Here is a 57671-nt window from a genome sequence, read left to right on the forward strand (position 1 = left end):
TGTCCACCTATTTTTGGTGGACACTTCATGCATCAGAGCACTGCGCCTCAGAAGGCGCACAGAAATTCGCGCTTACGGTTCTATAGCCAAAAAATTGATGACCTCCGCCTGCACCAGAACAGAGAGAACATTTCTTTCTTGAATTATTTGGTTGGGAACATCATCGGAGGACAATCGGTTGTCGATCTTGGTGCCGGTGAGGGGTATTTAGCTGCTGCCGCTTGCTCGTTCTACGAGACGTCGTGGGCGATCGATATCAACATCGATCTTCTAAACAAAACAGTACCTCAGTTTGGTCTGGGAGATAAGCTGAAGGTCGCTGAGTCACTTGATGACGTTCTTGGCGACGTGGATGCCATTTTTATGTGGCACACGTTGGAGCATATCCCTAACGCTTTTGAGCTTGGTAGGGCCGTGACTACGAAGCTGAAAGAAGGGGGCCTTTTCGTCTGGCAGGTTCCCGCGTATCGCGATCCATATGTCGTGTATTCACACTATACGTTTTTCAACGACCGAGCGGCTAGGGTTTTCACCGAATCTGTCGGACTGGAAATCATTAACGTCTTCCACGACGAGGCCCTTCAGTTTTTGACCGTGGTTAGCAGGAAACCGGCATCAATTGTTGCTGATGTTGTGGTCGAATTGTTTGTTCCCCTGGAAAAACCTTCCTTTTGGAAGCGGTTTCGCGCAAAGATACAATAGCCATTCATGCCCAAGGGGATGGAGATTAAGAGGATTTCACTCGCCGTGCGTTCGGAATATTCGTCATCTGGCAAACTCATACCACTAGAGGGCCAGAGAGGCATCGCAGCCATAATCGTGGCGGTTCACCATTTCATTCTGGCGTTTCATCCTTCGATATCTGGAATCATAGCCGACAAGCGTAACGATGGCAGCCTAGTGGGCTCGCCTTTCTTCTTTTTCATAAACGGCAACGGAGCAGTTTTTTTCTTTTTCACCCTTTCCGGGTTCGTTTTGAGTTGGGGATACTTCAAAAACCCCGCTCCATATCGCTCCCTTTGGTCTGGATTAAAGCGCTGGCCGAGGCTCGCTGGACCGGTTGTCATTGCTTGCCTATTTAGCGCGCTCCTGTTCCAGACAGATTTGTATTTCTACGAGGAGGCCGGGGCAAAGAGCGGCAGCTATTGGATGCAAACGTTTGGACATTCTTCTTTTAACGGAAACTATCCCTCATTCTTTGATGCCATCTGGCAGGGACTGACGACTTTTTTCTCAGGGCAGTCGGGAATAAACCCAAGTCTCTGGACAATGGTCTACGAGTACTATGGCAGCGTTATCGTTTTCGTCGCAGCGCCAGTCCTTTCGAAGTTGAGCAACAAGAAGTCAATTGGCTTAATCAGCGTGGTGTGCCTCGTAATCGCTTTTGGCGTTTCACTAACTGGATTGACCGCCTTAGCTAGCGTGGCTTTCACGCTACCGTTCATCGTAGGAGTGGGAGTATCTTTTGCGATAAGCAGATGGGAGGTGCTTCGGGTCAATTTTTACTTGTCTGCGGGAGTTCTGGGTTTTGGTATTTATTTACTTGGATATTTCGAACCTTCACACGCATACGCATGGTCATCACCCGTCGCAGCAGTGTCTCCACAAGCCGCATGGTCCATTATTTACTCTGCTGGCTCCGCCTGCGTAATATTTGCGACTATGACGAACGGCAAGATATATGGCGTCATGAACCACCGGCTGATGTTCGTGCTCGGTCGTCTCAGCTTTTCCCTGTACCTCGTCCACTTTCTGATACTCGGCTCAGTCTCGAGTTGGCTTTTTCTTCACGTCTTTACAAGCGGAGGCGTGCCTTTATTCGCCACCACAGCGTTGCTCTGTGTGTCTCTCGCGTGGCCACTGTGCTATTTCGATGAATGGTGGGTGCGGTATGTGAACGCCAAGGTTCATCGGCTACGGAGGTGGGTTAGCGGGGACACGGTCAAGCCCATCTCGCGTGCCTCATAAGTCTCAATTAGAAGGCGCTATGTAAGCGGTGCGGTAGGGACTGCGTAGCGGCCTGCGCATACCCGCCACTGCGGTCGCGTGCGACGACTTCGATCTGCGGCTGTTCGACTAGCCAAGCCTTGGCGGTCGAAGGTTCTCGGCCGGGCAACAAGGCGATCGTCTTTCGCCGTTCAAAGTCACAAATGATCGTACCATATCGATGATTGCGCCGCCATGCCCAGTCCTTGATGCCGATCACACGCGGTGGCGTTGGTGGCGGGCGATCGTACCGGCGAACAGTTCGCAACAGCGTGTCATTGTTCAACGGCAGTCCTAGACGATCGGCAAAGCGCGCCGCCGGGCGACCACCCAATACAAGAGAGATGCCGAACGAGGCAGTCCAGACGGGCCGTTCGGCGAGCCATTGGACGGATCACACGTCACAGAAGCGTTCGGCGAAAATCTTTCGGCGGTAGTAAGCGGCAATACAAACAAAGGTAAGCAATAAGCTGAGGCCGTTCAGGCCTTGTAGCTCCACGGCATAAGGGCATCGATTTCGCCCGAGCGTCTGCGTCAGCCAGGCCTGGGGATCGACAGAATTCATCTTTGCAGTCTGCAGCAGCGTCGCGATTGTCGCCCATGTCCTGCCGCCACCATCACTGCCAGCGAAGAGGCTATTTTTTCTTGTAATCGCCTGCGGTCTGATCGCTCGCTCGACTATGTTGGAGTCGATCTCGATACGGCCGTCGGTCAGGAAGCGCTCGAAGACGTCACGACGCTTGATCGAGTACCGTAGAGCGTCAGCGAGTCTGGATTTGGCCGACACGCGCGGCAAGGTCGTCTGCCAGAGAGCGAAGAGATCACGGACGATCTCTGCCGAGCGTTCTTGTCGGGCTGCGACACGCGCCTCAGGGTATTGGCCACGGATGGTTTCCTCGATCTCCCAGAGTGTCGCCATTCGCTCGACCGTTTCTGTGGCGACCCTGGAGCTTTTGGCGACATGCAGTTCATAGAATTTGCGACGACTATGCGCCCAGCAACCAGCCAGAATAACGCCGTCGTTGCCGCCGTCCCTGCGGACAGGCTTGCTGTAGGCCCCGTACCCGTCAACCTGCAGAATCCCGCGATAGCTGCTGAGGTGCCGTGCCACGCAATCGGTCGCCCTGCTGTCTTCGAAGCGGTAGGCAACCATCGGTGGACCGTTGCATCCAAATGGTCGGTCATCCCTGGCATATGCCCATAGCCATGCGGTTTTCGCCGATCCGGACCCAGGCGCCAGTGTCGGCAGGGTCGCCTCATCGGCAAATATCCGTTCCGCCTTCTTGATTTCGTTCAGGATGTAGTCGGCGAGGATGTCGAGCTCGAACCCCAGCTTTCCCATCCATTGAGCCATTAGCCTGCGGTCAGGTTCGACCTTGTCGCGGGCGTAGATCGCTTCCTGCCGATAGAGTGGTAGGCCATCCATGTCAGCCAATTGTTCCGTTGGCGCAAGGAACTGTGCCGGATCGAGGAGCCGCAGACCGAGACTGCTACCGTGTTGGTGCCGGTGATCGTATCCGAGGCCGCTTCGACAGCCTCTCCCGTTCAGCCGGAGCCGCCCACTATATCCCAACCTCGTCGAAAGCGCAGCGATGTCACGATTGAGCTGGGTCGGGGGCTGGCGTGTCCACGTGGATAGCGACATCGACACCGAAGCGCTTGGCCGTATTCTCGATTGCGTGCTGGGGCTACGATGATCCCGGTTCATGCTGGTGTGAAGGTCTGGCTGGCGACGGGCTACACCCGACATGCGCAAAGGCTTCCCCGGTCTGTCGTTGATAGTGCAGGAAGCGCTGAAGCGTGACCCGATGTGTGGGCACCTGTTTGTATTCCGCGGTAGAGGTGGTGGCCTGATCAAGGTGATCTGGCATGACGGTCAGGGAGCCTGCCTGTTCACGAAAAAGCTGGAGCGCGGACGCTTCATCTGGCCATCAGCAGCCGATGGCACGGTGGTGATCACGCCTGCGCAGCTGGGCTACCTGCTGGAGGGCATTGACTGGCGTATGCCGCAAAAGACCTGGCGACCGACGTCTGCCGGATGAGCAAAAACGCTGGAATGACGGGACCGAATATGATTCCATCCTGTCATGAGCAACGCGGCCGAAGAGTTTCCGGACGACCTTGCGAGTGCTCTTGCATTGCTGACCCAGGAACGCGCCCGGCGTGTTGCCGCTGAAGCAGAAGCGGCGACCGCCAAGGCGGAAGCTGCCAGTGCAAAGGCACTCGTATCGCATTCCGAGGCGCTGATCGCGCGGCTGAAGCTGGAGATCGACAAGGTTCGCCGTGAACTCTACGGCAGCCGGTCCGAGCAAGGCGCAGCTCATGCGGCAGATGGAACTGCAACTCGAGGAGTTGGAAGCGGACGCCGGTGAAGATGAACTGGCGGCGGAGAACGCAACCAAAGCCTCAGCCGTCAAAGCCCTCGAGCACAGGCGTCCGTCACGCAAGCCCTTTCCCGAACACCTGCCACGCGAGCGCGTCGTCATCGCCGCTCCCGCCAATTGCGCCTGCTGCGGATCGGCCAAACTGTCGAAGCTTGGCGAAGACATTACCGAGATCCTGGAGGTGATCCCACGTCAGTGGAAGGTCATCCGTAAGCGGTGTCCTGATTACACTGGACCAAAAGTACAGTGCTCGCCTGTGAGATGAGCGGTGTTCAACGCCATGGCAACTTAGTGGTCATCGCAGTCAATCTGCATATTCACCTACTGTCGATAAAAGGGCGTTGGATTCGAACCCATTCTTCCGGATATGGCTCGTGATCCTGTCGGTGCTCCGTGTGGTACTCGCCCCAGCCCTGAAGCTTCCAGTATTTTGTCATGACATCGAAATGGTTGTGCCCAGTTATTTCGCCCGCCTTCACAGCCCCCTCATTAAGGAGCGCTCTAAAGTCGTCTCCCATGGGACCAGCTAGGCAAAGACCAGGCAGTAGTTGACCATCTGGCTCGGGATCGAGCCAGATTTCATGAACCAATTCGTTTTTCATCGAAGTATTTTACTTCAAGAACCACCCTCCCGGAAGAGGGGCGTTGGACGCAAAGGGCCGGAGAATTCCACGGCAGAAGTCCCTCGATCTGGCTCTGCTTGTGGCCGTTGACGATGGCAGTGAGTGTGCTGGTCAGATAGGCCAGCGGATCGACAGTATTGAGTTTGCAGGTCTCGATGAGCGAGGCGATGGTCGCCCAGTTCTCGGCCCCGGCATCGTGCCCTGCAAATAGTGCGTTCTTGCGATTGAGAGCTATCGGCCGGATGGTCCGCTCCACGCTGTTGTTGTCGATCTCGATGCTACCGTCGGTCAGGAACAGCTTCAGGCCATCCCAGTATTTTGCAATGTAGGCCAAAGCCTCGCCGAGTGGGGACTTGGTCGCGACACGGGCACGGTGATGGACGAGCCAGGTCTGCATGTCGGCGACGAGTGGCGCTGATCGTTCCTGCCGCGCAGCAAGGCGAGCCTCAGGATCAAGGCCACGCAGTTCGGCCTCGATCCGATACAATTCCCCGACCCGTTTGACGCCGTCTTCGGCAATCGGTGCTGTTCCATTGCGAGTGATCTCCACCAGCTTGCGCCGAGCATGGGCCCAACAATAGGCAAGCCTGATGTCCGCGCCGACACGGTCTGGCGCGATCAGCCTGTTGTATCCGGCATAGCCATCGACTTGCAGGATGCCGGAGAAGCCCTGCAATATCCGTTCGGCATGAATGCCTCCGCGACCGGGAGCGTAGGTAAAGGCGACGCCTGGCGGAGCACCGCCGCCCCAAGGACGATCATCCCGCGCGAGCGCCCAGAAGTAGCCGGTCTTGGTTTTGCGGGAGCCGGGATCAAGCACCGGGGCACCGGTCTCGTCCATGAACAGCTTGGTCGAGCGCTTCAAGTCGGCAATCAGTGCATCGAAGACGGGGCGTAATTCGAACGCTGCCCGGCCGACCCAATCGGCAAGAGTGGAGCGGTCGAGATCGATGCCCTGTCGGCTCATGATCTGGGCCTGCCGATTGAGCGGCAGGTGATCGGCATATTTGGACACCAGCACATGCGCGATGGTTGCCTCGGTAGGCAATCCGGCGTGGATCAGTCGAGCAGGTGTCGGAGCCTGTGCGACGCCGTCGGTGCAAGCACGGCAGGCATATTTGGGACGACGGGTTACAATGACGCGGAACTGCGCCGGGATGACATCCAGCCGCTCGGACACATCTTCGCCGATGCAATGCAGACCTCCACCGCAGGGGCAGATCAAGCTCTGCGGCTCGATGATCTCCTCGATACGCGGAAGATGGGCGGGAAGAGAGCCGCGATTGGCGACACGTGGTTTGGGATGCTGCTTGCCCAGAGGGCTATCGGCCTCGTCTTCGGCATGGACGGCCGCAATGGCCGTTTCCAAGTCCTCCAGTGCGAGATCGAATTGTCGGGATCGACCTTCTCGGATTTGCGCCCGAAGGCAGCCTGCTTGAAAGCGGCGACCAGCTTCTCAAGCCGCTCGATCCGCTCATCTTTGCGGACTTCACGCGCTTGCGCGGCGATCAGCATCGCCTTCAAGGCAGCAACACCGTCGGGAAGATCGGCGGCGTCCAACATGGTGGAAGTTTATCAAATACCGCCTCGGTTCACCGCCGGAATTTGCCACCCGAGTCATCGTGACGCACCTATTCGATTGCTGTCGGCGCTCTTGCCTCAACGGCACGAACCCGACGCCAGTCGAGCCCCGCAAACAGCGCCTCGAATTGGGCATGGCCCAAGGTCATCAAGCCGTCCCGAATATCCGGCCAGGTGAACGTGTGCTCCTCCAGGCGCTTGTAGGCCATCACCAGACCGCTGCCATCCCAGTAGATCAGCTTCAGCCGATCCGCTTTGCGCGAGCGGAATACAAAGACCGCCCCGGTGAACGGGTTCCTGTGCAGGTCGTTTTTGACCAGCGCCGCCAGTCCATCATGACCCTTGCGGAAGTCGACTGGCTTGGTCGCCACCATGATCCGAACGCGGTTCGATGGAAGGATCATGCCGAAACCGCGCAGGCACGTGCTACAGCGGCGATGCGGGCGGCAGATGCGCCTTCTTCCAATCGGATAGTGACAGCACCGAACATGATCTCGGGGCGACTAGCTTTCTTGATCGGCGGCTCCAGAACAGGTGGATCGACGATCACCGCTGCGAACTCCACCGCATCCTCGGGTGCAGGCAGAACCAATTTGCCCTGACGCGCCATCGTCCGCCAGGTGGAAAGGTGGTTCGGCTTCAAGCCATGGCGCTCTGCGACCTCATTCACCATCGCGCCTGGCCGAAGGCTCTCTGAAACGATCTGCGCCTTAACGTCATCCGGCCAGTGCCGGTGAACCTCACGTCCAGACTTCCTGGCCGTGAGAACCTCCAATGTAGTCTCCATGGAGAAACTCCCTTGCTCGTCCATGGAAAGCCGATCCCAGATCAGGAAGGCGAGGACAATGTGGGATCGGAACACCGGTTACGGTCATCCAGACGGTGCGGGAGAAGTTTACCTGCCGCCAGTGCGAGAAGATCACGCAGCCGCCTGCACCATTCCACGTAACGCCCCGCGGTTTTGCAGGACCGAACCTGCTGGCGATGATCCTGTTTGAGAAGTTCGCCCAGCACCAGCCGCTCAACCGTCAGAGCGAACGCTATGCCCGCGAAGGCGTCGACCTCAGCTTGTCGACGCTGGCCGATCAGGTCGGAGCATGCGCCGCGGCATTGAAACCCATTCACTGCTGCCGAACGTCTGCACGGCGATGACACGACCGTGCCGATCTTGGCCAAGGGAAGACCGATACGGGCCGCATCTGGACCTATGTCCGGAACGATCGACCGTTCGGAGGCCTCAAGCTCAACCACATCGATCCGCAGGCGTGGCTTGCCGACGTTCTTGCCCGCATCGCTGACACGCCGATTACCAGGCTGGAGCAACTACTTCCGTGGAATTGGACGCCGCCGAAGTCTCCAAGAGGCCAGGCTGCCTAACCGGCGGCGCTAGCTGACGAGTGCACAAGCACCATACCCAAGCTAATCGTAAAAATTGCTCGCTCAGATGCGGTCGGCTAGCGTTACACCGACAGGGCGCAGTTCCCGAAGGCTCACATACAAAGAAGGACCGATTTGGAAAACCAGATGGACAGCATAGATGGATGATTCCGGCCTGAGAAACGCCGTGCACGAGGCGCTCCTCCAGCTCGAAACTGACGGCCACATCGTGATCGTGTCGACAACACTCGGGTCATTGGTCGATGCCATTGCAAACAAAGTTGCCGAGGTCGTCCCTCATACCGAATTATCCCTCGGAGAGCTGTACACCACTCGACTGCTAATTAATTATGCCATTGATAATCATAGATTGTTCGATTGGGAAATGCCGACGCTGACAGGTTTGACCGCCGAAGAGTTAGGATCGTTGCCGACAAATTGCCGCGTGAATAGCTGGCCATAAAAATCTGGCTTGCTTCCATATCCGCGCCTTCACCGAAAGGATACCTATGCAATAACGGAGCCCGCGCTACTGACGCCAGATGGGGTCAGCTTGCCGCTTACAAACAAAGGGTCGGATCGTCAGATGCAATTCGATCCTCCGGCCCTCGCGCGGCAGATCGGCAATCATCCGAAATAGCCACTGTGCTCTGGACGGGAGGCGGCGCCGCAGTCAGGGCATTTGCAAACTTGGGATCGACTATGGAAATCGCCGGGTAATCGGCTGGCCTAATGTACGGAATATCACAAGTCCGTTTGATAAAGATCGGGCGGCAATGCCGCCCAATAATTGTTTGAATTAGGCTACGTCCGCATCGAACTGGATGCTGTGCAAGCGCTTGTACAGACCATCGGTGGCGAGTAATTCGCGACGGCTACCCTGCTCGACAACCTGACCATTATCCATGACGACAATCTTGTCGGCCCGGTTGATCGTGGAAAGCCGGTGGGCAATGACAATGGATGTCTTGTTGAGCGTCAACCGCTCAAGCGCGTCCCGGACAAGCGCTTCGGATTCCGAATCGAGCGCGCTCGTTGCTTCATCGAGGATCAATATGTCCGCATCTCTCAGCATGGCGCGGGCGATAGCAATACGCTGCCGCTGGCCACCGGACAGCCCGGAGCCGTTTTCGCCCAGTTTGGAGTCGTAGCCTTCCGGCATCTTCATGATGAAATCATGCGCATTGGCCGCTTTGGCTGCAGCAATGATTTCCTCATCGGTAGCGTTGTCGCGCCCGACGGAAATGTTGTGCTTCACCGTTCCAGAAAAAAGGAAGGTTTCCTGGCCGACGTAAGAAACATGCTCGCGCAGGCTGGCAAAGGACACGTCGCGCAAATCCATTCCGTTGATCTCGACGGAACCGCTTTGCGGATCATAAAGCCGCATTATCAGGTTGATGATCGTCGACTTGCCACTGCCGGATGGCCCGACCAGCGCTGTCATCTTGCCACCCTCGAAGAGAACGCTGATGTCTTTCAAAACCGGCTGGTCAGAAACATACTCGAAGCTGACGTTCTTGAGTTCCACATTGCCGCTTGCCGTGGGGAGCGGCAGGGCATCTTTCTTTTCGGTGAGTGTCAGGGGAGCGTCAAGGATGTCGAACATCATGCGCACGCCGATCATACCGCTTTCAATCTGTACACGCATACGCGCCAAGCGTTTTGCAGGCTCATAGGCAAGAAGCAATGCTGTTATAAAGGCCATCAGATCGCCCGGGGATCCGCCTTTTTCGAGAACGGTGTAGCCGGAAACAGCAATTACGGCCGCGATAGCTAGACCGGACAGCGTTTCCATGATTGGGCTCGTCGCCGCCTCAAGCTTAGCAATACCATTTGCCCGATGTTCGACATCCGACACAGCCTTGCTCATCCGCTGACGCATCAGTTTTTCGAGGGAGAATGCCTTTATGACGCGTACGCCGATGCTCGTTTCCTGTACGACGTTAACAATTTCGCCCAGCGAAGCAAGTTCCGCTTCCATGATCTTGCGCACACGCCGCAGAACGAGACGAACGCTAAAAATTGCAATAGGCCCAACGATCATCGAAATCGCACTCAGAAGGAAATTCTGAGCGAACATCACGATGATCAGGCCAATTAGGGAAAACAGGTCGCGTACAAATGATGTAACAATAGTATCTATGATACTACGGGCGGCCTGCGCGTTGTAGGTAACGCGAATAAGTAGTTCGGACGATGGCAGATTCTGAAAAAACGAGACGCCCTGCTTCAAAAGCCGATCATAGATTTTACGTTGTTGTTCTGCAACGATGCTGTTACCTGCCTTGCTCAGGTAATAGCTTTGTACGAACGTCGCGAGGCCCTTAACAATAAAGATGGCAGCTACTGCAAATGCAATCTCGAGAACAACGTCAAAACCTCGCTTCAGATAAACGCTGTTAACGATATCGCGCATTATCCATGCACTGAGGGACGTGGTTCCGGCGACAACGAACATCGCCGCGATTGCTGCGGAGTACCAGCCGACGTGTTTTTTGAAATTTTCTTTAAAAAGCCGCATCAGCAACTTTTTGTCGTTTGGCGACAAAAACGACCCTATCACGGAAACATCCTTGATTTGTTTTTGGTTTGTCTGAGGCTGCTGGATTGCTCTGCAGTCAATTGTTGCATACGCAAAACGAATTGATCACGTTTAGCTTAGTGACAGATTTCGCTTTTTTCATGTTGCCTCCGCATATCTGAGACGTCACAGATCCGGCATCGAAGCCAAATAGATCGTAGATCAGATAGTGTCAATGTCCTGAACTCGTCCTCATTCCCGTTTCCAGTGAGTTTCCACGAATGCGCCTATCAAATGCGCTTGGCTGACATCTTCAATTGTCAGAATATGGTGTTTTCCTACTCGCCGACCTGAACTGACGCTCTGGCACTACTTTGGCAGATTCGGTTAAGCCTGGTTTGAGATGATTTGCGCTCCCACTTTAGGGACGCGATGTGATGGATTGGGATACGGAGCTTTCAGCCTTTTTGCAGCCGTTTCTGGAGAAGCTGGGACACAAGAATCGACGACAGATGTGTCCACTTTATGTGTCGGGGCTTCTCGGTCCCGGCGACCGCAAGAGTATCGAGCCGATGGCGGAACGGTTCGCTCCAGGCCAGTACGACCGGCTCCATCATTTCATTTCCGATGGCCTTTGGGATGCTGTTCCTCTTGAGACCGAGCTTGCGCGGCAGGCGGACAGGATCGTTGGCGCATCCGATGCGTTTCTGTTGGTCGATGACACCGGCCTGCCGAAGAAGGGCGATCACTCGGTCGGAGTTGCGCCACAATACGCCTCGATGCTGGGCAAGAGAGCAAATTGCCAGACGTTGGTGTCGGTGACGTTTGCGCGAGACGAGATTCCGGTTCCGGTTGGCTCGCGTCTGTTCCTGCCGGATAGCTGGATCGGTGATCAGGAGCCCATGGCAAAAGCTGGGGTCCCAGACGACACGCGGGTATTCCGCACGAAGCCGGAGATTGCTCTTGCCGAGATCGATCGGTTGATTGTGACCGGTGTCCGGTTTGGCACAGTGCTGGCTGACGCAGGTTACGGCCTGTCCGCTTCGTTCAGAAAAGGGCTGAGTGAACGTGGCCTCACCCGGGCGGTCGGTATCCCCAAGCATCAGAAGGTTTATTCCGATGATGTCGGATTGATCTTTCCCGTCTCCGGTCATGGCCATCCTCGCAAGCATTCGATCCCCGACACCCTTTCGGTTGCCGCCAAAACGATGTTGGCATCTGTAAGCTGGAAGAGGGTCAGTTGGCGCCGCAGCACAAAAGGTCGCTTGACCGCACGGTTTGCAGTATTGCGCATCCGGATCGCCGACGGTATTGAATGATATCTTCTGGCGTCTAAGAACCGGTGCGCCTTGGGCGGATATTCCAGCCCGATACGGCCCTTATACGACCTGCGTAAACCGCTTCAATCGATGGCGCCATGCGGGTCATTGGTCGCGTATTCTCAAAGCAATAACAGAGGTTTACGATGGCGATATCCAGATGATCGACAGTTCGTCGATCCGTGTGCATCAACACGCCGCTAACGGTCAAAAAAGACGAACGATCCAATTGCATGGGTCGCTCGCGTGGCGGGCTGACAACCAAAATCCATGCTTTGGTCGTAAGCGGCAAGCTGAGGCCGTTCAGGCCTTGTAGCTCCACGGCATAAGGGCATCGATTTCGCTGTTAGGCCAGCCATTTGCGAGGCGCTCGAGCGTCTGCGTCAGCCAGGCCTGGGGATCGACAGAATTCATCTTTGCAGTCTGCAGCAGCGTCGCGATTGTCGCCCATGTCCTGCCGCCACCGTCACTGCCAGCGAAGAGACTGTTTTTTCTTGTGATCGCCTGCGGTCTGATCGCGCGCTCGACTATGTTGGAGTCGACTTCGACACGGCCGTCGGTCAGGAAGCGCTCGAAGACGTCACGACGCTTGATCGAGTACCGTAGAGCTTCGGCGAGTTTGGATTTGCCTGATACTCGCGGCAAAGTCGTCTGCCAGAGAGTGAAGAGGTCACGGACTATCGCCGCCGAGCGTTCTTGTCGAGCAGCGACACGCGCCCCAGGGCTTTGGCCACGGACGGTATCTTCTATTTCCCGGAGCGTTGCCATTCGCTCGACTGTCTCTGTTGCCACCTTGGAGCTTTTGGCGACATGCAATTCATAGAACTTGCGGCGGCTATGTGCCCAGCAGCCAGCCAGAATAACGCCGTCGTTGCCGCCGTCCTTGCGGACAAGCTTGCTGTAGGCCCCGTACCCGTCAACTTGCAGAATCCCGCGATAGCCGCTGAGGTGCCGTGCCACGCAATCGGTCGCCCGACTGTCTTCGAAGCGATAGGCCGCCATGGGAGGGCCGTTGCCTCCGAACGGTCGGTAATCCCTGGCATAGGCCCATAGCCATGCCGTTTTCGCCGACCCGGACCCAGGCGCCAGTGTCGGCAGGGTCGTCTCGTCGGCAAATATTCGTTCCGCCTTCTTGATTTCGTCCAGGATGTAATCGGCGAGGATATCGAGCTCGAACCCCAGTTTTCCCATCCATTGAGCCATTAGCCTGCGGTCAAGGTCGACCTTGTCGCGGGCGTAGATCGCTTCCTGCCGATAGAGTGGTAGGCCATCGGCATATTTGGAGACGGCAATCTGGGCCAGAAGCGCTTCGGTTGGGATGCCCGCCTCAATGATATGTGTCGGGGCCGCAGCCTGGATCACGCCATCTTCGTTCTTAAAAGCGTATTTGGGACGGCGCGTGACAATGACACGGAACTTCGCTGCAACGACATCCAATCGTTCGGATATGTCTTCTCCGATCAGAATTTTTGTCTTGCCCGTATGCTCCGGCAAGTCTTCCGGCTCGATCACCACCTCAATACGCTCCAGATGCGGCGCAAAGCCCTTGCGTGGCCTCGGTGGACGTTTACCGTCTTTGTTGATGCCACTCGTAACCTTGGCCCTGATCGCCGCAATGCCGGTCTCGATCTCCTCAAAGACAAAGGCATGCTGCTCGTCATCGACACTGGCCGCTGCAAGTTTCTCTGAACGCCGCCCAAAGCGCGCGCGGTCAAAAGCTTTCAGGATCTGTGTCAGCCGCTCGATGCGCTCATCGGCATCAGCATTTCGGGCCTCGAGATCGTCGACCTGCTTTTCCAAAGCCTCGACGCGAGCGGCCTTTTCGGCCATGGCAAGAACCATGGCCTTGAGCGCCTCTACATCATCCGGGAGCTCTATCTCGGGTCGCGTCATGGGGATGATCAGAGCATATTTTGCTGTGATCCGCCCGCAGTTTCAGGTGCATGATTCAATTCGCCGCAGGGGTTTTACCCAACAATCTCTGGCGGCTTGATGGGTGTTGATCGAACGCGTTTCCAGTCCATTCCATCCACCAAAGCCAGAAGCTGGGCATTGTTGAGCTGGACCCGGTTGTGACCAATGCGCGGCCAGCAGAACTGCGCCTTTTCTAACCGCTGAACGGATCGCTGCCAGCATCTCGAACCAGCGACAGCAAGCTGTCAGGCCCCTTGCGAAAGTCGATTGGATGGCTCGCGAGGAAGACTTTGACGCCTGAGGGGATCATGCTGAACGTACCGCCCGGATCACCCGTTGCAGCTGCGCCGCGTCAACATCCGATCCGGCCCGGATAACAACATCGCCGATGACAACATCAATCACCGAATTTGAGCCGCCAGAACCGGCTTGCGTGCAAACAGCGGCTCCGGACGACGCGGATCGCTGTCGCTCCCGAGCATCGCGACGCCAGCCAAATAACTGCGATGGATGAATTCCAATGCGATGTGCGATCGCTGAAACACTGGCACCCGGTTCAATCGCCTCTGCAACAGCATGTTCTTTGAATTCATCCGACCAACGTCGGCGGAACTGCCTTGGAGCGCCTTCCAGGCGCTCAGGGACAGCCTCGATCATATGGAAGTTTCTGGTTCCAGAGCCAGGCGCAGACATAGAAGCTCACAGTTTGTGAATCGTCTATCTGCAATACAGGCGCACGCTCTAACTACGCCAGATGGGGTCAGCTTGCCGCTTACCTTTGGTCGATGCAGACGACCGTCCAATCCGACTGAAACTGACAGCAGGCCAGGCTCATGACGGACGCTCGGCAGCCGATATGTTGGAGACCGTTCAGGCTGGAAACATCCTTCTGGCCGATCGCGCTTATGACAGTGACCGGTTGCGGCAGGACCTCAAGGCCGTTGGAGCACGGGGTTGCATCCGCCCCATGCCGACATTCCCATCTTCAGCCAGCGGCTCTACAAGAAGCGCAGTGCAGTCGAGAGGTTTTTCCACAAACTCAAACACTTCCGTGCAGTCGCAACGCGATACGACAAGCGCGATGATAACTTCCTCGCATCCGTCCAGCTCGCATCAATTGTAGAACTTCCCCGTCGCTACGCCTGTGTCATCGGAGCCTGCAGGTGCTAGTCGTAGCTTAAAATCAGACGCTTTTGAACCCTATCGTATCTCTCTGCTTCTACTAACGCAGTCAATATTTACCATTTTGTTGGAGCGCAGGTCATTGCTTTTCTACTTAAATACGGGTAACCCAACCGCATTTTTGGGGATTTAAATGGTCGCTGATCCACGTCACAGAAATAGAAAATTTGATCGCTCCGACATCGCAAGCTTTGCCATTGATTATGTTGAGGCATTTAAGCATGCGATGGAATCGCTGGACTTTGCTGCGCTGGAGCGTGCTGCCGAAGTGGTTTTCTCTGCTGGGCGCGACGGCAGCAGGATATATGTAGTCGGCAACGGCGGGTCGGCGGCAATCGCTGACCATCTTTGCTGTGACTGGACAAAGGGTACGTCCTGTTCAGGTCACTCGACGATCAAAACGCATTCACTCAGTTCAAACGTCGCGCTTTATTCCGCGATTGCAAATGACTACGGCTTCGAAAATGTGTTTTCAACGCAGGTCGATTTTTTCGGCGAAGCTGGTGATGTCTTAATTGCAATTTCGTCCTCAGGAGATAGCGGAAACATTCTTTCGGCAGTAAAGCATGCACAAGACAAACGTATGTCCGTGATTGGACTGTCAGGCTTCAGTGGAGGAAAGCTCAAGGACGCTTGCGATATATCTTTGCACGCCGCTGCGGATAATTATGGTGTCGTCGAAGACTGTCATCAGGCTATTATGCATATAATCGCTCAATTCATAGCAAACCGGCGGGACGAGTCGGGTCAGGTGTAGCGTGCAGTTCGCCGGGCGCATAAGCTACAAAAGTCTCTTCAGGGAGAAATTATGAAAATTCTTGTAACTGGTGGTGCCGGCTTTATTGGCAGCTTCCTCTGTGACTATCTTATTGCCAAGGGGCACGAGGTCATCGCGTATGATGATTTGTCTTTGGGACGTCGCCGGAACATTAAGCACCAGTTAGAAATTGGTGCGTTAGAATTTGTCGAGGGTGATATTCTCGATGAGGCCCGCTTTGAGGACGTAGTAAAGCGCGGTGATTTCGAGTGTATTTTTCATATGGCCGCGAATTCCGATATTGCGCGTTCACATGCGTCGCCGTCTATAGACCTAAAAAAGACATTTCTTACTACATTTCAGGTGCTTGAAGCCGCCCGTAAATTTGGAGTGAAACAGATAGTGTTCGCTTCGACTTCGGCGATTTATGGCGAAACGAAGGGGAAGGTCGCTGAAACTTACGGGCCGCTTGTCCCGATTTCCCACTATGGAGCTGGTAAACTGGCTTCTGAGGCTTTTATCAGTTCTTATTGCGAAAATTACGGAATAAAAGCTTGGGTCACCCGGTTTCCCAATGTCGTTGGTCCTAGGGCGACCCATGGTGCAGTCTATGATTTCGTTCGCAAGTTGATTGCTACGCCGGGGCTACTTACCGTTCTCGGCGACGGAACGCAGGTGAAACCATATCTGTATGTTGAGGACCTTGTTCGCGCTATTTTGCTTGTTTGGGAAAAGACCGACCAAAAAATAAATATATATAACGTTGGGGCTGATACTCGTTCTACCGTTGCGGACATCGCTCAAATCGTAGTCGAGGAGTCTGGCGAGAAAGCCGAAATATCATATACCGGTGGTGACCGAGGCTGGATCGGTGACGTGCCTAAGTTTGAATATGATACGTCCGCACTGAATTTCCTCGGCTGGCAGCCTACTATGACGTCTGACGATGCGATTCGCGCCGCCGCGAAGGCGATCTGGAAAGAGCAGCGATGAAGGTTGTCGTGCTTTGCGGAGGGAAAGGTACAAGGCTGGGACTGGATGGTATACCTAAGCCGATGGTACCTGTTCGCGGGAAGCCTCTGCTTGAGATGGTCGTCGAAAATATTGCCACGTCTGGTTTCCGTGATTTCATTTTTTTGAACGGGCATCTAGCATCGGTCATTGAGGATCATTTTGGTGACGGCGCACGTTTTGGTGTAAAAATCAGCCATGTGACTGAGACCATACCGCTAGGGACAGCAGGTTCGTTTCGGCAGATTGCGACCAACCTGACAGAACCTTTTATTGTCGTTTACGGCGACATCTTATTTGACGTTGATTTTGCAGCGTTCGTCGAGTTCGCCTTGGAACGCGGTGGAGCAGGGACGCTCTTTGTTCATCCGAACGATCACCCGCACGATAGCGATTTACTGACGGTGGATCGTTTTGGCCGTATTCGGCAGTTTCATCCGAAGCCGCATAATGATGAAGGCAGGTTGCCAAATCTTGTCAGTGCTGCGCTTTACGTCCTTTTTCCACTCGCGTTGAATTACATTCCTTCGGCAGGCGCCTCGGATTGGGGGCGTGATATTTTCTCGACGCTGGCGGAGTCTGAGGCGCTTTATGCCTACCGTAGTTGTGAATACGCAAAGGATGTTGGTACGCCCGAGAGAATAAAAAAGGCTGAACGGCATCTGGAAGATGGACGTGTCCAACGTCTCAATCGGCAGACGCCTAAGCCAGCGCTTTTCTTGGACCGCGACGGCGTTATTAATGTCGAACGCGATGGAGTTTATTCCGTGCGCGATATGATGCTTGTCGATGGTGCGGCGCAGGCGATCCGTACGGCAAATGACGCTGGTATTCCGGTTATCTGTGTCACAAACCAGCCGGGACTGGCTAAGGGCTTGCTTAGCTGGCAAGAGCTTGATGCTGTACATGCGGAACTCGACGCACAATTGGCCGAAAGCACGGGTGCCTTCATAGACGATTATTTCATCTGTCCTCATCATCCGGAAGCTGGATGGGAAGGTGAAATTGTGGAATTAAAGATCACATGCGATTGTCGCAAACCGCTGCCCGGGTTACTGCAACAGGCCGCAAGACGTCACGGTATCGACTTGGGCCGATCTTGGTTGGTCGGCGACAGGTACTGCGATATTGCGGCAGCTAAAGCCGTCGCGATGTCATCTGTTTTGGTCCGCAGCGGCCACAACGGCAATGACCGTCGCCTTTTTCCAGATGTCGAGCCCAATTGGGTCGAAGATGATTTGGCCTCCGCTCTACCCAACTTAACGTGGGAATTCTCATGATAATCTCTAGAACCCCCCTTAGAATAAGCCTTGTTGGGGGGGGGAGCGATTTGCCGAGCTTCTATCAACGACACGGAGGGGCAGTCTTAAGCTTCTCTATTCGGAAATATATATACTTGGCGATGCATGAGTATTTCGAGCCAAAAGGCTATATTTTGAAATATTCCCATGTAGAGACGCCCGAAACCGTGGGTCAGATCCAACATCGGATCATCCGACAGGTCTTTTCGGACCTGCAAGTTGATAGAGTGGATTTGAGTTCAAGTGCGGACGTTCCTACTGGCACAGGCATGGGGTCGTCGAGTGCCTTCACGGTAGGACTACTGAATGTATGTCACGCCTATCAGGGGAGGCATGTATCCCGTGCGGCACTGGCAGAGCAAGCGTGTGCTGTCGAAATCGAAAAGCTTGGCGAACCGATCGGCAAACAAGATCAGTATGGCTGCGCTCTAGGCGGAATTAATTTTATCGAGTTTACACGCGACGGAACGGTTATGCATGAGGCTGTACCTTTGTCAGGGCCGCAGCGCGAGCAACTTGAAAATAACCTGCTGCTATTTTATCTCGGAGGGAGCCGTTCTGCGAGCGAAATTCTGGCACGGCAAAGCAAAAATTCGGCATCGAAGGCGGATGTCATAGATAACTTGAAATTCATGGCTGATCAGGCTCGCCAGCTGCGTGGCGACATCTGCCGTGACGTGGACGTGATTGGTGAGTATCTCAAAGAAGGCTGGCGCCGCAAACGCGAACTTGCTCAAGGCATATCAAATCCGTTGATTGACGATGCCTATGCGCGGGCTCTTGAAGCGGGTGCCACGGGTGCAAAGCTTCTCGGTGCGGGAGGTTCTGGCTTTCTTCTCGTATATGCGCCAAAGTTTGCACGCGAAGCGGTTATACAGAGCCTCAGCGAGTTCGAATTGCACGATGTGTCTATCGACTATGCCGGCGCTTCGATCGCGTATAGTGACTAGAAGGGATATGTCAGCGGGATAAACGACTGCAGCGATCCGAGCAGCAGAGTCAATTTCAGAGTGAACAAAACGCTGGAATAGCTGGGCCCAATATGATTCCATCCCGTCATGAGCGATGCGATCGAACAGCTTCCGGTTGACTTTGCCAATGCGCTTGCACTGGTGGCATAGGAACTGCTTGGCGTGCTGCCCGAGGTTGAGCAGCCAGCGCAAAGGCAGTCGTATCGCATTCAGAGGAGTTGATCGCGCGGTTGAAGCTTGAGATCGACAAGATTCGCCGTGAAACTCTAAGGCAGCCGGTCAGAGTGTAAGGGGCGGCTTGCCGACATGGCCCAATGCACTCTTCCGGTAATCCCCCCGCCAATTAACGGGCTTCAAAAGTAGAATTTTCTCGGGCTTAATGATCGAGGAGATTTTTGATGAAGACGAGCAGATTTAGCGAACCACAAATCCTTGCCATCCTGCGCCAGGCAGAAGGCGGCGTTCCTGTGCCGGAGCTATGCCGGGAACACGGGATGAGCACGGCGTCGTTTTATAAATGGTATGTATGCGTCGATGATCAGCCAGATGAAGGCTCTAGAAGACGAGAACCGGCGGCTCAAAAAGATATATGCCGAGATGAGCATGCAAGCCGAGTTGCTGAAAGAGGCTCTGGAAAAAAGTGACGCGGCCATCTCAACGACGGGAGATGGCCGGGAAAGCGGTGGCGTTACACGGCGTCAACATTGCACTTGCCTGCCGCACCTTTGGTGTCAGCGAGACCTGCTATCGTTACAGCGCCAAGCTGAACGACGATAACGAACAGATCGCCGATCTGCTGATCGGGCTGACAAGGGCGAAGAAGACCTGGGGCTTCGGCCTGTGCTTTCTTTACCTGCGCAATGTCCGGGGACATCGCTGGAACCACAAGCGCGTGTACCGCATCTACCGCGAGCTGGAATTGAACCTCAGGATCAAGCCACGCAAGCGTTTGAAGCGGGACAAGCCCGATGCCTTGACCGTGCCGGAAGCACCGAACCTGGTTTGGTCCATGGATTTCATGGCGGATCGTTTGGAAGACGGTAGGCAATTCCGGCTGTTGAATGTTCTGGACGACTTCAACGTCGAGGGATTGGGCATAGAAGTGGATTTTTCGCTGCCTGCTGAAGGCGTCGTCCGCAGTCTGAACCAGATCATCGAGTGGCGCGGCAAACCGTTCGCCATTCGTGTGGATAATGGACCTGAATATGTCAGTGGCAAATTGATGGGATGGGCTGAAACGCAAGGAATTGCCTTGAGCCACATCCAGCCCGGAAAGCCGCAACAGAACGCCTATGTCGAGCGCTACAACCGCACCGTCCGACATGGATGGCTCGACCAATACATCATTGAAAGCATTGAGGAGGCACAGGAATTCGCCACGCAGTGGCTATGGACGTACAACAACGAACGGCCCAATATGGGCATCGGCGGCATAACGTCCGCACAGAAACTGAAAATGGCCGCGTGAATTCTACTGACGAGCCCCGTTAAAAACGGGGGATTACCTCCCAGGTTCACCACATTGCTCGGCGCAAGGTCAAGGCGCGCTGCTGCCGCTGTTCCTCTAGCAAAGTCAAGAAGTCTCTGCACACCGGTTTCTTTTGTTGCACTCGGCCCTGCCACTCACTACTGTCGCGCAAATTTACTTTCGGGGGCCAAATTGACCAGAAACATTCATGACACGAGCGAAATTGGGAAATTGTTCCCCATCGCTTCGCAGACATCCGACACCGACAAGCTATTTCTGAAAAACATCATCAACCTGATATCGGAAAAGTCCGGTTCGTTCACCTACATCGAGCTCGGATCATTCTTGGGTGGCACGCTTGCACCTTTCCTCGTGGCGAAAGATTGCATCAGTGTCCTTTCCGTTGATGACCGTGAGCGCCAGCAGCCAGACGAGCGCGGCCCAAAGTACGACTATGCCGGGATAACCAGCAAGACGATGATCGATAATCTTCAGAAAAACGGCCTGCCCACCACGAAGCTTAAAACCTTCGATGGTTCGATTGAGAGCCTTCCCGTATCGCAGTCTGAGTTTGACCTAGGGTTCATTGACGCTGAACACACGGACGAAGCGGTATTCAGAGATTTTGTCTATCTTCTTGAACACATGAGGCGTGACTGCGTCGTGATGTTCCACGATAGTTCGCTGACTGCGAAGGGCATCGCCAATATCATCACGCTTGAGCAACAGAAGCGTCACAATCGCAAATTCGGTCTATCGAGGATTTTGGCAGGTCAAAAAAAGATCGGCGCCTGCAAGTTCTTTAAGAAGCGCGATTCAGAAATGTCTTGCATGCTGTTCGGTAAGTATGCGCATATCGATGCTCCGGCCTTTCTGGGGGTGCAGGAGCCTACGGACGAGTACATGGCTCGATCTGGACGCTACATTCTTGAACAAAAGATAATTCATCAGGTCGAGTTTGAAGGTCAGTTCAAAATCCGAGACACCGTGGTTTTGAAAGCATACTAAGTAATAGCGTGTATTTCGTAAGCCTAGGGTGAAGCTTGCAATTACCCATAAATAGCTGACTCGTTTCGAAAAATTTTCGCTGAAATCTTGAATCGAAAGAATCACTTGTGATTCTGTATCGAGCACCTGATTCTTTTTAGGCGGTGCTTTATGTCGGTTCGAGACGATGTGATGGCTGATAATGACGGCCATTGGAGCAAGCAGGAAATTGACGCGGGGTCTTTCAGGGATGCTCGCCTTGGACGACGCTGCGCAGAACTACTACGACAGCTTGGAGAGCACATGGGCGGCTCTATTCCTTTCGCCTGCCAGGACTGGGCCAACACAAAGGCCGCCTATCGGTTTTTCTCCACACAAATGTTGAGGAGGGCGATATCCTCATCGGCCATTTCGCCGCGACGGTGTTCACGTTGCCGCCCGTCAGGAGACCTCCGCTGCAGTCGTTGCCGATCTCTGCAAACTCTGGCACGACACGCTGCCCCGCATCTCTGGAAAATCAAAGCTCGCCGAAGCAATTCGCTATGCCCTTAATCGGCGGGAAGCCTTCGAAAAGTTCCTCCATGATGGGCGCATCGAGATAGACACCAACATCGTCGAGTGCGCCATCCGGCCCCAGGCAATCGTTCGAAAGAATAGCCTATTCGCCGGAATTGCTGGCGGCGGAAGGACATGGGCGACGCCGTTGCCACCTTGGAACTGTCATTCCCGTGCAGTTCGTAAAACCGGCGTCGACTATGCGCCCAGCATCCCGCCAATAGAGCGCCGTCGCTTCCACCGTCAGGGCGGGCAACACGGTTACCTTGCAAGAACATCAGATCCGCCTCCGGGAAATACGGTCGTCTGGCGCGGCCTCAGCCGGCTGACAGACATTCGCCTCGGAACCGAAATGCCAGCGACGCTCAGATGTGGGTAATTGCAAAGCTCCACCGTGAGATTACTCATCACGCTAGCCTGTCTCTTCAAGTAGGATGGTTAAAAAATCCCGCCCGTGCTTCCGGATTGCGAGACGGGTTTCATTCAACGAAAATCTTAGACAATTGGTCATGTCGAAAAGAGCGAACGTCCATTCTCACTAATAGACAAAGCGACGCTGGCGTCGCTGCGCGCTACTCCGCCAAAGTAAATCCTTCTTATTGGTGACTGAGCGATTGAACCAATCCGTGAGAAAAAATCCGAAAGATGAAAACTAAAAACGCTCGTTCCTGGCGGGAATTCACGCCACAAATCCGCCTCAGCGCCATCTTCCGTCACGAAGCAAAATCGAAGCGCTGAACCTTCATCTCCGAAAATGGATACTTTTGCAGTGATGACAGAAGCCCTGCCTATGACTAGATTCGCTGGTTCGAAAACGACGTCGTTCCACTCACCGGTCATCGTCAGTGTCACGTCGCGCCACGGTGACTCAACCGGGATATGTGCGCCTAATCGGGCCGAGTGGTAATTCGACCTCAACTCGTTTACTACGTAGGCATTCCAGTTTCTAATCCTGTCGAACAATTCGCCATTCAAATTGTAATTGGCACACAAGACTTGGCTAACTCCGAGATCGACTGTCCCACTTTCATGAGCGAAGGACAGTGACGCGTTTACGGCGTCAAATCCAATTTCTTCAAACTGTTTCCGCCACCAAGTCATGTCCTCCAATAGGCTATGCGTCGGATCTTTGCGGAGTCTCGAACGCACGGTTTCTCGTTCCCCCGAGTACGGTCCTTCACCAACTATCGGCATCATATGAAAATGAACGGCTGGCCCACTTACGCGTTTGAGCTCTGAGAAGGCCTCAATCTTTAGGTTCTCGGGAATGTGCTCGAGTGAGTGAACTGAGTAAATGAAGTCGAAGTGGCCTTCAGGGAACGGCAGATTCTCGGCCCCGGCTAACAGGACGTTATAATGCTCGCGATTTTCGACAGCCCAAGAAGAAACATCGATACCATGCGCTTCGGTGCCAAGTTCATTCAAGTGTTTAACGACAACACCGGTTGCACAACCGATTTCAAGCGCGCGCCTCGGTCTGAAAACAGTGTGGATTAGGCGAGATATTTCTTTATAAATCTCAGCTGATCGCGCGACCTCCAAATAATTGTTGTAGACAGTGCCCTTCTTGTGACCGTTCTGGAAATAATCGGCGTCAAAGTAGTCGTAATTCATGATGGCTCCCCGTTCCTGCGGGACGCTAGCATTCAAAAGTTGCGAACTCAATGCGTTGAGTGCTGTAACCAGGCAACGGTTGAAGTGGATTCTTATAGTCTCAGGGCTTCTACCATTTGCGCATCATCCCTCTGCCAACGAAGTGCAGCACGTCACAATCCATAATGTTTATCCAATATTAGGTGTTAATGGGTAATCGCGAGGACTCCAGTAAATGGTGACAAACAAGAGTCGAGTTGCTAGACGTGAAAGCTGGTGCGGGCAGTTAGCGGGACCCCTTTCCACTTGCCCTGTATAAGCGGTCATTGGACTGTAATAAAATAATAATTGCTGGTTTGGAGTACGCTGATGGTATTGGAATTTACGGGTGAGCGTATCGTGCCCGGCGCGGAAAATTGCGAGCCGCTTTTTGCGGACAAGATGTATATGGAGCATTCTGCGCGTTATAAGCTAGCATCGAAGTTTGCGAAGGGCGCCAAAATTCTCGATATCGGTTGTGGTGTGGGATACGGCTCAGCGATTCTGGCCGATGCCGGCGCTGAATCGGTCACCGCGTTCGATTTGTCAGCCGAGGCAATTGAACACGCTAGGACTTTTTACGCTCGGCCATCCATCAGCTTTGAAACCGGTGATGCCACCGCGTTTTCATACGAAGAAAAGTTTGATCTGATTGTCTGCTTCGAACTGATCGAGCACGTTCCCAATCCTGACAAGACCTTTGAATGTATCATGTCCTGCCTCGCGGAAGACGGCATTCTGGTGATGTCCACCCCGCGGGCGCTTGAAGAGAAAAGAAACGATTTTCATATTCACGAATTCGCTGCTGACGAATTCGAGAACAAATTTCGTTCTCTCTTCCGCAACGCGCGGTTTTTTCAGCAGAACAATTATATGGGTTCGATCATCGCTCACCAGCTTCCCGGTGTTCTGGTCGAACCAAGTTTCATGCATCCTGCCTTCGATTTGGATGCTGCCGACTACATCATCGGCGTAGCAACGAACGGCGCACCTGAAACTATCGCTTCGATCGAGAATATCTCCGTTCTGAATAACGAAGACTACGTCAAGCTGCTGGAGCGTGATGTTGATATTCTGCAGCGTCGAAGGGTCGATTTGGAGGCGCAGCTTGAGCAAGAAGAGCGCTCGACTGTGGAGATGAAGGCTCAGATTACGCAAAAAGAGCGCTCGATTGTGGAGATGAAGGCTCAGATTACGCAAAAAGAGGAATCGATGGCGGAGATGAAAGCCAGGTTTGCGCTCCGGCCCACCGAGACGGCCTTGATGCAAGATGTCACCCGGCTCTCTGAACGTGTCCAGGAGATGCGTTCTTCCTTGAGTTGGAAGATTACCTCGCCATTTCGAGAGGCGAACAGGTTCTTCTTGCGTACATTTTCTGCTAGGTACCGAAAAGAAAGGCGGGCACGAAAGGCATTGCAGTCCTCTCCGTCCTTTCCGCTTTCCTCCGATGCCAAGCTTTCCGTTTCATCTAAGAAGCGAATTGAGGCCGGGCCTGGCCCGGACGTAGTTTATGTTATTGGATGTTGGTCAGGGGAGTCCAAACGGTATCGTGTCTTCAACGCCGTGGAAGCTTTGACAAGCCTCGGTTATCGGGTTGAAGTGCTGCGGGAAGAGCACATGGGTCGTATTGAGGCTCATGGATGGCGTCCTACTGCTATCGTGTTTTTCCGAACGCCGGAAAGCCATCTGACTGTGTCCTGCATTAGTTATGCAAGGCGACATTCGATCAAAACCTTCTTTGATATTGATGATTTAGTATTTGAACCTGATCTGGTAGATCAAATCGACGGCTTTCAGCTTTTGCCTGAGTCTGAACGCGCCATTTACATTGAGGGTGTTCGGCGATATAGGGCGTTTCTCCTCGAAACCGATGCTGTTATCGGATCAACTAAACCGCTGGTCGATGCGCTTTCCTCACTCGGTAAACCAGCATACCTTGTGCCGAACACCTTTAATCGCATTCAGTTGGAAAAGGCGGAGGTGTTGCGACAGGAGCAGAAAGAGGCACGAGACTTTCTGAAGATCGGATATTTTTCAGGCTCACGCACGCATAACCAAGATTTCGCGGTGGCAGCTCCAGCTATTCTCCGACTTCTTGGAGAGTTTTCCTCACTGCGCCTTCTTATCGTTGGTGAGTTGGATCTACCGCCAAGTTTTGATTCATTCTCTGGGCGAGTAGAGCGACTCGACTTCATGCCCTATCAAAAAATGCAGGAAGAATTGGCGCGTTGCGATATAAACATTGCACCTCTTGTCATCGGTAATCCTTTCAATCAGGCGAAGAGCGAACTTAAATGGTTCGAGGCCGCACTTCTCGATATTCCGTGCGTTGTATCGAAAACCGAACCTTACGAGATTGCCGTCGTTGATGGAATGAGCGGGATGCTCGCCTCCAATGAGGCCGAATGGTACGAAAAGCTGCGGATGTTGCTGCAGGATGCCTCTCTGAGGCAACGGATTGGGGAGCGCGCGCGACAGGCAGCGTTGTCCAAATGGGGCCAAGATGCCCTTCGCACGCGACTAATGGACGTTTTGCCTCTTAGGGAGGTTTCTCTATCTCCTCAGGCCGTGTCGGTGAACAAGGACAGAAAAAAAATCGACTGGATCATTCCAGGGCTGATTTTGGGCGGGGGAGGCCACCGCAACATCCTTCGTGCGGCATATTTCCTTGAGCAGTTTGGCCATGACGTCGGGCTGATCTTCACAGGCGTTGATGAGAGCGCAGCCGAAATACGGGCGCTTTTGCACGAACATTTCTATCCTTTCCAAGGCCAAATAAAAGTTTATGACGGAGTTTTCCGCTACTCCGATGTTCTGTTCGCGACGCATTGGTCTACCGTGTACACCGCGCTTGAGGCGCAGGGCATGACCGGGGAAATAATGTATTTCATTCAGGATTTTGAGCCGATGTTTGCTCCCATGGGCACGGAATATATCCTAGCCGAGAACACTTACCGAAAAGGACTTTACGGTATTTCGTCAGGGCCATGGTGCGCACATGTCCTCCGAAAAGACTTTAATGCTGTGGTCGACTTTTTCGAATTTCCGATCGACAGAAATGTTTATTTCCCTCGTCAGCGTCAAAAAACGGAGAAGAATATTATATTCTTCGCTAAGCCAGATATGCCGCGCCGTTGCTATGAGCTAGGTGTTGCGATGTTGTCGGAGTTCCACCGTCTGATGCCGGATGTTGAAATCATTTTCTATGGTGCTCGGAATGTGGATGAGGCGCAACTTGGCTTTCCGATCACACTGAAAGGTTTGATGCCAACCATTCATGACCTTGCTCAGGCTTATTCCGATGCGGATTTGGGTGTTGTGTTTTCAACCACCAATCCCAGCTTGGTTCCCTATGAAATGATGGCGTGTGGTACGCCAGTGGTCGATCTTGATCGGGCGGGGAACGAAGTTAACTACGATGGCAGAAACGATATCGCGCTTTTGGCAGACCCGGAACCGAAGATCATGGCAAGACAGATGGCAGCGTTGTTGAAAAACGCGGATGACCTGTCCAGCCGGTCGCAAAAAGGACTGGAACTTACAGCGCGAATGCCTGACGAACTTGGTATGGCTAAACGCGTGGAAGAGCTGATATTGAATCGGCTCCGTCAAGGTGGCCACAAGGTCGCATGAAAGTTGCGGCGGAAGCGCAGTTGGTGCAAGCATCTTGTTGGACGATGGTTGCATCGAGGGCACTGGCAGAGTTCAAGGGTGTAGGGATTTTGAGTTGGCATCGAAGGCGAATATCTTATCGGAAAGTAACATGAACAAATTGACGTTCGCTATTTCCGATCCGGGAAAATATTATCTTTCCTTGAATTGCCAAAATGCCAATATGTTGATCTTTAGTATCGAATCTGAGGGTGAGGCATATAATTACTACGTTATGCCGCGCTATGAGAAAAATTTCTATTTTCTACGCTGCAATACGAAACGCCTTAAATTGACTATAACCGCCGACTCCTCTGTAGAGGGTAAACTCATACGACGCCGGGGTATCAGGTCATTTGGCATCAGGAAGAAGCAAATTCTCGGCAGTGTTCTGACTCGCCGCAAGCTGAGGAAAGTTGATCTCCGATTACCAGGTGTTTCAGTCCAGGAAATTCTGAGTTTTTCCTTTTTTCGGAGCGTGCAAGCTTTGGATCAGGACGTCGTTCCAGCGTTGCGAATTAGGGAAGGAGCAGCGATCACGTTATTGGCGCGAGATTTAAAAATCTTGCAAGAGGATATGTTAACGAGTCTCGCGACACAGTTTGCGCGCAAATTCGATAACTGTACTGATAATGGTTTCATCTTCTTGTTAAATGGTGAGGGCCTATCCCCCCAGTGCCAAGCCGCACTTTGTGTTTGGGCGAAGGAAGTTATGGGCGATCCCGCACAAGAATGCGGTCCGGCATGGGATCTCCTGCGATCCAATCCTTCAATTGGTGCTGTATTTGGCATTGCAGATAGTCGCAGGGTCGTTGTTTCTTGGAGCAATGGCAGAAGACTTGAAAAAATACTGGAAGCCCTTGGCATAGATGCTGTTGAAATCACATCCGCTGGCCGTTTGCCTAGGTGCATGTTGATAAGAAAATCGTCTCTCGTCGCTCTGAAGGCCCTAAATTTTTCGGCAGAGGATTTAGGAAATGGTCTCGTGAATGAGAGGCTATTGGAACTAGTTATATTGCCGTTGGTCAGGCGAACGGGCGCTTTGGTTGCAGAGATGCCCGCAGAAAAATCCCATATTCTGCAATATGAGAGTTTGGATGATGCCAAATTTGTGGTTGGTCGAACTCTTAGTTCACCTGCTGGAAAGGACATTTGTCTTTTTGTTGGTTTGTTAAACAAGTCTGGGGCATTCTCTTTACATGCTCTCCGCTATATGCGGGCTCTGCGTTCTGCAGGCTTGCATGTTTTTGCGTTGGGAGTTGCGACCGGCGATGTCTCGGGTTCTATAGATCCAGGTGTTGATACTTGTGATGCATTTGCTGCGAGAGAAAATAGCGGCTACGATTTTGCCTTGTGGGCTACGGCGCTCAAACTGTATCCTGATTTGTGGGATGCGAATTCGCTTCTGATGGCAAACGATAGTGTCTTCGTAGCGGAAGACCGTTTGCCGCGAATTATCGATGAGCTGAACAGATCGGCGTTCGATGTTACCGGCTTGACGGGATGTGAAATGGAGAATTTTCATCTGCAAAGCTTTTTCATCAGGTTAAATCGAGCTGCGATTGATAGTCCGGCCGTAAGAAAATTCTGGGATCAGGTTGTTTCCTGGAAGGACAAGTTCCGAATTATATCGGCTTATGAAGTCGCTATGACAGCCAAGTATGAAAGCGCAGGCCTTCGTTGCGGTGCTTTGTTCGATTCCGATCGAAGATTGGGGGGGCGACGTATCAACCCATCCATCAATTTATGGCGGGAGATTTTGCAACAGGGCTATCCATTTGTGAAAGTCCAGTTGCTTAGGGACAATCCCACTAACGAGAATATTGCCGGGTGGAGACGATTGTTGGTCCAAAATGGCTTTGATTTAGACGCGATTGTTCTGCAACTTTCGAAGGAAGCGCCGCACGCGGTTTCACTTCGGGTGGAGTAATCTTGCTGTAGAATTCAAAAGTTCGTTCAGTGCGGCTTTATTTTGTATTCACTTGCCTGAACGGCTCTTTGATATCCTTATAGCGAATGCAGCCCATCAGAAAGCCAAGTGCTTTGGAGCGACGTCTTGCCGAAACGAGCACAAGCGGAGAAAAAAGTAGAAGAAGCGCTTGGACAAGTGTTGATAAAAAAGGATACGGTCGTTTGTGTTTTTTACCTGTATAAATTCGTGACCGCGCCATATGAAATGCTTTAAATCGAGCTACCGCTGGTGAACGGACCGTGGAGTTGCCGTTAGCGTGGGTGACGACTGAATCGCGTACAAACATAAGCGGCCCTAACTCGGCCAGTCGGAGAGAGAGATCATCATCTTCATGATATAAAAAAATCTTGGTGTCGAAGCCGCCCACTTTCAGAAACAGCTCCCTCGAAACGAAAATAGCGGCTCCGCTTAGCACGGGAATAGCGCAATCCGTAGGCGGCCAGCCCTTTGGCATGTATCGGTTCCGCGATAATAGCCATGATCGCCTTTTAAAATAAGCTGAACCATCGCTATTTTCTATTCGGGGATTAAAGGCGGATGCGGTTTTATATCGATGAGCCGCCGATAAGAGTTGTTCTAAAGCGCCAGAATGAATTTTTGCATCCGGGTTGAGGAAAAGCAGCCAAGGGGTTGTCGCCGCTGCAGCACCAGCATTGCAGCCGACGCCAAACCCCTCGTTTCGCTCCAGAGTTTCGATATGTATATGGCGTTCCGCAGAAAAAGACGGAAACTTGTTCGTTTTCCCATTATCGACTAGAATAATTGGTGTTTCAACAGGGGTTGAGGCGATCATCTGCTCGATCACCGCGTCACTTTTGTAACAAACTGATATGACTGTGATATCCGAAATCGGAAATTCGTTAGGCATCAGAGGAATTCTACAGTGTGATGTGTTCCGTCGGCCTTCATGGCCGGTTGAGACGTGCCAATCTTATAACCAGCTTGGCGGACAAATACAGAAAACATACGCTCGAGGCCATGTTGTAGCGTTCCGCGTTTTGCACCATTTTCGAGATCGAAGTCTCGGAGACCAATATCGGCTTCACGAACTATGTGGAAAGCTGCCGGACGAAACCAAAACATCGTGCCGACAAAGAACTGTATGTCATTGGGCTCGAGCGATAGCCCAGTGCGCTTCGAAATTTTTCTTATCTGCTTCAGTTCGCCCTTCAGATATGGGGCCACTGACCGATCGGTTTTCGGTAAACTCAGATTTTTTGGGCCAACGACGCCGAGGTCAGGCACTGCTTCAAACAAATCAAGTATGCGGCTGTGTGCACCATCTCGTAGCAGGCTTGCATATATATAGCGGCGAATTCGCGTACCCGACTTCGTCTGTTTTCCATCTTTCCGCGACAATTTCCCGTGTATTTTGCAGACGGCATCGTATTTATCGAAACTTCCCTGTCTCAGAAGTTCCATAAAAGGACCCACATCTCTACCGCGATTTTCTGTAACAACGATAGTCGCATTCGGAAAGGTTTTCAGGATCTCTATCTGAAGCTCTACGTTCGGCGACGTAAGGCCTATTATAATATCGCGTCCAAGGCAATCCTCAAGTATGATCGCTCTTAATTCCGGCCACGTTTCAATGTAATGCAAATGCACATAGATGCAGCTCTGAATTTTTCCAGCGTATGTTTCTCTTCTGTCGCCGATAGGCCAGCCCTCGTCGAGCCACTGCCAGCCATTTCGATCTTTCGAGACATCGTCAAGGCCATATAAATGCATGTAGCGATATTCGACATTCGCAAATGCCGCCTTTTCCCTATCGCAAGCATTGCTTTCCAGGCACAGTAATTTTTCTCCAGGTCCGAAGCTTTGGAGTGTGTGCTTTTGTGTTGCGAGTAATATCTTCCGAAATTCGAACGAGCTCTTCGAGGTTTTGGAAAATAGAATGGGAATATTTTCAGGATTTCGTGTTTCGTTTTGCGTGCTAAATACTATATTATGTAGCGGTTTTTTTAGGTGTAACTTATAATGAGTCTGGCCTGATCTAAAGTCCAAACGACAGCAGCGTTCCACATTGTCCGGATCGGCAATCTCAACTGCGTCTAAATCAGATCTACTGCTGACGCTTATATCATAGTAGCCTGGTTCGAGCCCCAGCGTTTTTAATTGATACATTGATTGTTGATACCTAAATCCGATTTGAGAACAGCATCATACAGCCCCTATCGATCGACTTCCCCTCGCTGGATCATACATTTGCAAGTTTACGCAGGTAAATGCCATAATCACCCTTGCCGGCACTCTCCGCGATTTCGGAAAATTGTGATTTGTTTATGAATCCTTTGCTCAAAGCAATCTCTTCCGGACAGGCGATCTTGAAACCTTGACGTTTTTCCAAGGTGCGCACAAATTCCCCGGCTTCAAGCAGGCTGTCTGGCGTTCCGGTGTCGAGCCAAGCGTAACCACGGCCCATGATGGATACTTTCAGCTTGCCGCGTTCCAGATAAATGCGGTTCACGTCCGTTATCTCATACTCGCCTCGCGCGGAAGGCTTGAGATTGGCGGCGATGTCGACCACGTCGGCGTCGTAAAAATACAGACCGGTCACGGCCCAGTGCGATTTTGGCTTTGCGGGCTTTTCTTCAATAGATAGCGCACGCATCTCGCCGTCGAACTCTACTACACCATAACGCTCGGGATCGTTCACGTGATAGGCGAAAACGGTTGCTCCGTCATCGACGTCCGTACCAGCTTGCAAAAGCTCCGGCAGTCCGTGCCCGTAATAGATATTGTCGCCGAGGATCAGGCAGGACGGGGAACCACCAATGAAGTCGGCACCGATCATGTAGGCTTGGGCAAGCCCGTCCGGGCTTGGCTGAACGGCGTATTCGATCGAGAGGCCCCATTGGGAACCGTCTTTCAGAAGGTTCTGGAAAAGCGGCATGTCATGCGGTGTCGAGATGATGAGGATCTCACGAATGCCGGCCAACATCAGCGTGGTTAGCGGATAATAGATCATTGGCTTATCGTAGACCGGCAGGATCTGCTTCGAGACCGCCAATGTCATCGGATGCAGACGGGTTCCGCTACCTCCGGCAAGAATGATGCCCTTCATGGCGTTTCCTTTTTGCTCTGCGCTAGGGCGGCCACGACGGCGCGCGTTGATGTCTGCCATTCCGGCAATTTAATCCCGTAAACGTCTTCCAGCTTGCTGCAATCAAGACGGGAGTTTGCTGGGCGCCGGGCCGGGGTAGGGTATTGCGCGGTCGTAATGTCGTTGACGATCACCAACTTTCCGCCGTTTCCCGCAGAGAAAGTGAATATCTGTTTCGCGAAGTCCGCCCAGTTCGTTTCGCCTGTTCCAGATAGATGGAAAACGCCGCGATAATGGGTGGAGGGGTCTTCTACAAATTTTTTTGCGATCGCCACTATCGCAGCGGCGATATCGTTTGCTGAAGTGGGGCATCCGAACTGGTCCGCCACCACATTGATTTCATCACGGTTCTCGCTCAGTCGAAGCATGGTTTTTACGAAATTGCTGCCATATTCCGAATAAACCCAAGCGGTTCGCAGAATGGCGTGATTGCGGGTGCTTTCGGAGACCGCTTGTTCACCTTCGAGCTTTGAGCGGCCGTAGACGGAGCTTGGGCCTGTCGGATCGCTTTCGACGTAAGCGGCGGCTTTGGTGCCATCGAACACATAATCGGTGGAAAGATGGATTATAGGAACGTCGATGTCATTTGCTGCCTTCGCAACGGCTCTTGCTCCGTCCCGATTGACGGCAAAAGCAATGTCCGGTTCGCTTTCCGCCTTATCGACAGCGGTATAGGCTGCCGCTGACACGATCACATCGGGCCTTGCGTCACGCAATGCCCTAGCTACCGTTTCGGGTCGAGCAAGATCGAGTTCCGGCCGACCCAAGGTTACAATCTCCAACTTATCATCAGCAAGAGCCTGTAGAGCGCTGACAACCTGACCGTTTTTTCCGGTGACGACCAGCCGCATCCCGCTCAGACCTTCACCAGAACGCCGAGACGCTCTCCTGCGTAAACACCTTCGCGCAGCGGCTGCCACCACCACGCATTGTCGAGATACCATTCCACAGTCTTGCGGATGCCGGTCGCGAAATTTTCCTGCGCCTTCCAGCCGAGTTCAGTTTCCAGCTTCGTTGCGTCAATGGCGTAGCGGGCATCGTGGCCGGGGCGATCGGTGACATATTTGACGAGCTCGGCATAGGGCATCGATTGCGGGCGCAACTCGTCCAGAATGGAGCAGATGCAGTTGACTACATCGATGTTTTTCTGCTCATTTCTGCCGCCGACATTGTACTTTTCGCCGGCAAGGCCCTTCTGGGCGATAAGCCACAAGGCACGGGCGTGGTCTTCGACATAGAGCCAGTCGCGAATGTTGGAGCCGTTTCCATAGACAGGCAGCGGCTTACCTTCCAGCGCGTTGAGAATGATCAGCGGAATAAGTTTTTCAGGGAAGTGGAACGGCCCGTAATTGTTTGAGCAGTTGGAAATCACGACCGGAAGACCATAGGTGCGCTGCCAGGCAGTGGCGAGATGGTCGCTTGCGGCTTTCGAAGCGGAATACGGCGACGAAGGATCGTAGGGTGTTGTTTCTTCGAAGAGGCCATGCTCTCCGAGCGAACCGTAAACCTCATCGGTCGAGACGTGAAGCATGCGGAAGCTTGTTTTCGCGTCGTCGGCCAGGCCGACCCAATATTCCCGTGCTGCTTCCAGCATCGTGAATGTGCCGTTGATATTGGTCTGAATGAAATCGGCAGCACCCGTGATGGAGCGGTCGACGTGGCTCTCAGCTGCCAGATGCATCACGTAGTCCGGTTGAAATGTCGCGAAAGCGTCATTCATCGCGGCGCGGTCGCATATGTCCGCCTGAAGAAAGCGGTGGTTTGGCGCATTTTCGATTGGCTTCAGTGAGGCCAGATTACCCGCGTAGGTCAGCTTGTCGACGGTAAGAACATCCGCGCCCACTTCGCTCACGAGATAGCGCACAAGGGCCGATCCGATAAATCCGGCGCCGCCGGTGACTAGAACGCGCATTATCAGTTTTCCGTTTTTTGGTAGGTGAAATAGTCGGGCAACTCGGACAGAGACGGCTGCTTTGCGTCCTTGTCGGAAAGTACGCGGTCGCCTACCGTTGGCCAGTTGATGCCGATTGCAGGATCATCCCACTTAACGCCGCGGTCATGGTCCGCGCTGTAAGGAGCTGTGACCTTGTACGAGATGACGGTGTCATCGACGAGTGTCATAAACCCGTGGGCGAAGCCAGCCGGTATCCAGAACTGCTCACCGGTTTCCGGTGAAAGCTCGATGGCGGCCCATTGTCCGAAAGTGGGAGACCCCGTTCTGATATCGACGGCGACGTCCAGCAGGCGACCACGAATGCAGCGGACAAGCTTTCCCTGTGCAAACGGGTTCGTCTGGAAGTGAAGCCCGCGGACGGTCCCGGCCTGCGCGGACAAGGATTCATTATCCTGCAAGAATTCTACGTCCGACACATTCTCTCGAAACCAGTCGCGCTTGAAAACTTCGCTGAAGTAGCCCCTGCTATCGCCAAAACGGGCCGGAGTTATCTTTTTTAAGCCTGATATCGGGAATGCTTCTACCTGCACTTCGCGGATCCTGTCTGGTCTACCTGCTAACGGTGGTATGACTTTATCGATAAGGACAGTCAATAACGCTTTATTGCTCGACCACACAAGAGTACCCCACTCTTTCGCAGCGCGGTATAGCGGAAAGCCCGGTGTAGCTACTCCCCTGGCGGGCTTTTTCGCTTCGGGAAAGCGGCATCATATTCCAAGCGCCAACTGCGGTTCCTGTTCGCTCTCTTCGGTATTCAGCGATGAAAGAGTGATCCCCAACAGCCGCACCGGACGTTTGAATGGAAAGACGGAGGCAAGCAGGGTCTCTGCCATCTCCTGGATCGTCGCGACGTCAGACACGGCTCCCGATACGGTCTTGCTGCGGGTCGCCTGGCTGAAATCCGAATATTTGATCTTAACGGTGACCGTCTTTCCGGTGATGTCATGGGCCTCGCAATAACGCCAGACTTTCTGAGCCAAAGGGCCTAGCTCGGCCTTGGCCAGATCGAGATCGTCGATGTCCTCGATGAATGTGTCCTCGGCGCCGACGGATTTGCGGATGCGATCGGGCTTTACCGGTCGTCCATCGATGCCGCGGGCGATGTTGTAGAAATAAGGGCCGGACTTTCCAAAATGCTGTTGCAGAAAACCGAGTGCTTTCGACTTGAGATCGAGCCCGGTTTCGATGCCGTGCCGTTTCATCCGCTCGGCCGTGGCTGGTCCCACACCATGGAATTTCTTGACGGGCAGGGCTTCAACAAAGCCCGGGCCGTTTTTTGGCGTGATGACGGCCTGGCCATTCGGCTTGTTCAGGTCGCTTGCCATCTTGGCGAGAAACTTGTTGTAGGAAATGCCGGCGGACGCATTGAGGCCGGTGACCGTTTTGATATTCGCGCGGATTTCCAACGCGATTTCGGTGGCAATCTCCATGCCTTTCAGGTTTTCGGTGACATCGAGATAGGCTTCGTCGAGTGATAGCGGCTCGATCAGCGGGGTATATTCGGCAAATATCTCCCTGATCTGTTGCGAGACCTGCCGATACACCTCGAAGCGCGGCGGCACGAAGATCAGATCCGGGCATTTCCGTCTGGCGGTAACCGATGGCATCGCGGAATGCACGCCGAAGGTTCTCGCTTCGTAACTTGCCGCAGCCACCACGCCCCGTGCCGCCGATCCACCAACGGCGACCGGCAGGCCGCGAAGTGCGGGATTGTCGCGTTGCTCCACCGATGCATAAAATGCATCCATGTCGATATGGATGATCTTTCGAACAGCCGTTTTATCCATCGTTCCAGCCTGTACGATCTTGCCTATTTCCACATCGCTCGCATCCGCGCGCCGACGTCGATGCGGATCTGCTGCGCGCTGCGCTCGGAAGCCGCGGCCGAAACCAGGGGCCAGGTGGCGGTTTCGAAGAACTGCAGCAAAGTTGCCGGTATGAAGCGGGTTCTGGCGGCATAAACATGCCGGTCTCCCTGCGCGTTCTGGCCGTGGGTGAAGAACCGTTGCGGCGTGATCAGCGACAGACTGTCCTTGGCGCGCGTCATGGCGACATAGAGCAGCCGGCGTTCCTCTTCAATTTCATGCGTGGAGCCGACGCCGAGATCGGAGGGTATGCAGCCATCGACCACATTCAGGATGAAAACCGACCGCCATTCCTGACCTTTTGCCGAATGGATCGTTGAAAGTGTCAGGTAATCCTCATCCAGCAACGGCACCCCTGCCTGATCGCTGGTGGCATCCGGCGGATCGAGCGTCAGTTCGGTCAGGAAACGTTCGCGGGAAGGGTAGCCGCCGGCAATCTGCTCGAGTTGCAGCAAATCGGCCTTGCGGGTCTCGGCGTCCTCATGGATGCGCTCAAGATGAGGCTCGTACCAGAGCCGCGCGTGCTCGATATCTGACGGCCAGCCGCTGTGCGATTTTCGCAGGTTCGCCAGCAGCTGAACGAAGGACACCCAGTCATCGCCGGTTTTGGGTGGCGGCGGGATTTCGTCAAGGGAAAGCAACGGCTCGGGGTCTGCCGCAATCGTATCGAGAATATTGCCGGCCTTCTTCGGCCCGATACCCGGCAGCATCTGAAGAAGCCGGAAACCGGCGACCCGGTCGCGCGGGTTTTGCGCGAAACGCAACACCGCCAGCATGTCCTTCACATGGGCACTGTCGAGAAACTTCAGGCCGCCAAATTTGACGAAGGGGATGTTGCGGCGTGTCAGCTCGATTTCAAGCGGGCCGCTGTGACTGGACGTGCGAAACAGCACGGCCTGCTGCTTCAGTGTCATGCCGGTCTCACGATCGGCCAGCACCTGGTCGATGATGAAATTCGCCTGCTCGGTTTCGTCCTTTACCGTCACGAGCTTCGGTCGCTCGAGCGATTGCCGTTCGGTCCAGAGATTTTTGGTGAAGCGCTCGCGGGCAAGGTCGATGACGCCGTTGGCCGCAGCCAGTATCGGCTGTGTCGAGCGGTAGTTTCGATCAAGGGTGATAACATCGGCGGCCGGGCTGAAACATGCCGGAAAATCCAGTATGTTGCGCACCGTCGCTGCCCGGAACGAATAGATCGACTGGGCGTCGTCCCCCACCACGGTCAGCCCGCGGCCGCCGGGTTTCAGCGCCATCAGCACCGAGGCCTGCAGCCGGTTGGTATCCTGATATTCGTCGACCATCACATGGTCGAAACGATTGCCGATATCGCCGGCAAGGTCGGGATCGCTGACCATCTGGGCCCAGTAGAGCAGCAGATCGTCATAATCGAGAACATTCTGGGCCTGCTTGGCCTCGACATAAGCGGCGAATAATTGTTTGAGCTCGTCTTCCCAGGTGGACACCCATGGGTAGTGCTGGCGCAGGATCTCTTTCAACGGTGTCTGAGAATTGACGGCGCGCGAATAGATCGCAAGGCAGGTGCCCTTTGTCGGAAAACGGCTCTCGGTCTTGGAAAAACCTAGCTCGTGTCGGGCAAGGTTCATCAGGTCGGCGCTGTCCTCGCGGTCGTGGATGGTGAAGTCCACGTCCAGTCCGATCTGTTCGGCATAGATACGCAAGAGGCGCGCGCCGATCCCGTGAAACGTACCGGACCACGCCAGCGCATCGGTAAGAGTTCCGGCATTGGCGCCGATGACCTGTTTGCAGATCCGCTCGACACGGCGAGACATTTCGGAGGCGGCACGCCGCGAAAACGTCATCAGCAGGAGGCGGCGAGGATCGGCGCCGTTGACAATCAGATGCGCCACCCGGTGCGCCAGCGTATTGGTCTTGCCGGAACCGGCGCCGGCGATGATCAGCAATGGTCCAGCCGTGTGTCCGTGTGAAAGTCCAACGCCATGTTCCACGGCCTTGCGTTGCTGCTCGTTCAGTTTGTCCAGATAGGCAACCGCCATGCCCCGCATCCCTGATATTTGCCTATCCGCACGATGACGGCCTTTTCAAAAATGCCAGCCTTCGGAGAGACGGCCAGTCATTTTCGCACTGTTGTCGCAATGATTAGCAAAAACTCAAACAGCAAGCCAGAACAAATAATGAACGTATGCCGCTGTCTTCCACACGAGGGTGAACTGTGGTGTCGAATAGAAATTCGCAGCCCCAGTCGGGTTCTTATGGGACCTCGGCTGGCCTGCCTCTCGAACCACTGAACCAACCCGGTGGCTCATGAGTTCAGCAATCGTGCCTTGGGAAGAGGTATGTTTTTCGGGAGGACGAAACCATGAAACATCTGAAACTTTGCCTGATCGTTATCGCAGCACTCGCCACATCGACATTTGCGTTTGCCGAGCAGCAGGCGATGAAGTCTGAAACAACGATCGCGTCGGACATCAATTATCTGCTCTATACCCCGAAGGACTATGCCGGTTCGGACAAGACCTATCCTCTCGTCGTCTGGCTGCATGGCGGCGATCAGGGCGGGAGCGATGTTGAAAAGCTGCGTGGCAGCGGCCTGCCCAAATTGATCGAGGAGGGGCGTGAATTTCCATTCATGGTGTTTTCGCCGCAAAATCCAAGCGAGGAACTGCTGTATCCGATCGAGCGCGTCGCAAGTGTCCTTGAATCGGTTGTGGCGGATCACCGCGTGGATCGCAGCCGCATCTATCTGATCGGATATAGTCGGGGAGGGTTCGGCGCCTGGTCGATGGCCGAGCAGTTCCCGCAAACTTTTGCCGCCGTCGTTCCAATCGCCGGTGGCGGCATCCGCCATTACCTCAATCGCACCAATGAAAAAACGGCCTTCTGGGCCTTTCATGGAGCAAAAGATGAGGTGATTCCTCTTTCCGACACGGTGATTCTGGTTCAACGCCTCCAGGAACTGAAACGCAATGTACGGCTGACGGTTTTCGAGGATACGAACCATGAAGAGGTCGAGAGAAAAGTACTGAGCGATGAGGCGATGTGGACCTGGCTGCTCGGGCAAAAGCTTGTCAGCGAAAAGACGCCTTCAACTCCCTGAACTTGCGCTGGGCAAGACTTTACGGCTGGGATGAAGGCCCTCGACCCAGCGCGGCCGCCATTTGGCGGCTGGCAGTCTCATCGGCACTCCTCAAAACATCTCTCCGCAAGCCATCTTTGCCCTCTTGACACCCGGCAGGTAGATCGTGCTAATACGCATTAACAGCTAATACGTATTAGCAAGCAGCCGATGTCGGGGAGGGCATTGCGTGGCCAACCATAAGCGCCTTACTCAGAACGATATTGCGAGACTGGCCGGCGTCAGTCAGGCCACGGTTTCGCTCGTTCTGAACGGTGCACCGGCTACCATCGCCCGTATCCCGGCTGAAACCCGCGAGCGCGTGCAGGACGTCATCCGCAAGACGGGTTATGTCGCGGACCCGATTGCGCGCCGGATGGCCAAAGGGCTTAATCGCATCCTCGGCGTCTTCACCTATGAGCCCGCTTTTCCAAGTGCGCAGGCCGACTTCTTCACGCCGTTTCTCTTAGGCATCGAGGAGGAGGCGCAGCAGCAGGCTTACGATCTTCTGCTGCTGACCAGCGCAGGTGTGGGCAATGACCGCAAGATTTTCTCCGAGGGCAACAGGCTCCGGATCGCCGATGGCTGTCTCGTCCTCGGTCGCGAATTCGACCGCAAGGAACTCGCCCGGCTGGTCTCGGAAGACTATCCATTCGTGGCTATAGGCCGGCGCGACGATGCCGGCGGGCCGGTGCCCTATGTGGGCGGCGACTATGCCGCAGGCACGCGGCAGCTTGTTGAAGACGCAATGATGCTCGGGCATTCGAAACTCGCCTATATCGGCCCTGCGGGTCCCGCGGAATCCATCGCCGACCGCTGGCGGGGGTTCAGCGACGCGCTCGGCACGGCGGCGACGCTTGCCCTGCACATAAAGGCGGTAAACCGGCCTGCCGAAAAGATCCTCGATGCGATCATCGAAAGCGGTGCGACGGCGGCATTTTTCATCGAACTGGCGGATGCGGTGCGCGTCGAGACTTTGGCACGGGAGCGCGGAATTGGCGTGCCTGAAGTCTTCTCGATGGTCGTGCTCGGCAGTCATATTCGTGCCGGTCGCAGCCCTGTGCGTTTCACTTCCTATGAAATTCCCCGTGAAGAAATGGGCCGGCAGGCGACCGCAATGCTGGTGAACCGCATCGAGACCGGCAGCCCGGGAAGTCAGATTTTACTCAAGTGCCAGCCGGTCAAGGGTGAAACATTGGGACCAGCTCCGGCGGCCTCCCCAGATAAGTCCAAAGTCAACAAAACGGATGTGACGACGTGAAAGAGATGCAAGCAGACATTCTTGTGGTCGGTGGTGGCCTCGGCGGCGTGGCGGCGGCACTCGGTGCCGCACGGGCCGGAAAGCGCGTGATCATGACCGAGGAATATGACTGGATCGGCGGTCAGCTGACCAGCCAGGCCGTGCCGTCGGACGAACACAGCTGGGTCGAGCAATTCGGCATCACCCGGTCTTATCGCGCATTGCGCAATGGCGTACGCCAATATTACCGCGATCATTATCCGCTGACGGAAGGAGCCCGCGCCTGGGGCGACCTTAATCCGGGTGGCGGCTGGGTCAGTCGCATCTGCGCTGAACCGCGCGTCAGCCTCGCTGTCATGGAAAGCATGCTGATGCCCTATATCGGCGCGGACCGGCTGACGGTGCTCAAGCCCTATCGTCCGGTCGCGGCCGATGTCGATGGCGACCGGGTCCGCTCGATTACCGTGCGCCATCGCGACAGCGGCGCCGAGATCGTCATTTCCGCCGATTATATTCTTGATGCGACCGAGCTTGGCGATCTGTTGCCGATGACGGGCACGGAATATGCCAAGGGCTTCGAGGCGCAATCGGATACGGGCGAGCCCAGCGCGCCGGCTGAAATCCAGCCGGACAATGTGCAGGCCGTATCGATCTGCTTTGCGATCGACCATGTCGACGGCGACCAGACGATCGACAAGCCTGATAATTACGATTACTGGCGCAAGTACCAGCCGCATTTCTGGGGCGGGCCGATGCTCGGTTTCACCGCGCCGCATCCGCGCACGCTCGAACATACGACCCGCTCCTTTACGCCAAATCCGGATGATGATCCGCTGCTGGTCGATGCCGATCAGCGCAGGGGCGGCGGCGATGAAAACCTCTGGATTTTCCGCCGCATTGCGGCACGCAAGAACTTCGCGCCCGGCTTCTATAAATCCGATATCTGCCTCGTGAACTGGCCGATGATCGACTACATGGACGGCACAATCATCGATATCTCGGAAGAGGAAAAGGCGCGGCATCTGAAGGCGGCGGCCGATCTTTCCTATTCGGTGTTTTACTGGCTGCAGACGGAAGCGCCGCGGCTCGATGGCGGGCAGGGGTTTCGTGGACTGCGCCTGAGAGGCGATATTACCGGCACCGAACACGGCCTTGCCATGGCGCCCTATATCCGCGAAAGCCGCCGGATCAAGCCGGTCACGCGCATCGTCGAACAGGACCTTTCCTACACGGTTCGCGGCGACAGAGGTGCTGTCCGCTATCGCGACAGCATCGGCATCGGCATGTACCGCATCGATCTGCATCCATCGACCGGCGGCGACAATTATATCGATGTGCCTTCCTGCCCGTTCGAGATTCCGCTTGGCGCACTCATCCCCGAGCGCGTGAAGAACCTTATTCCGGCCGGCAAGAACATCGGCACGACGCATATCACCAACGGCTGCTACCGCCTGCATCCGGTCGAATGGAATATCGGCGAGGTGGCTGGAATGCTTGCGGCCTATTGCCTGGAAAAGGGCCTGACGCCGCATCAGGTGCAGGAAGACGATGAACATCTTCATGCCTTCCAGACGGCGCTGACCCGAGAGGGCATTGAAATACGCTGGCCGGATATCGCGGCCTATTAGGACGGCGGACTGCCGTTCGATCGAACCCATCTTTGGAGGAGGACTGGGAATGAATTATCATCGGAAAACGCGATCCACGGCCTGTGCGCTGGCCCTTATCGGTTCGTTTGCCCTTGCAGGGACAGCGGCGGCGCAGGATGCGGTCAAGCTGCGCATGACGATCTGGAGCGCCAACGAAGCGCATCTGAAACTCTTCAACGACATCGCCGCCGACTTCAAGAAGGATCACCCCAATGTCAGCGTGACTTACGAGTCACTGCCGTTCGACACCTATACGACAGCGCTGACGACCCAGATCGCTGGCGGCAACGCGCCTGATATGGCCTGGATTTTCGAAACATCCGCCTATGATTTCGTCAAATCCGGTGCGCTCTACCCGCTTACCGATACGCTGAAAGCTGCGCAGGGTTATAATCTCGACGAAGTCAGTGCTGGCGCCACGGAACGCTGGTCGCAGGACGGCAAGCTCTTCGCCTATCCGTTCTCGACTTCGCCTTTCGCGGTGTTCGTCAACAATGATCTCATCAAGGCCGCAGGCGCAAAAAACCCGGCGGAAATGATCGCAGCTGGCGAATGGACGTGGGAAAACGCCATCGCCACGGCCTCGGCGGTCGGCAAATCCGGCAAGGGCGGTCTCGTCGTCCGCGACTTCAATTACCAAAGCTGGCAATATCTGACCTCGGTGTGGAACGGCTGGGGCGCGTCGCCCTGGAGCGTGGATGGCGCAACCTGCACCATGGCGGAAAAGCCGATGACGGATGCCGTGTCGTTCATCCATGATGCCATCTTCAGCAAGAAGGCCATGCCCGGCCCCGGCGAGACGGTGGATTTCTTTGCCGGCAATGCAGCGATGACCATCACCCAGATCAGCCGTGCATCGCTTCTGCCGAAGGACAAGCCTTTCGGCTGGGACCTCGTGCCGCTGCCGAAGGGGCCGGCCGGTGAATACGCGCTGATCGGCCAGGCTGGCATCGGCGTCATGCAGTCCGGCAAGAATGCGCAGACCGCGGCCGAATTCGTCGCTTACATGACCAATCCGGAAAATTCGGCAAAGCTCAGCCAGTTCTTCCCTTCGGCACGCAAGTCGCTGCTGAATGCGGAGGTGCTGAAAAAGACAAATCCGCTGCTCAGCCAGGAGCAGATCGAAAAGGTCGTCATCGCAGGCATCGCCAGCGGCAAGGTCATGCCCGGCCACACCGGCTTTGCCCAGATCCAGCAGATCGTGCGCTCAAACCTCGACGCCGTCTGGCGGCCGGAGGCGGACGTCGCCGGCGCGCTTCAAAAAATCTGCGGCCAGATCGGGCCGCTCCTGAAGCGCTGAGGAGAAAGCCATGGCTGTCGCGCAGCAGGTTCCCCGTCCCCAGCATCGCCCGGTATCGGCGTTCTGGACCATCGCGCGGCGCGACAGCCTCGCAGGCTTTCTGTTTATCGCCCCGCAACTGATCGGGATCGTCATCTTCGTGCTGATCCCGCTCGGGCTGGTTTTCTGGTATTCGCTGCATGAGTGGAACGTGCTCGCCAATACCTTCACCTACACCGGTGCGCAGAACTACCGGATGCTTATCGAAGACGGCAATCTTCTGGAGGTGCTGGGCGCGACCGGGATATTCTCCGCCGGGCTGGTGGTGTTCAACCTGTCGCTGGCGCTGCTGCTCGCAGTGCTCCTCAACCAGAAGCTTGCCGGTATCGCGATCTTCAGAACCCTGTTCTTCTCGCCTGTCGTTGTGTCGCTGGTTGCCTGGACCATTGTCTGGGGTTTCCTGCTGCAGAAGAACGGCGGCATCAACGGCATGTTGCTGATGGTCGGCATAGAAGGCCCCAACTGGCTGCGCGAGGAGACGACAGCAATGATTTCGGTCATCGTCGTGCAGGTCTTCAAGAATGTCGGGCTCAACATGATCCTGTTTCTGGCCGCACTTCAGGGCGTGCCGAAGGAACTATATGAGGCCGCCCGTATCGACGGTGCGCCAGCCTTCAAACAGTTCCGTCGCATCACCCTGCCGCTGATCAGCCCGACGATCCTCTTGACCTCGATCATCACCATTGTCGGCTCGCTGCAGGTTTTTGCGCAGATTGCGGTTCTGACCCAGGGCGGACCGGGTCTGTCGACCACGGTGCTGGTCTATTACCTCTATCAGCAGGCCTTCCAGTTCCACTTCTTCGGTTACGGCTCGACGCTGTCCATCCTGCTGTTTCTGATCGTCGCCGTGTTGACCTTCGCCCAGTGGCAGATGCGCAAGAGGATCGTCTTTTATGAAAGCTGACCTTTCCCCCCGCATGCAGGTGGCGCTCTACGGGTTGCTGTGCGTGCTGCTCATCCCCTTCGTCTTTCCGACCTGGTGGATGGTTACCTCATCGATCAAACCCATCAGCGACATCTTCGCCTTCCCGCCGCAGCTCATCCCTCAGAGCCACGACTGGACGTCCTATTCGAAGGTGTTCGAGTTGCAGCCCTTCGTGCGGCAATACTGGAATTCCGCTTATATTGCCGTGGTGGTAACCGTCGGTACGATGATTATCTCCTCCATGGCAGGATATGCCTTTGCACGGATCCGGTTTCCGGGCGCCAATGTGATCTTCATGATCGTGCTGCTTGGCCTCCTGATTCCGTCCGAAGTGACGATTGTGCCGCTGTTCCAGATGTTCCTGAAGGCAGGCATGGTCAACACCCACTGGCCGCTGATCCTTGTGCCGATTTTCGGCGCGCCAAGCGTGTTCGCCACCTTCGTGATGCGGCAGTTTTTTGTGACGTTGCCGGGAGAGCTGGAGGAGGCCGCCCGTGTCGATGGTCTTGGACGGTTCAAGATCTTTCGCAAGATTGCGCTGCCGCTGGCAAAGCCGGCGCTGGCGTCGGTCGCAATTTTTACGTTCCTGCATTCCTGGAACCTGTTCCTCGAACCCATCGTTTTTCTTTCCAGCGCCGAGATGTTCACGCTGCCGCAGGCGCTGACGCAATATACCGACGCCTATGGCGGGCCGATGTGGAACATCCAGCTTGCCGCAGCGACGCTCACCGCGCTGCCCGTGCTCATCGTCTTCGTGATTGCCCAGAAGCAGTTTGTCGAAGGCCTCGCCCATACCGGCCTCAAGGGCTGAAGAACCGGAAATTTGTCTATGGCTCACGTTATTCTCTCCGACATCCGCAAAAGCTATGGCGCGGTGAAAATCATTCATGGCATCGACCTCGACATCAGGGATGGCGAGTTTGTCGTGCTTGTTGGGCCTTCCGGCTGCGGCAAGTCCACCCTGCTGCGGATGATAGCCGGTCTCGAAACCATTACCGGCGGAGAACTCAGGATCGGCGAACGGCTCGTCAACGATCTCGACCCCAAGGACCGCGATATCGCCATGGTGTTCCAGTCCTATGCCCTCTATCCGCATATGACGGTTGCCAGCAACATGGGGTTTTCGCTCGAGCACCGTGGATCGACGAAACAGGAAATTGCTGAAAAGGTGAACTGGGCAGCGGATGTCCTCGGCCTTACGCAATTGCTCGACCGTTATCCGCGCCAGCTCTCCGGCGGCCAGCGCCAGCGTGTCGCGATGGGCCGCGCCATCGTGCGCAATCCGCAGGTGTTCCTGTTCGACGAACCCTTGTCCAACCTTGACGCAAAGTTGCGCGTCGTCATGCGCGGCGAGATCAAGGCGCTGCATCAGAAACTGAAAACGACCACCATCTATGTGACGCATGACCAGGTCGAGGCGATGACGATGGCCGACAGGGTCGTGGTTCTCAATGGCGGCAGGGTCGAGCAGATCGGCACGCCGCTTGAACTTTACGACCGCCCGGCAAATCAGTTCGTTGCAGGCTTCATTGGTTCTCCATCGATGAATTTCCTGTCCGGCAGGGTAACCGAAAGAGGCTTCGAAACGGCGGGTATCGTGTTGCCCCTGCCAGTCTATGCAGCCGGTTTCGGGGGTAAAAAGACCGTCTACGGCATTCGTCCTGAACACTTCGTTCTTGATGCTGGCGGTGTGCCGGCTGAGATTATGCTCATCGAACCATTGGGATCGGAAACGCAGGTCACCATGAAACTCGGCGATTCCAGGGTGCTCGGCGTTTTTCGGGAACGCATAGGGCAGGCAGTCGGCGACAGCATGATGGTCTCGCCGACGCTCAACTGCATCCATCTGTTTTCGGATGAAAACGGAGACCGGCTGAACTGATTTAATCCCCCAACCCGATCAAGAGAATCTGAAGCTATGCCGAACTCTTGCTGGCTAACGAGTTCGATTGATCTCGGTAAGAATCGTGTCTAAAACGAGAGCTACTTCCACATGTTCGTTGTAGTATTCAGGCGAATCCGTTTTCTGGACCGATTACATGGTTAAGCAGGTTATTTGCATAAATTGGGGTACGAAATACGCTGCGCCCTATATCAATCGGCTTTATGCTATGGTGGCAAGAAACATAACGCCACCGTTTACATTTACTTGTTTCACAGACAAGCGCGAAGGAATTCGTTCTGAGGTCCTGTGTGAAGATCTTCCTGCTATCAACTACGAAATTCCACCAACAAAACGAGGTATATGGCCCAAGTCGCGCCTTTGGGGAGAAAAGCTGGGATCGTTGTCGGGGGTAGTCCTTTTTCTGGATCTGGATCTGGTTGTAACAGGCTCACTGGACCTTTTTTTTACCTACGGTGATCCTGAAGATGTAATCCTGTCTCGCAATGCGGCCAAGCCGTTCGAGCGTCTGGGGCAAACATCGGTCTATCGTTTTCCCGTTGGAAAGCTCGTCCCGCTCCAGAAGAAGTTTGCGGCCGATCCCCTTGGTGTTGCTGAGGAATATGGCTACGAGCAGCGGTTCGTTACGCGCGAAGCGCCGGGTGGAATCAAGTTTTTTCCCAGAAGATGGATACGACATTTCCGTTTTCAGTGTTTGCTGCCGTTCCCGCTGAACTTTTTCCTTCCTGCCAGACTTCCGACAGATGCAAAGATTGTCATTTTCCCAGGGGATGTCCTGCCCGAAGATGCTATCTGCGGGGGATGGTCAGGCCGTCAGGGGATTTCACTCAGGCAACATCTGAAAGCATTTGTGGATGACGGCATCCGTCGAAAGCGCCCGTTCCAGTTCCTGCGTCATTTCATGCGCCCGGTAAAATGGGTTGAGGATCACTGGCGCGAATAGAGAAGATTGTGGACGGACCTTTTGAGATTTCACATCCCTGGATTTATTGCTTCTCAACCTGATCGGATTTTGAAGGTGTGGCGGAGCCTTGCGCTCTGCTTTAGCACACGTGGTGCTTTGTGAAGGGTCGGCCCCGCCTGCATATCACAGGCGCGATGGCCACATCGTCATCATAGATGAGCGAGCGCTAAGACCGGAGCAGTTCCAGATGTCTGGCTGTGGGTAATCTTTTCCCCGCTGGCCATTCTTCCCATTCTCGCGAAAGAGATTTTAAAGGAAGCTGCTTTCGAACAACTCGCCTGAATAGGCTGCGTGGGTAATGCCCGCTTCAAGATCGGCCCTGGTCAACTCATCGACAAAAACGCCATTCTGCATGACCAGAACGCGATCGCACATATGGGCGATTACCGACAGGTCGTGGCTGACGAGAACGAAGGTCAGGTTCTGTTCCTCACGCTGGTCGGCCAGCAGGTTCAGAATTTCCGCCTGGATGGAGACGTCGAGCGCGGATGTCGGCTCGTCGAGAAGCAGGATCGGCGGCTCGAGGATCAGGGCGCGGGCGATCGCCACGCGCTGACGCTGGCCGCCGGACAGTTCATGCGGAAAGCGCTCGGCAAAATGTGCGGGCAGGCCGACCTGTTGCAGGGCAGCCGGGACTTTCGACCAGCCGTCACCAAGCCCCATGGAGCGGATCGGTTCAGCAAGAGCCCTGCCGATGCGATGGCGTGGGTGCAGGGAACCATAGGGGTCCTGAAACACCATCTGCGCCAGCTTCAGCTCGCCGCGGCTGCGGACTTTGCCGACGGGTTTGCCTTCGAAAGCGATCGATCCGGTCCAGCTGGATTCGAGACCCGCAAGCGACCTCAGCAATGTCGATTTGCCGCAACCGCTTTCGCCAACGATGCCGAGAGTTTCGCCTCGGTTGACTTCAAAGCTGACGTCGCGCACGACGTGATTGCGGTTTTCCTTCGTGCCGTAGACGACATCGAGCTTGTCTACCGTGATCATCGCATCACCTCCGCATCGATGGCCTGGCGATCCAGCACCTTGAGGCGCCGAACCGGGTTGCGGGGATCGGGCATGGCCGCGATCAGGCCCCGCGTATAGGGATGTTGCGCATCTTCGAGCTTGGAAAGCGTCTCCACCACGCGTCCGCCATACATCACCAGCACGCGTTCGCAGAAGGCGGCGACCATGCGGATGTCGTGGCTGATGAGGATGAGGCCCGAATCGTTCTCGCGCACCATCTCGTCCAGAAGCAGAAGGACATCCTTGCGGACGCTGACATCGAGGGCCGAGGTCGGTTCGTCGGCGATGACAAGCTTTGGCTTGGCGAGCAGCATCATGGCGATCATCACACGCTGCCCCATGCCGCCCGAGATCTGGTGCGGATAAAGCCCCATCACGCGGTCCGGGTCGTTGATGCGCACGCGCAGCAGCATGTCCCGTGCGGCGTTTCTGGCGGCCTTGCCCTTGAGGGCCAGATGCAGCTCGGCCGCTTCCGCCACCTGCTTTCCGATCGGCAGGACCGGATTGAGCGAATAACGCGGGTCCTGCATGATGAGCGCCATCTCGCTGCCGCGGATCGCACCCATCTGGCGCTCGGATTTTTCAAGCAGGGGTTCGGAAAGGAAATCCATCCGTTCTGCCGTCACCGTCGCGCTCTTGGGCAGAAGGCGCATGGCGGCGCGGCCGGTGGTGGACTTTCCGGACCCGGATTCACCGACGATGCCGACGCGCTCGCGTCCGACGTCGAAGTTGACATTGGAGACGGCGGGGATGGCGTTGCGGCCGAAGCGAACGTTTAGGTCGCGGACCGAAAGAATGGGGGAGCTATCAGGAACGGGCATGACGCGGATCCAGTAGGTCGCGCAGCGTATCGCCAGCGATGTTGAAGGCAAGGCTCGTCAAAAGGATCGCGATGCCGGGCATGACGGCGACCCACCAGTAATCGAGCATGAATTTACGGCCGCTGGAGATCATCGCCCCCCATTCGGGAAGCGGCGGCTGCGCGCCGAGACCGAGGAAGCCAAGCGAGGCAGCCGTCAGGATAATGCCGGCCATGTTCAGCGTCAGTCGGACGATAACCGAGGGAATGCACATCGGCGCGATATACAGAAACAGAATGCGCATCGGCGAGGCGCCGTAGAGGCGTGCGGCCGCAACATAATCGGTGTTGCGCACCACCAGAGCTTCGGCACGCGCCAGACGCGCGATGGGTGGCCAGGCTGTCAGCGAGATCGCGATGATTGCGGTGCCAAGTCCGGCTCCCATTGCGGCGGCAAAGGCGAGCGCCAGGACGAGCGAGGGGAAGGAAAGGACAATATCCGTCGCGCGCATCAGAAAAGCGTCTGTTCGACCGCCGAAAAAACCGGCCATGACCCCGATTGCAAGCCCGATCGGGCCGACGATGACCGAGACCGACAAAACGGTCTGGATCGTGATGCGGGTGCCATAGACAAGGCGGCTGAAAATGTCGCGGCCAAATTCGTCAGTTCCTGCCAGATGTGCCCAGCTTGGAGGCTGAAGCGCGTTGTCGAGCGCCTGTCGCACCGGATCGTAGGGCGCAATGAGCGGAGCGAAAATGGCGACGACGACCAGAATGGCGAGAATGGCAAAGCCGAACATTCCAAGTGGCTCGTCGCCAAGCTTCCGCAACGTCCGCGCTGTTGTTGTGGAGATCCGCGACAACGCGCTGCGGCTCCGCACGGGATTGTTCTGAGTGATATCGGTCATCGGGCGACCTCCCGTGTTCGCGGGTCAAGCGTGGTATAGGCCACGTCTGCGAGGAAGTTGAGCATCATGAAGATGAAGCCGATGACGATCGTGGCTGCGAGGATCGCATTCATGTCACCGATAAGCAGCGCATTCGTCATATATTGTCCGATACCGGGCCAGGAAAAGACGATCTCCGTCACCACGGCTCCTTCCAGGAGGTTGCCATAGGAGATGGCGAGGACGGTGATCAGCTGCACCGCGATATTCGGCAGCACGTGGCGGGTCACGGTACGCGCCGGGCTGACGCCCTTCGCACGCGCTGCGATCACATAATCCTGACTGAGCTGCTCGAGGGTGAAGGCGCGTGTCATGCGGGTGATGTATGCCATGGCCATATAGGCGAGGATGATCGCCGGCAGCATGATGTGGGCGAGTGCGTTCCAGAAAATTTCCGTCTCACCTGCGAGAAGAGTGTCGACCAGCATCAGCCCCGTTCTCGGTTCCACGAGGCCTTCGTAAAAGACGTCTACGCGGCCGGGACCCGCGACCAGATTGAGGTTCGCGTAAAAAATCACAAGGCCGACGATGCCGAACCAGAAAACCGGTATCGAGTGCCCCACCAGCGCAAAGACACGTGCGAACTTGTCGATGAACGTGTCGCGGAACAGGGCCGCAGCGAGACCCAGCGGCACGCCGATGACTGTCGAGATGATGATCGCCAGCGTCGCCAGCTCCAGTGTGGCCGGGAAGGCCTGCGCCAGATCCCGCGTTACCGGGTTTCCGGTCAGGATTGCGATCCCGAAATCGCCGTGCAGCAGGCCGCGAAGATAGATGAAAAACTGCTGGTAAAGGGGGAGGTCAAGCCCAAGCCGAACCCGCATGGCTTCATAAGCTTTGGGATCGGCAAGCTCACCGACGATCGCTCCGACGGGGTCGGTCGGCATTACCCGGCCAATGATGAAGGTAATGCAGAGCAGGATGAAAAGGCTGACGACAAGTTGCAGAAAACGATGTCCGAGCCCGCGCAGTGAAATTTCAGTCATAGAAGGTCGCACTTCCGCAAAAGACAGTGTCTGCAACCGCGCCATCGCGAACCGTTCGCCGCAGGCACGCAATTCTACCTTGCAAAAACTTTTGATGGTACTTCATCCCAACTCCTCCCTGAGTTAACATGAAAGATATGATGTGCCGTTACGTCATAATATGAGTAACGAAGGGATTCGTTTTCTGCAAGGGGGAAGAGTGGCATGATGGGCGATAGGCCAAAACCGCGGGAGCGGCGGGCGCAACAGATCATCGATAAACTCAGTGCAGAAATTCGCAGTGGAAAATTAAAGAACGGCGATCAGCTTCCAACGGAACCGCAGCTCGAACGCACCTACAGCGTGAGCCGCACGGTGGTGCGGGAAGCGATCGCAGATCTGCGCTCTGCCGGCTATGTCATCCCCATCCAGGGCAAGGGCGTATTTGTCAGCAACGCTAGTGAGTGGGCCGGTGTCAAGCTCACGCAATCGGAAGTGGGGACAATCGCAGAAACGCTGGAAATGCTGGAGTTCCGGCTGGCAACCGAAGGGGAGGCAGCGGCAATCGCCGCCTATCGCCGCACAGCCCAGCAGGAAGCGGCAATTTCCGCCGCTCATCGCAAAATGGCCCGGGCCATAGATGCGGGCGAAACGACAGTCGATGCCGATTACGAATTTCACACCGCCATCGCGATAGCGACCAATAACCGCTTTTATCTTGAGGCCTTGCACCAGTTCGGCTCACGCTCGATACCGCGCGGTCAGTTTCCCACGCTGCCCGAAACGGGTGACGCGAATTATCTTCGCAAAGTGCAGGCTGAACACGAGGCAATCCTGCGCGCCATCGTCGAGCAGGATCCTGACGCGGCGCGAAAAGCCATGCGTGAACATATGCTTGCCAGCCAGCGTCGGTACAGGCTGCTCTCTGAGGCGCAATAGCATCTCGACACTCATCTTATTTCATGCGATGTCATATGATGACTAGCATGGAAAGGGAGAGAATCGATGTATGTCGGCACCCAGGTGACAGCGCGCGACGACGATGATTTTAAGGTTTGGGCGCAGCTCGGCGTCAGGAATATCAACGCCGATCCGCCTGGAGCACCCGCAAGCTGGACGTTTGAAGACTTTGAGCGTCACCGTGACAAGGTCGAGAGTTTTGGCCTTGTCCTCGACATGGTGCAGTTGCCGCTGCCGTCCCGGCCGATCGAGCAGGCCTCGTTCCCAGATATCCTGCTTGCCGGGCCCGAGCGCGATCGGCAGATCGATGCCGTCTGCAAGATGATTGAGGATATCGCCAGAGCCGGTATTCCGGCGGCGAAATACAACCTCAACCTCATCGGCATTCCGCGCACTGAAATGGAGCGTGGCCGCGGCGGTTCGCTCAATGAAGCCTGGCGTTGGGACAAGGCGGACCATAATGCGGCTCCGGGCCTTGCCGGTGTTCTGTCCGAAGACGAAAACTGGGAACGCATCGACTATTTCCTCGAGCGCGTGGTGCCGGTCGCCGAAAGCAACAAAGTCCGCCTGGCGTGCCATCCGCATGACCCCTACACCCCGCCGGGTTATAAGGGCGTCACCCGGGTGCTCGGCACCGTCGAAGGCCTGAAGAAATTCGTGCAGATGCGGGAAAGCCCCTATCACGGCCTGAATTTCTGCCAGGGATCTATCGGCGAGATGCTCGACAATCCACGGGAGGAGATCGATGAGGTCATCCGCTGGTTTGGCAGTCGCGACAAGATCTTCAACGTCCACTTCCGCAACATCAGCGGCGGCAAGCTGTCGTTCATGGAGACGTTTCCCGATGAGGGCGACATGGACATGGTGCGCTCGCTCAAGCTCTACCATGAACTCGGCTATCGTTACATGATCATGCCCGATCATGTGCCGACGATTGCGGGCCGCGATCCCGTCGGTGTCGCATTCGGGTTCTGCTACGGCTATATCGCCGCGCTTATCGAGGCGCTCAACAACAACTACCTTTGACTGTTTCAGGCCGGTTGGCGCGTCGTGGCGTCGCCGGCTTCACAAATGTAATTACCGATCTGTAGGAGGAGCAGGTATGAGAAAATCAATGATCCGTCTCGCATTCACCACCGTTCTGGGCGCCATGCTCGTGCATGCGGCCCCGAGTGCCGCCAAAACACCCAACGACCAGCTTATCATTGGAACGTCGCTGGCGCAGGTTCTGTCGCTTGACCCCCATCAGGCTACCGAAGCGAAAGCAAACGAGATCATGGCCAATCTTTATGATCGCCTGATTTCGGTGGACGGCACGGGGAAGGTTTCGCCGCAGCTTGCGGAGCGTTGGGAGACCGATGACAAGGGCATCACCTTTCATCTTCGCGAGGCCAACTTTGCGTCGGGTAATCCGGTGACGTCTGCTGACGTTGTTTATTCGCTCAACCGCCTGTTGAAGATGAACCAGGCGGCGGCCGCCAACCTCAAGCGGGTTGGTTACAACGCGGAAAATGTCGACAAGCTTGTGACTGCCCCGGACGAGAAGACGGTTCACATCGGGCTGTCCGGCGAAACGACGTCAGAACTGCTGCTCTATCGTCTGGCCATGGTCATCGCCAGTGTCGTCGACAGCAAGGAGCTCAAGTCCCATGAAGTCGATGGCGACTGGGGCAATGGCTGGCTGAGAACGAAATCCGCCGGTTCCGGACCCTTTACGCTCAATCGCTGGTCGCCGAACGAAATCATCATCCTTGAGGCCAACAAGGACTACGTCGCCGGCGCACCAAAGATGCGTCGCGTCATCGTGCGCCATGTACCGGAGAGCCAGGTGGAGCGCCTGATGCTGGAGCGAGGCGACATCGACATCGCCAGCGCGCTGACGGCCTCCGACCTTGCGATCTTCAACAACAAGGAAGGTTTTCAGATCCAGCGCGTTCCGACTGGCGGCTTCTACGTCCTGTCCATGAATGCCGGAAAGGAGCCTTTGTCCAATCCCAAGGTCCGCGAAGCGATTGCCTATGGCATCGACTACAAGGGAATGGAAAAGACCATCATGGGCCCCTATGGCCGGGCGCGTACGGTGCCGGTGCCGGAGAATTTCGAATATGCCATCCCAAGCCCCGACTGGAAGCTTGACGTCGAGAAGGCGAAATCTCTTCTCAAGGAAGCCGGTTATGAGAATGGTTTTACGCTCAACCTGAAGACGATCGCCCAGACGCCACGTATTGATCTCGCCACCGCGATCCAGGCGTCGCTCAGCCAGGTCGGCATCAAGGTGAACATCCAGCAGGGTAACGGCTCGGATGTGATCGCGGCGCACCGGGCACGGGATTTCGATCTGCTCATTCCGCAGACCGGAGCCTATATGCCCAACGTCCTCGGCTCCATGGAGCAATTTTCCAGTAACCCCGACAATTCGCTTGCCGCCAACAATGCCGGCAATTTCGTCTGGCGCTCAGCCTGGGATATTCCGGAACTGACCGCTCTGACGGCGAAGGCTTCCCTTGAACCCGATTCCAAGAAGCGTGGGGAAATTTACACCCAGATGCAGGAAATGTTCGTTGCACAGAAGCCAGCGGTACTGCCGCTGTTTGAAAGATACGAACCCATCGTCCTGACGTCGCGCGTCAAGGATTATGTCGGACATCCCAGCCAGACGACCCGGCTCGAAAACGTGACGAAGCAGTGACTGCAGTGGACTAAGTGGGAGAATGTGACGGGCGGTTTTCTACCGCCCGTTTTTTTGTGGTTCCTTAGAGTTGCGACAGGTTCCTGAGCGGGCTAGACCGTCCGGCGATCTTTTCCTATCGGAAGAATCGCAGACCCCGATCGCTAACATCCATAGAGTGCATTGGTCACTATGAGCTTCCCGCAGATAACTCTTCCTTTTAGGCCGCTTAGCTTGAAGCGTGGCGTCATTACCGTGCCGGCGGCCTATTATTTTTCGATCCCGGTATTGCTGGCGATAACGATCGTCATGCTCGTCGCCGAAGGCCCGGGTGTATTGCGCGATTACCAGATCAGCCGCGACCCGCTGGAAATTGAAGGCGGCGATATCAACGGTAGTTGCAAGACACGCAAGGCAATCTTTACGACGTGTGAGGCAGACCTTTCCTACGAATATGCTGGAGTGAGCTACACGAAGGATGTCGAGGTCATGTTCATCGATTTCCACTCCGGCGACTATGAAACCGGTCTGGTCATTTCCGCGACCAATCCCGAACTTGCTACAATTTCCCTCGGCCTCGATATGCTGTGGAACAGGACCATCACCCTCAGCGTATTTGTAGCCCTGCTCGGCTTCGGCAGCGTCGCCATGTTGTTTGTACTTGCCCGCACATTATGGGTTCGCCTGCAGCTACGGCGTCCTGCGTCATTGACGGTTATTCCGGTAGCGCTGACGGCGGTCAGTGAAAAACGCAGTCGTCTTTTCGTTACCTATTCGGACACGGTCAGGGAAGGAAGGACCAAAAGGCAATCGTTCACGCATCTGGAAAGAGGACGAATTCCACTCGTCGTTGATCACACCGGAAAACACGATGTTGCGCTGGCGGTGTGGCACGCCAGGGCTGCGCTGCCCGTTTTGCTTGACGATCAGCTGGAACGAATTGACCTGTCGGAACGGGAAAGAATGGAAGCCCTGGCTTCACTTGGCCCGGTGCCTGCTCAGCGGGAGCAGGAAGGCCCGGCCGACCCAGACGCGACAAGAGCCCCAAGCCTGGCACGTAGACTGGCGACTTTCTCGGCCATCGTGGCCTTTATCTTCGTTGCGGTGTTCGGTTACTGGATCTGGTACGTTACCAGCGCTCCTTCACAATTCAGCTCTCCGGGCATGGACCTCAACAATATGATGCCCGCCGCTCTCAATGAGTGGGGTTGCGATCGTCTACAGGAGCGCTTTGCTGACGGCCCGGCGCCCTTTGGATGCACCGGTGATGATTATCGAAGCTGGAAGTAAAGGCCTTTTTCACTAACCTTACTCGGGCCGACCGCATAAACCCTGGGTGGCTGGCGCGGGGTCCCTACATGCTCCTGCACCTTGGCGACGAGGACATATTCTTAATCACTAGTTGCATTAGAGATTTATAAATAAACCAACTCCATAGTGCGATCTTGAGCGGTTCTTCACTGGCTGGAAGAGGGCACTATGTTTACGGTTCTGGAATGTGTTGCCGTACAACATGATCGGGCGATCGTGCTTCTTGCGGCGTCTATCTGCCTGCTCGGCATGCTCGCTTTTTTTCACCTGTTGTTGCGCGCTGAAGAAAGCCCAGCTGGCCGCAAGCCTTACTGGGTGCTGGTGGCCGCCTTTGCCGCGGGGCTCAGCGTCTGGGCAACACATTTTGTCGCCATGCTTGCCTATGAGGGTACGGTTCCGATCGGCTTTGATTTCCAGTTCACGGCTCTTTCGGCGGTTCTGGCCGTGCTGGGTTTCTTGCTGGCACTCAGGGTCCGCGCGCAGGCAAGCTATGGTCCCGTTATCGTCGGAACGCTGGTAACCATCTCGGTGGCCATCATGCATTTCGTGGGAATGGCGGGAATGGATGTGGCAGCCACCATCAGCTACCACTGGGGTCCGGTTTTCGGCGGCTTTGTCGTTACCTGGGTGTTTTTTCTTCTGGCCTTTTTCCTGTTCCGCCGTCCCGGCGCGTGGAAGCAGCGCATTCTCATTCCGGCCGGATGTTCTATCCTGGCTATTTGCGCGCTGCATTTCACCACCGTGTCAGCCACGGTCCTGTCGCCGGATCCGTCCGTTTCTGGCCCGGATCCCGACAGCCTCACCAGAGTGATCATGATCGGTGCCGTTTCCGGCGTGACTTTCCTCATCCTGGCAGCGACCGCCACCGCAGCTCTGGTAGACCGCTACCTTGTCGATCTCAAAGGCCTTGTCGATGCAACGCTGGATGGTCTTGCCGTGGTGCGCGATGGCCGCATTGTCGAGCTTAACACGCGCTTTGCCGGGCTTCTTGGCAGCGACGAAGCCTCGTTGATCGGTAAAAATCCCGATGATCTTTTCAGAGCCGTCGACGGACAGCCCACCTATCTGCCGCGCCAAGCGCCCGTGGAGGCGATCCGCGAGCGCGCCGACCGGGCGCAGGTGTTCGAGCTCGCCGTGCGCACGATCGAATATCGCGGCCACCCGTGTGAAGTGCTGGCCATTCGTGACCTGACGGAAAAGCGGGAGGCGCAGCGCGAGATCGAATATCTGGCGCGCCACGATGTTCTGACGGGGCTTTCGAACCGTACCATGTTCCAGACGAGGCTCCGGCAGCAGATCGAGCATTGCGGTGCGGAGGACGAGTTCGCCCTGCTGGCGCTCGATCTTGATCGGTTCAAGGCCGTCAATGACATCTTCGGCCACGCCGAGGGCGACCGGGTGCTGAAAAAAGTCGCCGCTATTCTCGATGAATGCGCAAGGGCAGGCGATATCGTCGCGCGTCTCGGCGGCGATGAGTTCGTCATCCTGACTGCCCGACATACCAGGTCGGAGGAGGCGCGTCTTCTCGCCGAGACCATACTCGCCATGTTCGGACTGAAAATGAATGCCGCCAACGACCCGACCGCCGTCGGCGTCAGCATCGGCATTGCAGTCTTCCCGCGGGATGGCGCGAGCGACGAAAGCATCATGCATGCAGCCGATCTGGCGCTCTACCGTGCGAAGCTGGGCGGGCGCAGCATATTGGCTTTTTACGATCCACTTATGGATCAGGAGGCCCGCGAGCGCCGCCAGCTCGAAACGGATTTGCGGCTGGCCATTAATCGC

43 protein-coding genes and 13 pseudogenes (1 of these 56 running past the window's edge) are annotated in these 57671 nt (G+C 55.3%); 33 read left to right on the top strand and 23 right to left on the bottom strand.

What is annotated here, in order from left to right; translation table 11 throughout:
* Together QSK43_RS07870 and QSK43_RS07875 are read left to right on the top strand one after the other, a co-directional pair.
* A partial coding sequence (locus QSK43_RS07870; protein ID WP_332302986.1) for a class I SAM-dependent methyltransferase occupies positions 1-702 on the top strand: 702 nt, incomplete at its 5' end.
* A gap of 6 nt (positions 703-708) precedes the next feature.
* Complete coding sequence (locus tag QSK43_RS07875) at positions 709-1968, top strand: acyltransferase family protein (RefSeq protein WP_332302987.1); 1260 nt, start codon at positions 709-711, stop codon at positions 1966-1968.
* Positions 1969-1975: 7 nt separating this feature from the next.
* On the opposite strand, the gene QSK43_RS07880 is transcribed toward QSK43_RS07875, so the two are convergent.
* Both QSK43_RS07880 and tnpC (QSK43_RS07885) read right to left on the bottom strand, forming a co-directional pair.
* Complete coding sequence (locus QSK43_RS07880) at positions 1976-2206, bottom strand: transposase (protein WP_332303301.1); 231 nt, start codon at positions 2204-2206, stop codon at positions 1976-1978.
* A 260-nt stretch (positions 2207-2466) separates the two neighbouring features.
* Positions 2467-3409, bottom strand: a pseudogene (gene tnpC, locus QSK43_RS07885) (IS66 family transposase); the annotation flags it as partial.
* Positions 3410-3734: 325 nt separating this feature from the next.
* Here tnpC (QSK43_RS07885) and tnpB (QSK43_RS07890) point away from each other — a divergent pair.
* Together tnpB (QSK43_RS07890) and QSK43_RS07895 are read left to right on the top strand one after the other, a co-directional pair.
* Positions 3735-4028 (top strand): IS66 family insertion sequence element accessory protein TnpB, encoded by a 294-nt coding sequence (gene tnpB / locus QSK43_RS07890; RefSeq protein ID WP_442967795.1) that lies wholly within the window; start codon positions 3735-3737, stop codon positions 4026-4028.
* Positions 4029-4073: 45 nt separating this feature from the next.
* Positions 4074-4581, top strand: a pseudogene (locus QSK43_RS07895) (IS66 family transposase zinc-finger binding domain-containing protein); the annotation flags it as partial.
* 368 nt (positions 4582-4949) lie between these two features.
* On the opposite strand, the pseudogene tnpC (QSK43_RS07900) reads toward QSK43_RS07895, so the two are convergent.
* The 3 genes and pseudogenes from tnpC (QSK43_RS07900) to tnpA all read right to left on the bottom strand — a co-directional run bounded on the left by tnpC (QSK43_RS07900) (position 4950) and on the right by tnpA (position 7361).
* Positions 4950-6556 (bottom strand): annotated as a pseudogene (gene tnpC, locus QSK43_RS07900) (IS66 family transposase).
* 68 nt (positions 6557-6624) lie between these two features.
* Positions 6625-6978: an IS66 family insertion sequence element accessory protein TnpB gene (gene tnpB, locus QSK43_RS07905; RefSeq protein WP_332302988.1), complete on the bottom strand. Its 354-nt coding sequence runs from the start codon at positions 6976-6978 to the stop codon at positions 6625-6627.
* On the bottom strand, positions 6975-7361 hold the full coding sequence (gene tnpA / locus QSK43_RS07910; RefSeq protein ID WP_164000639.1) for an IS66-like element accessory protein TnpA: 387 nt from the start codon (positions 7359-7361) through the stop codon (positions 6975-6977). The genes tnpB (QSK43_RS07905) and tnpA overlap by 4 nt, the downstream gene beginning before the upstream one ends.
* Before the next feature lie 83 nt (positions 7362-7444).
* On the opposite strand from tnpA, the pseudogene QSK43_RS07915 reads away from it, so the two are divergent.
* Both QSK43_RS07915 and QSK43_RS07920 read left to right on the top strand, forming a co-directional pair.
* A pseudogene (locus tag QSK43_RS07915) lies at positions 7445-7951 on the top strand (IS66 family transposase); the annotation flags it as partial.
* Between the two features lie 160 nt (positions 7952-8111).
* Positions 8112-8414, top strand: a complete 303-nt coding sequence (locus tag QSK43_RS07920) for a hypothetical protein (protein WP_332302989.1) — start codon at positions 8112-8114, stop codon at positions 8412-8414.
* A gap of 336 nt (positions 8415-8750) precedes the next feature.
* Here the strand turns inward: QSK43_RS07920 and QSK43_RS07925 are convergent, their stop codons facing one another.
* On the bottom strand, positions 8751-10514 hold the full coding sequence (locus QSK43_RS07925; protein WP_332302990.1) for an ABC transporter ATP-binding protein: 1764 nt from the start codon (positions 10512-10514) through the stop codon (positions 8751-8753).
* A gap of 395 nt (positions 10515-10909) precedes the next feature.
* On the opposite strand from QSK43_RS07925, the pseudogene QSK43_RS07930 reads away from it, so the two are divergent.
* Together QSK43_RS07930 and QSK43_RS07935 are read left to right on the top strand one after the other, a co-directional pair.
* Positions 10910-11782: pseudogene (locus tag QSK43_RS07930) on the top strand (IS701 family transposase); the annotation flags it as partial.
* Positions 11781-12072, top strand: a pseudogene (locus QSK43_RS07935) (IS5 family transposase); the annotation flags it as partial. The pseudogenes QSK43_RS07930 and QSK43_RS07935, both read left to right, overlap by 2 nt.
* 22 nt (positions 12073-12094) lie before the next feature.
* Here the strand turns inward: QSK43_RS07935 and tnpC (QSK43_RS07940) are convergent.
* The 3 genes and pseudogenes from tnpC (QSK43_RS07940) to QSK43_RS07945 all read right to left on the bottom strand — a co-directional run bounded on the left by tnpC (QSK43_RS07940) (position 12095) and on the right by QSK43_RS07945 (position 14362).
* Entirely contained in the window at positions 12095-13684 is a 1590-nt protein-coding gene (tnpC, locus tag QSK43_RS07940) for an IS66 family transposase (protein ID WP_332302991.1), read from the bottom strand.
* A 74-nt stretch (positions 13685-13758) separates the two neighbouring features.
* Positions 13759-13899 (bottom strand): annotated as a pseudogene (locus QSK43_RS27135) (hypothetical protein); the annotation flags it as partial.
* A gap of 112 nt (positions 13900-14011) precedes the next feature.
* Positions 14012-14362 (bottom strand): transposase, encoded by a 351-nt coding sequence (locus QSK43_RS07945; RefSeq protein ID WP_332302992.1) that lies wholly within the window; start codon positions 14360-14362, stop codon positions 14012-14014.
* Positions 14363-14483: 121 nt separating this feature from the next.
* Here QSK43_RS07945 and QSK43_RS07950 point away from each other — a divergent pair.
* From QSK43_RS07950 to QSK43_RS07995, 10 genes and pseudogenes are all read left to right on the top strand, one after another.
* A pseudogene (locus QSK43_RS07950) lies at positions 14484-14875 on the top strand (transposase); the annotation flags it as partial.
* Between the two features lie 145 nt (positions 14876-15020).
* Entirely contained in the window at positions 15021-15644 is a 624-nt protein-coding gene (locus tag QSK43_RS07955) for an SIS domain-containing protein (RefSeq protein WP_332302993.1), read from the top strand.
* Between the two features lie 51 nt (positions 15645-15695).
* On the top strand, positions 15696-16637 hold the full coding sequence (locus tag QSK43_RS07960; RefSeq protein ID WP_332302994.1) for an NAD-dependent epimerase/dehydratase family protein: 942 nt from the start codon (positions 15696-15698) through the stop codon (positions 16635-16637).
* Entirely contained in the window at positions 16634-17935 is a 1302-nt protein-coding gene (locus QSK43_RS07965; RefSeq protein WP_332302995.1) for an HAD-IIIA family hydrolase, read from the top strand. The genes QSK43_RS07960 and QSK43_RS07965 overlap by 4 nt, the downstream gene beginning before the upstream one ends.
* Positions 17936-18057: 122 nt before the next feature.
* Complete coding sequence (locus QSK43_RS07970; RefSeq protein WP_332303302.1) at positions 18058-18906, top strand: GHMP family kinase ATP-binding protein; 849 nt, start codon at positions 18058-18060, stop codon at positions 18904-18906.
* Between the two features lie 108 nt (positions 18907-19014).
* Positions 19015-19251, top strand: a pseudogene (locus tag QSK43_RS07975) (IS66 family transposase); the annotation flags it as partial.
* A gap of 74 nt (positions 19252-19325) precedes the next feature.
* Positions 19326-20395 (top strand): annotated as a pseudogene (locus QSK43_RS07980) (IS3 family transposase).
* Between the two features lie 192 nt (positions 20396-20587).
* Positions 20588-21403 carry a class I SAM-dependent methyltransferase gene (locus QSK43_RS07985; protein WP_332302996.1) on the top strand — a complete coding sequence of 272 codons (816 nt, stop codon included), beginning with the start codon at positions 20588-20590 and terminating at the stop codon, positions 21401-21403.
* 171 nt (positions 21404-21574) lie between these two features.
* Positions 21575-21700, top strand: a pseudogene (locus QSK43_RS27140) (transposase DNA-binding-containing protein); the annotation flags it as partial.
* A 112-nt stretch (positions 21701-21812) separates the two neighbouring features.
* Positions 21813-22082 (top strand): annotated as a pseudogene (locus QSK43_RS07995) (IS66 family transposase); the annotation flags it as partial.
* A gap of 1 nt (position 22083) precedes the next feature.
* Here the strand turns inward: QSK43_RS07995 and QSK43_RS27145 are convergent.
* Both QSK43_RS27145 and QSK43_RS08000 read right to left on the bottom strand, forming a co-directional pair.
* A pseudogene (locus tag QSK43_RS27145) lies at positions 22084-22200 on the bottom strand (IS66 family transposase); the annotation flags it as partial.
* 244 nt (positions 22201-22444) lie between these two features.
* Positions 22445-23551 carry a class I SAM-dependent methyltransferase gene (locus QSK43_RS08000; protein ID WP_332302998.1) on the bottom strand — a complete coding sequence of 369 codons (1107 nt, stop codon included), beginning with the start codon at positions 23549-23551 and terminating at the stop codon, positions 22445-22447.
* A 348-nt stretch (positions 23552-23899) separates the two neighbouring features.
* On the opposite strand from QSK43_RS08000, the gene QSK43_RS08005 reads away from it, so the two are divergent.
* Both QSK43_RS08005 and QSK43_RS08010 read left to right on the top strand, forming a co-directional pair.
* Positions 23900-27202 (top strand): rhamnosyltransferase WsaF family glycosyltransferase, encoded by a 3303-nt coding sequence (locus tag QSK43_RS08005; RefSeq protein ID WP_332302999.1) that lies wholly within the window; start codon positions 23900-23902, stop codon positions 27200-27202.
* 130 nt (positions 27203-27332) lie between these two features.
* Positions 27333-29150 carry a rhamnan synthesis F family protein gene (locus QSK43_RS08010; protein WP_332303000.1) on the top strand — a complete coding sequence of 606 codons (1818 nt, stop codon included), beginning with the start codon at positions 27333-27335 and terminating at the stop codon, positions 29148-29150.
* 37 nt (positions 29151-29187) lie between these two features.
* On the opposite strand, the gene QSK43_RS08015 is transcribed toward QSK43_RS08010, so the two are convergent.
* From QSK43_RS08015 to QSK43_RS08050, 8 genes are all read right to left on the bottom strand, one after another.
* A complete protein-coding gene (locus QSK43_RS08015; protein WP_332303001.1) occupies positions 29188-30060 on the bottom strand; it encodes a glycosyltransferase family 2 protein in 873 nt (290 codons plus the stop codon).
* Positions 30060-31319 (bottom strand): rhamnan synthesis F family protein, encoded by a 1260-nt coding sequence (locus QSK43_RS08020; protein WP_332303002.1) that lies wholly within the window; start codon positions 31317-31319, stop codon positions 30060-30062. The genes QSK43_RS08015 and QSK43_RS08020 overlap by 1 nt, the downstream gene beginning before the upstream one ends.
* Before the next feature lie 73 nt (positions 31320-31392).
* On the bottom strand, positions 31393-32259 hold the full coding sequence (gene rfbA / locus QSK43_RS08025; protein ID WP_332303003.1) for a glucose-1-phosphate thymidylyltransferase RfbA: 867 nt from the start codon (positions 32257-32259) through the stop codon (positions 31393-31395).
* Positions 32256-33149 (bottom strand): dTDP-4-dehydrorhamnose reductase, encoded by an 894-nt coding sequence (gene rfbD / locus QSK43_RS08030; protein WP_332303004.1) that lies wholly within the window; start codon positions 33147-33149, stop codon positions 32256-32258. The genes rfbA and rfbD overlap by 4 nt, the downstream gene beginning before the upstream one ends.
* A gap of 5 nt (positions 33150-33154) precedes the next feature.
* Positions 33155-34210, bottom strand: coding sequence for a dTDP-glucose 4,6-dehydratase (gene rfbB, locus QSK43_RS08035; protein ID WP_332303005.1), 1056 nt, complete (start codon positions 34208-34210; stop codon positions 33155-33157).
* A 2-nt stretch (positions 34211-34212) separates the two neighbouring features.
* Positions 34213-34782, bottom strand: coding sequence for a dTDP-4-dehydrorhamnose 3,5-epimerase (gene rfbC / locus QSK43_RS08040; protein WP_332303006.1), 570 nt, complete (start codon positions 34780-34782; stop codon positions 34213-34215).
* 177 nt (positions 34783-34959) lie between these two features.
* Positions 34960-36039 (bottom strand): DNA polymerase IV, encoded by a 1080-nt coding sequence (gene dinB / locus QSK43_RS08045; RefSeq protein ID WP_332303303.1) that lies wholly within the window; start codon positions 36037-36039, stop codon positions 34960-34962.
* 23 nt (positions 36040-36062) lie between these two features.
* On the bottom strand, positions 36063-38129 hold the full coding sequence (locus QSK43_RS08050) for an ATP-dependent helicase (protein WP_332303007.1): 2067 nt from the start codon (positions 38127-38129) through the stop codon (positions 36063-36065).
* Between the two features lie 323 nt (positions 38130-38452).
* Between QSK43_RS08050 and QSK43_RS08055 the strand changes: the two genes are divergently transcribed.
* From QSK43_RS08055 to QSK43_RS08090, 8 genes are all read left to right on the top strand, one after another.
* The gene (locus tag QSK43_RS08055) at positions 38453-39190 is read left to right on the top strand and encodes a prolyl oligopeptidase family serine peptidase (RefSeq protein WP_332303008.1); all 738 of its coding nucleotides are present in this window, start codon (positions 38453-38455) and stop codon (positions 39188-39190) included.
* 208 nt (positions 39191-39398) lie between these two features.
* Positions 39399-40469, top strand: coding sequence for a LacI family DNA-binding transcriptional regulator (locus QSK43_RS08060; RefSeq protein ID WP_332303009.1), 1071 nt, complete (start codon positions 39399-39401; stop codon positions 40467-40469).
* Positions 40470-40474: 5 nt separating this feature from the next.
* A complete protein-coding gene (locus QSK43_RS08065) occupies positions 40475-42076 on the top strand; it encodes an FAD-dependent oxidoreductase (protein ID WP_332303304.1) in 1602 nt (533 codons plus the stop codon).
* Positions 42077-42125: 49 nt separating this feature from the next.
* The gene (locus tag QSK43_RS08070) at positions 42126-43397 is read left to right on the top strand and encodes an ABC transporter substrate-binding protein (RefSeq protein WP_332303010.1); all 1272 of its coding nucleotides are present in this window, start codon (positions 42126-42128) and stop codon (positions 43395-43397) included.
* Between the two features lie 10 nt (positions 43398-43407).
* The gene (locus QSK43_RS08075; protein WP_332303011.1) at positions 43408-44340 is read left to right on the top strand and encodes a carbohydrate ABC transporter permease; all 933 of its coding nucleotides are present in this window, start codon (positions 43408-43410) and stop codon (positions 44338-44340) included.
* Positions 44330-45172: a carbohydrate ABC transporter permease gene (locus QSK43_RS08080; protein ID WP_332303012.1), complete on the top strand. Its 843-nt coding sequence runs from the start codon at positions 44330-44332 to the stop codon at positions 45170-45172. The genes QSK43_RS08075 and QSK43_RS08080 overlap by 11 nt, the downstream gene beginning before the upstream one ends.
* Before the next feature lie 18 nt (positions 45173-45190).
* Positions 45191-46243, top strand: coding sequence for an ABC transporter ATP-binding protein (locus tag QSK43_RS08085; RefSeq protein WP_332303013.1), 1053 nt, complete (start codon positions 45191-45193; stop codon positions 46241-46243).
* Positions 46244-46400: 157 nt separating this feature from the next.
* A complete protein-coding gene (locus QSK43_RS08090) occupies positions 46401-47207 on the top strand; it encodes a glycosyl transferase (RefSeq protein ID WP_332303014.1) in 807 nt (268 codons plus the stop codon).
* Positions 47208-47477: 270 nt separating this feature from the next.
* On the opposite strand, the gene QSK43_RS08095 is transcribed toward QSK43_RS08090, so the two are convergent.
* Genes QSK43_RS08095 through QSK43_RS08110 form a run of 4 tightly spaced genes read right to left on the bottom strand, consistent with a single transcriptional unit; the run spans position 47478 to position 50968 of the window.
* Positions 47478-48215, bottom strand: coding sequence for an ABC transporter ATP-binding protein (locus QSK43_RS08095; protein WP_332303015.1), 738 nt, complete (start codon positions 48213-48215; stop codon positions 47478-47480).
* The gene (locus QSK43_RS08100) at positions 48212-49057 is read right to left on the bottom strand and encodes an ABC transporter ATP-binding protein (protein ID WP_332303016.1); all 846 of its coding nucleotides are present in this window, start codon (positions 49055-49057) and stop codon (positions 48212-48214) included. The genes QSK43_RS08095 and QSK43_RS08100 overlap by 4 nt, the downstream gene beginning before the upstream one ends.
* Complete coding sequence (locus QSK43_RS08105) at positions 49044-49943, bottom strand: ABC transporter permease (protein ID WP_332303017.1); 900 nt, start codon at positions 49941-49943, stop codon at positions 49044-49046. Before QSK43_RS08105 ends, QSK43_RS08100 begins: the two co-directional genes overlap by 14 nt.
* Positions 49940-50968: an ABC transporter permease gene (locus QSK43_RS08110; RefSeq protein WP_332303018.1), complete on the bottom strand. Its 1029-nt coding sequence runs from the start codon at positions 50966-50968 to the stop codon at positions 49940-49942. The genes QSK43_RS08105 and QSK43_RS08110 overlap by 4 nt, the downstream gene beginning before the upstream one ends.
* Before the next feature lie 204 nt (positions 50969-51172).
* On the opposite strand from QSK43_RS08110, the gene QSK43_RS08115 reads away from it, so the two are divergent.
* The 5 genes from QSK43_RS08115 to QSK43_RS08135 all read left to right on the top strand — a co-directional run.
* On the top strand, positions 51173-51886 hold the full coding sequence (locus QSK43_RS08115) for a FadR/GntR family transcriptional regulator (RefSeq protein ID WP_332303019.1): 714 nt from the start codon (positions 51173-51175) through the stop codon (positions 51884-51886).
* 66 nt (positions 51887-51952) lie between these two features.
* A complete protein-coding gene (locus QSK43_RS08120; protein WP_332303020.1) occupies positions 51953-52933 on the top strand; it encodes a mannonate dehydratase in 981 nt (326 codons plus the stop codon).
* Positions 52934-53057: 124 nt separating this feature from the next.
* Entirely contained in the window at positions 53058-54596 is a 1539-nt protein-coding gene (locus tag QSK43_RS08125) for an ABC transporter substrate-binding protein (RefSeq protein ID WP_332303305.1), read from the top strand.
* A gap of 171 nt (positions 54597-54767) precedes the next feature.
* Positions 54768-55865 (top strand): hypothetical protein, encoded by a 1098-nt coding sequence (locus QSK43_RS08130; RefSeq protein WP_332303021.1) that lies wholly within the window; start codon positions 54768-54770, stop codon positions 55863-55865.
* Positions 55866-56054: 189 nt separating this feature from the next.
* Positions 56055-57671, top strand: partial view of a bifunctional diguanylate cyclase/phosphodiesterase gene (locus QSK43_RS08135; RefSeq protein WP_332303022.1) — the 5' portion only. Its footprint extends 726 nt past the window's final position; the window shows 1617 of its 2343 coding nt (coding positions 1-1617); it begins with the start codon at positions 56055-56057; the stop codon falls past the right edge of the window.

The organism is Rhizobium sp. GR12 (genome assembly GCF_036596185.1).
In the GTDB taxonomy this organism is placed as follows: Bacteria; Pseudomonadota; Alphaproteobacteria; order Rhizobiales; family Rhizobiaceae; genus Agrobacterium; species Agrobacterium nepotum.

What these genes read in the sequence shown, in the direction of transcription:
- QSK43_RS07875 (WP_332302987.1), top strand. Translation starts at nt 709, where the DNA reads ATGCCCAAGGGGATGGAGATTAAGAGGATTTCACTCGCCGTGCGTTCG.
- tnpB (WP_442967795.1), top strand. Translation starts at nt 3,735, where the DNA reads ATGCGCAAAGGCTTCCCCGGTCTGTCGTTGATAGTGCAGGAAGCGCTG.
- tnpB (WP_332302988.1), bottom strand. Translation starts at nt 6,978, where the DNA reads ATGATCCTTCCATCGAACCGCGTTCGGATCATGGTGGCGACCAAGCCA.
- tnpA (WP_164000639.1), bottom strand. Translation starts at nt 7,361, where the DNA reads ATGGAGACTACATTGGAGGTTCTCACGGCCAGGAAGTCTGGACGTGAG.
- QSK43_RS07920 (WP_332302989.1), top strand. Translation starts at nt 8,112, where the DNA reads ATGGATGATTCCGGCCTGAGAAACGCCGTGCACGAGGCGCTCCTCCAG.
- tnpC (WP_332302991.1), bottom strand. Translation starts at nt 13,684, where the DNA reads ATGACGCGACCCGAGATAGAGCTCCCGGATGATGTAGAGGCGCTCAAG.
- QSK43_RS07945 (WP_332302992.1), bottom strand. Translation starts at nt 14,362, where the DNA reads ATGATCGAGGCTGTCCCTGAGCGCCTGGAAGGCGCTCCAAGGCAGTTC.
- QSK43_RS07955 (WP_332302993.1), top strand. Translation starts at nt 15,021, where the DNA reads ATGGTCGCTGATCCACGTCACAGAAATAGAAAATTTGATCGCTCCGAC.
- QSK43_RS07960 (WP_332302994.1), top strand. Translation starts at nt 15,696, where the DNA reads ATGAAAATTCTTGTAACTGGTGGTGCCGGCTTTATTGGCAGCTTCCTC.
- QSK43_RS07965 (WP_332302995.1), top strand. Translation starts at nt 16,634, where the DNA reads ATGAAGGTTGTCGTGCTTTGCGGAGGGAAAGGTACAAGGCTGGGACTG.
- QSK43_RS07970 (WP_332303302.1), top strand. Translation starts at nt 18,058, where the DNA reads ATGCATGAGTATTTCGAGCCAAAAGGCTATATTTTGAAATATTCCCAT.
- QSK43_RS08000 (WP_332302998.1), bottom strand. Translation starts at nt 23,551, where the DNA reads ATGAATTACGACTACTTTGACGCCGATTATTTCCAGAACGGTCACAAG.
- QSK43_RS08005 (WP_332302999.1), top strand. Translation starts at nt 23,900, where the DNA reads ATGGTATTGGAATTTACGGGTGAGCGTATCGTGCCCGGCGCGGAAAAT.
- QSK43_RS08010 (WP_332303000.1), top strand. Translation starts at nt 27,333, where the DNA reads ATGAACAAATTGACGTTCGCTATTTCCGATCCGGGAAAATATTATCTT.
- QSK43_RS08015 (WP_332303001.1), bottom strand. Translation starts at nt 30,060, where the DNA reads ATGCCTAACGAATTTCCGATTTCGGATATCACAGTCATATCAGTTTGT.
- QSK43_RS08020 (WP_332303002.1), bottom strand. Translation starts at nt 31,319, where the DNA reads ATGTATCAATTAAAAACGCTGGGGCTCGAACCAGGCTACTATGATATA.
- rfbA (WP_332303003.1), bottom strand. Translation starts at nt 32,259, where the DNA reads ATGAAGGGCATCATTCTTGCCGGAGGTAGCGGAACCCGTCTGCATCCG.
- rfbD (WP_332303004.1), bottom strand. Translation starts at nt 33,149, where the DNA reads ATGCGGCTGGTCGTCACCGGAAAAAACGGTCAGGTTGTCAGCGCTCTA.
- rfbB (WP_332303005.1), bottom strand. Translation starts at nt 34,210, where the DNA reads ATGCGCGTTCTAGTCACCGGCGGCGCCGGATTTATCGGATCGGCCCTT.
- dinB (WP_332303303.1), bottom strand. Translation starts at nt 36,039, where the DNA reads ATGGATAAAACGGCTGTTCGAAAGATCATCCATATCGACATGGATGCA.
- QSK43_RS08050 (WP_332303007.1), bottom strand. Translation starts at nt 38,129, where the DNA reads ATGGCGGTTGCCTATCTGGACAAACTGAACGAGCAGCAACGCAAGGCC.
- QSK43_RS08055 (WP_332303008.1), top strand. Translation starts at nt 38,453, where the DNA reads ATGAAACATCTGAAACTTTGCCTGATCGTTATCGCAGCACTCGCCACA.
- QSK43_RS08065 (WP_332303304.1), top strand. Translation starts at nt 40,475, where the DNA reads ATGCAAGCAGACATTCTTGTGGTCGGTGGTGGCCTCGGCGGCGTGGCG.
- QSK43_RS08070 (WP_332303010.1), top strand. Translation starts at nt 42,126, where the DNA reads ATGAATTATCATCGGAAAACGCGATCCACGGCCTGTGCGCTGGCCCTT.
- QSK43_RS08075 (WP_332303011.1), top strand. Translation starts at nt 43,408, where the DNA reads ATGGCTGTCGCGCAGCAGGTTCCCCGTCCCCAGCATCGCCCGGTATCG.
- QSK43_RS08080 (WP_332303012.1), top strand. Translation starts at nt 44,330, where the DNA reads ATGAAAGCTGACCTTTCCCCCCGCATGCAGGTGGCGCTCTACGGGTTG.
- QSK43_RS08085 (WP_332303013.1), top strand. Translation starts at nt 45,191, where the DNA reads ATGGCTCACGTTATTCTCTCCGACATCCGCAAAAGCTATGGCGCGGTG.
- QSK43_RS08090 (WP_332303014.1), top strand. Translation starts at nt 46,401, where the DNA reads ATGGTTAAGCAGGTTATTTGCATAAATTGGGGTACGAAATACGCTGCG.
- QSK43_RS08095 (WP_332303015.1), bottom strand. Translation starts at nt 48,215, where the DNA reads ATGATCACGGTAGACAAGCTCGATGTCGTCTACGGCACGAAGGAAAAC.
- QSK43_RS08100 (WP_332303016.1), bottom strand. Translation starts at nt 49,057, where the DNA reads ATGCCCGTTCCTGATAGCTCCCCCATTCTTTCGGTCCGCGACCTAAAC.
- QSK43_RS08105 (WP_332303017.1), bottom strand. Translation starts at nt 49,943, where the DNA reads ATGACCGATATCACTCAGAACAATCCCGTGCGGAGCCGCAGCGCGTTG.
- QSK43_RS08110 (WP_332303018.1), bottom strand. Translation starts at nt 50,968, where the DNA reads ATGACTGAAATTTCACTGCGCGGGCTCGGACATCGTTTTCTGCAACTT.
- QSK43_RS08115 (WP_332303019.1), top strand. Translation starts at nt 51,173, where the DNA reads ATGATGGGCGATAGGCCAAAACCGCGGGAGCGGCGGGCGCAACAGATC.
- QSK43_RS08120 (WP_332303020.1), top strand. Translation starts at nt 51,953, where the DNA reads ATGTATGTCGGCACCCAGGTGACAGCGCGCGACGACGATGATTTTAAG.
- QSK43_RS08125 (WP_332303305.1), top strand. Translation starts at nt 53,058, where the DNA reads ATGCTCGTGCATGCGGCCCCGAGTGCCGCCAAAACACCCAACGACCAG.
- QSK43_RS08130 (WP_332303021.1), top strand. Translation starts at nt 54,768, where the DNA reads ATGAGCTTCCCGCAGATAACTCTTCCTTTTAGGCCGCTTAGCTTGAAG.